This window comes from Priestia sp. VA7 (assembly GCF_055710015.1).
In genome coordinates, this window is sequence record NZ_JBVQPN010000003.1 from 618,137 (window position 1) to 675,590 (window position 57,454).

The 57,454-nt window shown below is 37.5% G+C and carries 62 protein-coding genes and 2 pseudogenes (2 of these 64 cut by a window edge); 46 read left to right on the top strand and 18 right to left on the bottom strand.

What is annotated here, in order from left to right; translation table 11 throughout:
- The 3 genes from AC0C45_RS15960 to AC0C45_RS15970 form a co-directional block, all read right to left on the bottom strand.
- Positions 1 to 542, bottom strand: the 5' portion of a protein-coding gene (locus AC0C45_RS15960; protein ID WP_016764594.1) for a mechanosensitive ion channel family protein. 55 nt of this gene lie to the left of the window's left edge; 542 of the gene's 597 nt are visible here — the first part of the coding sequence; its start codon is at positions 540 to 542; its stop codon lies off the left edge, out of view.
- Positions 543 to 1,385: 843 nt separating this feature from the next.
- Positions 1,386 to 2,408: a hypothetical protein gene (locus AC0C45_RS15965; protein ID WP_016764593.1), complete on the bottom strand. Its 1,023-nt coding sequence runs from the start codon at positions 2,406 to 2,408 to the stop codon at positions 1,386 to 1,388.
- Positions 2,409 to 3,377: 969 nt separating this feature from the next.
- Positions 3,378 to 4,841, bottom strand: a complete 1,464-nt coding sequence (locus tag AC0C45_RS15970; protein ID WP_013083667.1) for a hypothetical protein — start codon at positions 4,839 to 4,841, stop codon at positions 3,378 to 3,380.
- Positions 4,842 to 5,154: 313 nt separating this feature from the next.
- On the opposite strand from AC0C45_RS15970, the gene AC0C45_RS15975 reads away from it, so the two are divergent.
- The 14 genes from AC0C45_RS15975 to AC0C45_RS16040 all read left to right on the top strand — a co-directional run bounded on the left by AC0C45_RS15975 (position 5,155) and on the right by AC0C45_RS16040 (position 19,751).
- Positions 5,155 to 6,036, top strand: coding sequence for an HAD family hydrolase (locus AC0C45_RS15975; protein ID WP_472928255.1), 882 nt, complete (start codon positions 5,155 to 5,157; stop codon positions 6,034 to 6,036).
- 577 nt (positions 6,037 to 6,613) lie between these two features.
- Positions 6,614 to 7,438: a pyruvate, water dikinase regulatory protein gene (locus tag AC0C45_RS15980; protein WP_472928256.1), complete on the top strand. Its 825-nt coding sequence runs from the start codon at positions 6,614 to 6,616 to the stop codon at positions 7,436 to 7,438.
- A gap of 120 nt (positions 7,439 to 7,558) precedes the next feature.
- Positions 7,559 to 9,061, top strand: coding sequence for a malate:quinone oxidoreductase (locus AC0C45_RS15985; protein WP_047931849.1), 1,503 nt, complete (start codon positions 7,559 to 7,561; stop codon positions 9,059 to 9,061).
- A gap of 246 nt (positions 9,062 to 9,307) precedes the next feature.
- Complete coding sequence (locus AC0C45_RS15990) at positions 9,308 to 9,967, top strand: 2OG-Fe(II) oxygenase (RefSeq protein ID WP_013057538.1); 660 nt, start codon at positions 9,308 to 9,310, stop codon at positions 9,965 to 9,967.
- Between the two features lie 420 nt (positions 9,968 to 10,387).
- Positions 10,388 to 11,212 (top strand): thermonuclease family protein, encoded by an 825-nt coding sequence (locus tag AC0C45_RS15995; protein WP_237892462.1) that lies wholly within the window; start codon positions 10,388 to 10,390, stop codon positions 11,210 to 11,212.
- 370 nt (positions 11,213 to 11,582) lie between these two features.
- Positions 11,583 to 12,137 carry a GNAT family N-acetyltransferase gene (locus AC0C45_RS16000; RefSeq protein ID WP_016764587.1) on the top strand — a complete coding sequence of 185 codons (555 nt, stop codon included), beginning with the start codon at positions 11,583 to 11,585 and terminating at the stop codon, positions 12,135 to 12,137.
- A gap of 197 nt (positions 12,138 to 12,334) precedes the next feature.
- On the top strand, positions 12,335 to 12,895 hold the full coding sequence (locus tag AC0C45_RS16005; RefSeq protein WP_034651039.1) for a hypothetical protein: 561 nt from the start codon (positions 12,335 to 12,337) through the stop codon (positions 12,893 to 12,895).
- Positions 12,896 to 13,093: 198 nt separating this feature from the next.
- Positions 13,094 to 13,924, top strand: coding sequence for a YitT family protein (locus AC0C45_RS16010; RefSeq protein WP_047931846.1), 831 nt, complete (start codon positions 13,094 to 13,096; stop codon positions 13,922 to 13,924).
- A 312-nt stretch (positions 13,925 to 14,236) separates the two neighbouring features.
- On the top strand, positions 14,237 to 14,650 hold the full coding sequence (locus tag AC0C45_RS16015; RefSeq protein WP_034651044.1) for a DUF4395 domain-containing protein: 414 nt from the start codon (positions 14,237 to 14,239) through the stop codon (positions 14,648 to 14,650).
- A gap of 247 nt (positions 14,651 to 14,897) precedes the next feature.
- Positions 14,898 to 16,421, top strand: coding sequence for a nickel ABC transporter substrate-binding protein (gene nikA, locus AC0C45_RS16020; RefSeq protein ID WP_472928257.1), 1,524 nt, complete (start codon positions 14,898 to 14,900; stop codon positions 16,419 to 16,421).
- A gap of 2 nt (positions 16,422 to 16,423) precedes the next feature.
- Complete coding sequence (gene nikB, locus AC0C45_RS16025) at positions 16,424 to 17,365, top strand: nickel ABC transporter permease (protein ID WP_034651050.1); 942 nt, start codon at positions 16,424 to 16,426, stop codon at positions 17,363 to 17,365.
- The gene (gene nikC / locus AC0C45_RS16030) at positions 17,362 to 18,168 is read left to right on the top strand and encodes a nickel transporter permease (protein ID WP_034651053.1); all 807 of its coding nucleotides are present in this window, start codon (positions 17,362 to 17,364) and stop codon (positions 18,166 to 18,168) included. The genes nikB and nikC overlap by 4 nt, the downstream gene beginning before the upstream one ends.
- 5 nt (positions 18,169 to 18,173) lie before the next feature.
- Positions 18,174 to 18,971: an ABC transporter ATP-binding protein gene (locus AC0C45_RS16035; protein WP_237892459.1), complete on the top strand. Its 798-nt coding sequence runs from the start codon at positions 18,174 to 18,176 to the stop codon at positions 18,969 to 18,971.
- 9 nt (positions 18,972 to 18,980) lie between these two features.
- A complete protein-coding gene (locus AC0C45_RS16040; protein ID WP_034651057.1) occupies positions 18,981 to 19,751 on the top strand; it encodes an ABC transporter ATP-binding protein in 771 nt (256 codons plus the stop codon).
- A 65-nt stretch (positions 19,752 to 19,816) separates the two neighbouring features.
- Here AC0C45_RS16040 and AC0C45_RS16045 read toward each other — a convergent pair whose 3' ends face one another.
- Entirely contained in the window at positions 19,817 to 20,113 is a 297-nt protein-coding gene (locus AC0C45_RS16045) for a hypothetical protein (RefSeq protein WP_047931844.1), read from the bottom strand.
- A gap of 176 nt (positions 20,114 to 20,289) precedes the next feature.
- Here AC0C45_RS16045 and AC0C45_RS16050 point away from each other — a divergent pair, with 176 nt between their 5' ends.
- Both AC0C45_RS16050 and AC0C45_RS16055 read left to right on the top strand, forming a co-directional pair.
- On the top strand, positions 20,290 to 20,427 hold the full coding sequence (locus tag AC0C45_RS16050) for a shikimate kinase (RefSeq protein WP_237894153.1): 138 nt from the start codon (positions 20,290 to 20,292) through the stop codon (positions 20,425 to 20,427).
- Complete coding sequence (locus tag AC0C45_RS16055; protein WP_237892458.1) at positions 20,405 to 20,548, top strand: P-loop NTPase family protein; 144 nt, start codon at positions 20,405 to 20,407, stop codon at positions 20,546 to 20,548. Before AC0C45_RS16050 ends, AC0C45_RS16055 begins: the two co-directional genes overlap by 23 nt.
- Positions 20,549 to 20,797: 249 nt before the next feature.
- Here AC0C45_RS16055 and AC0C45_RS16060 read toward each other — a convergent pair whose 3' ends face one another.
- Positions 20,798 to 21,088 (bottom strand): hypothetical protein, encoded by a 291-nt coding sequence (locus AC0C45_RS16060; RefSeq protein WP_047931843.1) that lies wholly within the window; start codon positions 21,086 to 21,088, stop codon positions 20,798 to 20,800.
- Between the two features lie 104 nt (positions 21,089 to 21,192).
- Here AC0C45_RS16060 and AC0C45_RS16065 point away from each other — a divergent pair, with 104 nt between their 5' ends.
- A complete protein-coding gene (locus AC0C45_RS16065; protein WP_013083648.1) occupies positions 21,193 to 21,639 on the top strand; it encodes a DUF4385 domain-containing protein in 447 nt (148 codons plus the stop codon).
- Here AC0C45_RS16065 and AC0C45_RS16070 read toward each other — a convergent pair whose 3' ends face one another.
- Positions 21,640 to 22,953, bottom strand: a complete 1,314-nt coding sequence (locus AC0C45_RS16070; protein WP_047931841.1) for a hemolysin family protein — start codon at positions 22,951 to 22,953, stop codon at positions 21,640 to 21,642.
- Positions 22,954 to 23,222: 269 nt separating this feature from the next.
- Between AC0C45_RS16070 and AC0C45_RS16075 the strand changes: the two genes are divergently transcribed.
- A complete protein-coding gene (locus tag AC0C45_RS16075) occupies positions 23,223 to 25,256 on the top strand; it encodes a Na+/H+ antiporter (protein ID WP_034651066.1) in 2,034 nt (677 codons plus the stop codon).
- A 47-nt stretch (positions 25,257 to 25,303) separates the two neighbouring features.
- Here the strand turns inward: AC0C45_RS16075 and AC0C45_RS16080 are convergent, their stop codons facing one another.
- Positions 25,304 to 25,840, bottom strand: coding sequence for a histidine phosphatase family protein (locus AC0C45_RS16080; RefSeq protein WP_237892457.1), 537 nt, complete (start codon positions 25,838 to 25,840; stop codon positions 25,304 to 25,306).
- A gap of 263 nt (positions 25,841 to 26,103) precedes the next feature.
- Here AC0C45_RS16080 and AC0C45_RS16085 point away from each other — a divergent pair, with 263 nt between their 5' ends.
- Complete coding sequence (locus AC0C45_RS16085; protein ID WP_237892456.1) at positions 26,104 to 26,985, top strand: M23 family metallopeptidase; 882 nt, start codon at positions 26,104 to 26,106, stop codon at positions 26,983 to 26,985.
- Positions 26,986 to 27,015: 30 nt separating this feature from the next.
- On the opposite strand, the gene AC0C45_RS16090 is transcribed toward AC0C45_RS16085, so the two are convergent.
- Positions 27,016 to 27,474, bottom strand: coding sequence for a hypothetical protein (locus AC0C45_RS16090; RefSeq protein WP_237892455.1), 459 nt, complete (start codon positions 27,472 to 27,474; stop codon positions 27,016 to 27,018).
- Between the two features lie 199 nt (positions 27,475 to 27,673).
- Between AC0C45_RS16090 and AC0C45_RS16095 the strand changes: the two genes are divergently transcribed.
- The 4 genes from AC0C45_RS16095 to AC0C45_RS16110 all read left to right on the top strand — a co-directional run bounded on the left by AC0C45_RS16095 (position 27,674) and on the right by AC0C45_RS16110 (position 30,610).
- A complete protein-coding gene (locus AC0C45_RS16095; RefSeq protein ID WP_211186168.1) occupies positions 27,674 to 28,318 on the top strand; it encodes a GntR family transcriptional regulator in 645 nt (214 codons plus the stop codon).
- Positions 28,319 to 28,398: 80 nt separating this feature from the next.
- Complete coding sequence (locus AC0C45_RS16100) at positions 28,399 to 29,430, top strand: zinc-dependent alcohol dehydrogenase (protein WP_047931837.1); 1,032 nt, start codon at positions 28,399 to 28,401, stop codon at positions 29,428 to 29,430.
- Entirely contained in the window at positions 29,427 to 30,188 is a 762-nt protein-coding gene (locus tag AC0C45_RS16105) for a glucose 1-dehydrogenase (RefSeq protein ID WP_047931836.1), read from the top strand. Before AC0C45_RS16100 ends, AC0C45_RS16105 begins: the two co-directional genes overlap by 4 nt.
- A gap of 62 nt (positions 30,189 to 30,250) precedes the next feature.
- A complete protein-coding gene (locus AC0C45_RS16110; RefSeq protein WP_237892454.1) occupies positions 30,251 to 30,610 on the top strand; it encodes a hypothetical protein in 360 nt (119 codons plus the stop codon).
- Between the two features lie 44 nt (positions 30,611 to 30,654).
- Here AC0C45_RS16110 and AC0C45_RS16115 read toward each other — a convergent pair whose 3' ends face one another.
- On the bottom strand, positions 30,655 to 30,885 hold the full coding sequence (locus AC0C45_RS16115; protein ID WP_013057513.1) for a hypothetical protein: 231 nt from the start codon (positions 30,883 to 30,885) through the stop codon (positions 30,655 to 30,657).
- 263 nt (positions 30,886 to 31,148) lie between these two features.
- Between AC0C45_RS16115 and AC0C45_RS16120 the strand changes: the two genes are divergently transcribed.
- Positions 31,149 to 31,661 carry a P-loop NTPase family protein gene (locus AC0C45_RS16120; protein WP_047931835.1) on the top strand — a complete coding sequence of 171 codons (513 nt, stop codon included), beginning with the start codon at positions 31,149 to 31,151 and terminating at the stop codon, positions 31,659 to 31,661.
- A 78-nt stretch (positions 31,662 to 31,739) separates the two neighbouring features.
- On the opposite strand, the gene AC0C45_RS16125 is transcribed toward AC0C45_RS16120, so the two are convergent.
- Positions 31,740 to 32,411, bottom strand: coding sequence for a glyoxalase (locus tag AC0C45_RS16125; protein WP_237892453.1), 672 nt, complete (start codon positions 32,409 to 32,411; stop codon positions 31,740 to 31,742).
- A 39-nt stretch (positions 32,412 to 32,450) separates the two neighbouring features.
- A complete protein-coding gene (locus AC0C45_RS16130) occupies positions 32,451 to 32,852 on the bottom strand; it encodes a hypothetical protein (RefSeq protein WP_034651085.1) in 402 nt (133 codons plus the stop codon).
- A gap of 130 nt (positions 32,853 to 32,982) precedes the next feature.
- Here AC0C45_RS16130 and AC0C45_RS16135 point away from each other — a divergent pair, with 130 nt between their 5' ends.
- Both AC0C45_RS16135 and AC0C45_RS16140 read left to right on the top strand, forming a co-directional pair.
- Entirely contained in the window at positions 32,983 to 34,218 is a 1,236-nt protein-coding gene (locus tag AC0C45_RS16135) for an MFS transporter (protein WP_128820413.1), read from the top strand.
- A gap of 23 nt (positions 34,219 to 34,241) precedes the next feature.
- Positions 34,242 to 34,652, top strand: coding sequence for a GNAT family N-acetyltransferase (locus tag AC0C45_RS16140; protein ID WP_233335001.1), 411 nt, complete (start codon positions 34,242 to 34,244; stop codon positions 34,650 to 34,652).
- Between the two features lie 212 nt (positions 34,653 to 34,864).
- Here AC0C45_RS16140 and AC0C45_RS16145 read toward each other — a convergent pair whose 3' ends face one another.
- The gene (locus AC0C45_RS16145) at positions 34,865 to 35,776 is read right to left on the bottom strand and encodes a DMT family transporter (protein ID WP_034651091.1); all 912 of its coding nucleotides are present in this window, start codon (positions 35,774 to 35,776) and stop codon (positions 34,865 to 34,867) included.
- Positions 35,777 to 35,943: 167 nt separating this feature from the next.
- Complete coding sequence (locus tag AC0C45_RS16150; protein ID WP_013057506.1) at positions 35,944 to 36,090, bottom strand: hypothetical protein; 147 nt, start codon at positions 36,088 to 36,090, stop codon at positions 35,944 to 35,946.
- A 220-nt stretch (positions 36,091 to 36,310) separates the two neighbouring features.
- Between AC0C45_RS16150 and AC0C45_RS16155 the strand changes: the two genes are divergently transcribed.
- Positions 36,311 to 37,201: a LysR family transcriptional regulator gene (locus tag AC0C45_RS16155; RefSeq protein ID WP_034651093.1), complete on the top strand. Its 891-nt coding sequence runs from the start codon at positions 36,311 to 36,313 to the stop codon at positions 37,199 to 37,201.
- Positions 37,202 to 37,285: 84 nt separating this feature from the next.
- Entirely contained in the window at positions 37,286 to 38,458 is a 1,173-nt protein-coding gene (locus AC0C45_RS16160) for an iron-containing alcohol dehydrogenase (protein ID WP_095379421.1), read from the top strand.
- A 38-nt stretch (positions 38,459 to 38,496) separates the two neighbouring features.
- On the opposite strand, the gene AC0C45_RS16165 is transcribed toward AC0C45_RS16160, so the two are convergent.
- Complete coding sequence (locus tag AC0C45_RS16165; protein WP_034651098.1) at positions 38,497 to 38,829, bottom strand: hypothetical protein; 333 nt, start codon at positions 38,827 to 38,829, stop codon at positions 38,497 to 38,499.
- Positions 38,830 to 39,308: 479 nt separating this feature from the next.
- Here AC0C45_RS16165 and AC0C45_RS16170 point away from each other — a divergent pair.
- The 7 genes and pseudogenes from AC0C45_RS16170 (at position 39,309) to AC0C45_RS16200 (ending at position 45,551) form a co-directional block, all read left to right on the top strand.
- Positions 39,309 to 40,064, top strand: a pseudogene (locus tag AC0C45_RS16170) (EAL domain-containing protein).
- Positions 40,065 to 40,236: 172 nt separating this feature from the next.
- Positions 40,237 to 41,481, top strand: coding sequence for a YeeE/YedE family protein (locus tag AC0C45_RS16175; protein ID WP_095379425.1), 1,245 nt, complete (start codon positions 40,237 to 40,239; stop codon positions 41,479 to 41,481).
- A gap of 301 nt (positions 41,482 to 41,782) precedes the next feature.
- Positions 41,783 to 42,889: a CapA family protein gene (locus AC0C45_RS16180; protein WP_034651106.1), complete on the top strand. Its 1,107-nt coding sequence runs from the start codon at positions 41,783 to 41,785 to the stop codon at positions 42,887 to 42,889.
- A gap of 93 nt (positions 42,890 to 42,982) precedes the next feature.
- Positions 42,983 to 43,168, top strand: a complete 186-nt coding sequence (locus AC0C45_RS16185) for a DUF4083 family protein (RefSeq protein ID WP_237892450.1) — start codon at positions 42,983 to 42,985, stop codon at positions 43,166 to 43,168.
- A gap of 100 nt (positions 43,169 to 43,268) precedes the next feature.
- A complete protein-coding gene (locus tag AC0C45_RS16190; protein ID WP_034651110.1) occupies positions 43,269 to 43,502 on the top strand; it encodes a hypothetical protein in 234 nt (77 codons plus the stop codon).
- A 104-nt stretch (positions 43,503 to 43,606) separates the two neighbouring features.
- Entirely contained in the window at positions 43,607 to 44,092 is a 486-nt protein-coding gene (locus tag AC0C45_RS16195; protein ID WP_034651113.1) for a GNAT family N-acetyltransferase, read from the top strand.
- A gap of 127 nt (positions 44,093 to 44,219) precedes the next feature.
- A complete protein-coding gene (locus tag AC0C45_RS16200) occupies positions 44,220 to 45,551 on the top strand; it encodes a TIGR00366 family protein (RefSeq protein ID WP_014459643.1) in 1,332 nt (443 codons plus the stop codon).
- Between the two features lie 43 nt (positions 45,552 to 45,594).
- Here the strand turns inward: AC0C45_RS16200 and AC0C45_RS16205 are convergent, their stop codons facing one another.
- Entirely contained in the window at positions 45,595 to 46,434 is an 840-nt protein-coding gene (locus AC0C45_RS16205; protein ID WP_047931830.1) for an SDR family oxidoreductase, read from the bottom strand.
- Between the two features lie 224 nt (positions 46,435 to 46,658).
- Between AC0C45_RS16205 and AC0C45_RS16210 the strand changes: the two genes are divergently transcribed.
- The 3 genes from AC0C45_RS16210 to AC0C45_RS16220 all read left to right on the top strand — a co-directional run bounded on the left by AC0C45_RS16210 (position 46,659) and on the right by AC0C45_RS16220 (position 49,802).
- Complete coding sequence (locus AC0C45_RS16210; RefSeq protein ID WP_016764551.1) at positions 46,659 to 47,621, top strand: carbohydrate ABC transporter permease; 963 nt, start codon at positions 46,659 to 46,661, stop codon at positions 47,619 to 47,621.
- Entirely contained in the window at positions 47,621 to 48,448 is an 828-nt protein-coding gene (locus tag AC0C45_RS16215; RefSeq protein WP_013057493.1) for a carbohydrate ABC transporter permease, read from the top strand. The genes AC0C45_RS16210 and AC0C45_RS16215 overlap by 1 nt, the downstream gene beginning before the upstream one ends.
- A gap of 70 nt (positions 48,449 to 48,518) precedes the next feature.
- Positions 48,519 to 49,802, top strand: a complete 1,284-nt coding sequence (locus AC0C45_RS16220) for an ABC transporter substrate-binding protein (RefSeq protein WP_237892449.1) — start codon at positions 48,519 to 48,521, stop codon at positions 49,800 to 49,802.
- A 122-nt stretch (positions 49,803 to 49,924) separates the two neighbouring features.
- Here the strand turns inward: AC0C45_RS16220 and AC0C45_RS16225 are convergent, their stop codons facing one another.
- The gene (locus AC0C45_RS16225) at positions 49,925 to 50,248 is read right to left on the bottom strand and encodes a YnfA family protein (protein ID WP_047931828.1); all 324 of its coding nucleotides are present in this window, start codon (positions 50,246 to 50,248) and stop codon (positions 49,925 to 49,927) included.
- A gap of 311 nt (positions 50,249 to 50,559) precedes the next feature.
- Here AC0C45_RS16225 and AC0C45_RS16230 point away from each other — a divergent pair, with 311 nt between their 5' ends.
- Positions 50,560 to 51,546 carry an MBL fold metallo-hydrolase gene (locus AC0C45_RS16230; protein ID WP_047931827.1) on the top strand — a complete coding sequence of 329 codons (987 nt, stop codon included), beginning with the start codon at positions 50,560 to 50,562 and terminating at the stop codon, positions 51,544 to 51,546.
- 42 nt (positions 51,547 to 51,588) lie between these two features.
- Here AC0C45_RS16230 and htpX read toward each other — a convergent pair whose 3' ends face one another.
- Complete coding sequence (gene htpX, locus AC0C45_RS16235; RefSeq protein ID WP_013057489.1) at positions 51,589 to 52,461, bottom strand: protease HtpX; 873 nt, start codon at positions 52,459 to 52,461, stop codon at positions 51,589 to 51,591.
- 251 nt (positions 52,462 to 52,712) lie between these two features.
- On the opposite strand from htpX, the gene AC0C45_RS16240 reads away from it, so the two are divergent.
- Both AC0C45_RS16240 and AC0C45_RS16245 read left to right on the top strand, forming a co-directional pair.
- Positions 52,713 to 53,051, top strand: a complete 339-nt coding sequence (locus AC0C45_RS16240; protein ID WP_013083614.1) for a PadR family transcriptional regulator — start codon at positions 52,713 to 52,715, stop codon at positions 53,049 to 53,051.
- Positions 53,041 to 53,718 carry a DUF1129 family protein gene (locus AC0C45_RS16245; protein WP_472928258.1) on the top strand — a complete coding sequence of 226 codons (678 nt, stop codon included), beginning with the start codon at positions 53,041 to 53,043 and terminating at the stop codon, positions 53,716 to 53,718. The genes AC0C45_RS16240 and AC0C45_RS16245 overlap by 11 nt, the downstream gene beginning before the upstream one ends.
- A gap of 172 nt (positions 53,719 to 53,890) precedes the next feature.
- Here the strand turns inward: AC0C45_RS16245 and plsY are convergent, their stop codons facing one another.
- On the bottom strand, positions 53,891 to 54,478 hold the full coding sequence (gene plsY, locus AC0C45_RS16250; RefSeq protein WP_016764546.1) for a glycerol-3-phosphate 1-O-acyltransferase PlsY: 588 nt from the start codon (positions 54,476 to 54,478) through the stop codon (positions 53,891 to 53,893).
- A gap of 651 nt (positions 54,479 to 55,129) precedes the next feature.
- On the opposite strand from plsY, the gene AC0C45_RS16255 reads away from it, so the two are divergent.
- The 5 genes and pseudogenes from AC0C45_RS16255 to AC0C45_RS16275 form a co-directional block, all read left to right on the top strand.
- A complete protein-coding gene (locus tag AC0C45_RS16255) occupies positions 55,130 to 55,318 on the top strand; it encodes a hypothetical protein (protein ID WP_016764545.1) in 189 nt (62 codons plus the stop codon).
- Between the two features lie 306 nt (positions 55,319 to 55,624).
- On the top strand, positions 55,625 to 55,936 hold the full coding sequence (locus AC0C45_RS16260; RefSeq protein ID WP_013057484.1) for a hypothetical protein: 312 nt from the start codon (positions 55,625 to 55,627) through the stop codon (positions 55,934 to 55,936).
- 129 nt (positions 55,937 to 56,065) lie between these two features.
- A pseudogene (locus AC0C45_RS16265) lies at positions 56,066 to 56,805 on the top strand (glycoside hydrolase family 25 protein).
- Positions 56,806 to 56,838: 33 nt separating this feature from the next.
- Positions 56,839 to 57,165 carry a nucleoside triphosphate pyrophosphohydrolase gene (locus tag AC0C45_RS16270; RefSeq protein WP_216875612.1) on the top strand — a complete coding sequence of 109 codons (327 nt, stop codon included), beginning with the start codon at positions 56,839 to 56,841 and terminating at the stop codon, positions 57,163 to 57,165.
- A 38-nt stretch (positions 57,166 to 57,203) separates the two neighbouring features.
- On the top strand, positions 57,204 to 57,454 hold the 5' end (the start) of the coding sequence (locus AC0C45_RS16275) for an HNH endonuclease (protein ID WP_472928259.1). It continues 724 nt past the right edge of the window; 251 of the gene's 975 nt are visible here — the first part of the coding sequence; it begins with the start codon at positions 57,204 to 57,206; the stop codon falls past the right edge of the window.

The window sequence follows — 57,454 nt, forward strand, 5'->3', positions numbered from 1 at the left end:
AGCGTATAGTTCGCTACTTTTGTAATGTTACTATTAGCAAAAAAGTAAAACTCTCCATCCACTCCGCGAATTTTTGTCGTGCGCAATCCAATTTCTTCAACAGTTCCTTTCGTATCATTTATGGATACGTGATCTCCTACTGAGAATTGATCTTCAAATAGAATAAAAAAACCGTTTAAAATATCTTTAATCAAATTTTGTGCACCTAAGCCTGTAATAAATCCTGCTACGCTAATACCAGCTAAGAGTGCTTTCATATTAATTCCGATTGCCTCTAAAGACGTAATAAGTACAATAAAATACACTACGTACATGACAATGCTCAGACAAAGCTTTTTCAGCGTTATTTCTTTACGTTCATTGTACCTCAGCAGTTTAGTTTTAAATCTGAAATCAAAGATTTTATTAATTACACTGCGAGCAAACCTGATAACGATTTGAGCAATAATGAAAATCAAGATAATCTTTATAATTACTTCACTAATGTCAATCCACTTACCGGTATTAAATAAAGTTTTCTGTACCCACTGTATGTCTTTCATGACTAAGTCCCTTTCTTGCTTTATAAAATTTTCTCTACTGAATAGTATAATTTATTTTTAAAAATATACTACTAGAATTTATGAAGAGGCGTTTGAATTATTGTTTTATTTTAATTTATTTGTATTAGGTATACGTAATGAAAACTCCTTAATTTAGAAAAAGAAAAAATCCTCAGGTATAGATATCTTTAAAACATTTCTTTATACAAATATTAAATAAAACCTTATAACAGAGATTAATATAGATCTTATTAACAAACATTATATACAGATATTAAAGAAAGAAAAACCCTGTGAAAACCCAATGATATCAAGGGTTAGAGAGGAAATTGCTTTTCAATAAATAACTGTGTGGAAAATAGACATTTTTTGTGAACAGCATCCTTTAGCTAAAGGATGTTTTTTATAACAACAGATATGGAAACTATTTTATTCACTATGTTTTTTCTTCTGCAATAGACGGATTTTAAAACTCATAGTATGAAGATTGCTATTAAAAGTATGAATTATTTCCATTGTGGATAAAAATAGTCATGTTAAAAAGTAAATAACCTGGAAATTATCGTTAATAAAAAAATAAAAGGGATGTTTTTATCAACAAAAAGGATGATATGACAGTCATTGAATATGTTTTCTTTCTTTTGTGGATAAGTATGAAGGTATTTTTTTAGCAATATTCCGTAGTTATACACAAGAAATATCATTTATTTGAACTCATTACGTTTATATAGATAGGATAATGGAATTGGATAGCTGCAAAAAGGGGTGTTTGTTTGCACTATTTGTATCAATAAGAGAAGAGAAGGGAGAGAAAATAAAAAAAAGGCATGCCAAAGAAGCCCCTTATGAAGCTGTAAGTTCGGCAGGGACTTGATCTTGAAGATTTTTTGAAAGCTCTTTTCGAATGAGCGTACGGATTTTTCCACCGTAATTTTCAACGACTTGAGCATCATGGCTGAAGAAGGCCTGTTCAATCAGAGAATAAAGGGCAGACTTTACTCGTTCAATACCATATTCAAAAGAAAGCTGAACCAAATCAGCGATGTCTTCGTTTTGGAATGAAGACATAACAATTCCGGTAGAATCTGTGCTGTGTCCAGATAATTTTACAAAAGTCTCTTCAATAGTACGTCGAATCGCCGCAGCGTATTGATCTTTCTTTTCTTGTTTTGACATCTTGCCATTTTTAGCTCCGTCTTTTAAAACAAAGAAAATAGTAGATCCTTGGACAACTGTTTTAAATGCGCTTGTCTGTGTTTCAGCTATTTTTTGCATCATACCTTTGTAGTGAGTATATTTCGGCGTAAAAATTTTATAGTCATTAAAGCTAATTTTTGAAGTGTTTTCTGCAGGATTAAACTGACGCTTAATCGTATCGTTGTCATAAACCAATTCTTTGCGCAGCTCTAAGCGAAGGGCATTTACATTTTCAATTAGAATAAGTTCTTCAAAGCGAGTATATTCTAATTCCATAAACCCAAAGCCGTGTTCTTCAAAATATTGAGGATAGGGAACAATACAAATATTGATTCCTTTGCCGCTGCGAGAATAGGAAATTAATTCTGTTTCTGCTAATACTACATTGTTGTTGCGAACTGTTCGAACGGTACAGTTCAAAGCGGCTGCAATCTCTTTTTCAGAAACATCACAAATAATACCTCTTTCATCAACGTGAAGGAAGTGATAAAAAATTAATTGTGAAATTTGAGATTTAGATAAACGGTGATGTTCTGCCACTGTTTTGATTGTAGGGTTCCCATGAGCGTCTAGGTCCATGTGATCTTCAATATCTTTATATTTTTCTACGGTGCTAGACAATTGGCGAATAATTTGTTTTCCAATTTTCGCAAATTCTTTTTTTATCATGAGAATCCCTCCAATCTATTTCATATCAACAATAATTTATTAGGGTAAAATAACAAAGAATACCTTGTGAAAATTATATCAATAAGAAATAGAATCGCAAACGAACGAGTAGTACGCTAAAAACGGCAAAAGTTTCAAAGAATGCTGTCATATCAAGGGGTGCAGCGTATAGGTTTTTTAGTACGCCAAAAACGGCAAAAGCAAGCAAGCGCCGGCAGAACAGTATTTGTTACGATCAGTAAAAATCAAAAAAAACTTTATGCGTTTTAGTACGTAAAAAACGGCAAAAGGCTCAGTATAGTACGCCAAAAATAGCAAAAGTGAAGAGTAGTACGCTAAAAACAGCAAAAGTTATCTCGATTCACCTAAAAAAAGGTAAAAAAATCACTTCTCTGATCGTTGTAAATAACACAATGAATTTCATCAGTACGTCAAAAATGGCAAAAGCTATTTTTAGTACGTGAAAAACGTCAAAAACGACGTAGTAGTACGACAAAAACAGCAAAAGTTTTTGTTTGGTACGTCAAAAATGGCAAAAGCTTTATATATGCTGCGAAAAAAATAAAAAATGGGGTTTGAAAAGGCAATAACAAAGGGAAAAGCAATGTTTAGTACGCAGAAAACGGCAAAAGTAGTGAAGGAGTACGTAAAAAACGGCAAAAGGTAGGATTGTTTTACGAAAAAAAGAGAATAATTAACAATTAATAAGTGATTACGAGTAAATAAAATGAATGTAGTACGTCAAAAATGGCAAAAGAATCAGAGTGGTACGTCAAAAACAGCAAAAGGTAGTAATTAGTACGCTAAAAACGGCAAAAGAAGCGAACAGGTACGTCAAAAACGGCAAAAGCTTCTGGTTAGTACGTTAAAAATGACAAAACTTCCAAACTATGAAATAAAAGTAGAGGGATATTTTGTATTTATAAGCTGAAAGCGGCAAAATATCAAATAAAAAAGGAAGGGAATAATTTACCCTTCCAATGTTTCTCTATGTTCCCCTCCAAAATAGTCTTGAATTTCATAATTTTGAAGAGGAATAAAAGAGATTTCAAATCCTTGAAGTTTTTGCTGATAACTTTGGATCAGTACTTGATTGCTAACAAACTCTGCTAGAGATTCATTAATTAATTTTAGATTGACATCAATTTTCTTTGAACGAAAACGAACTTTTGAAGCAAAATATTGATACGGGTAAAAATGGGTGTAAGACTTCTCTTGTAAATAACAATCTAATCGCTCTTTTTGAAATGCATACAGCAGTAAAGAAGACAGCGAGTTATCTTTAAACTTTTTAATAACGTCACTATAAATTTGTACAAACTGCTGATTTAAAAAGCCTTGATGCGTATCGTCGCTAAATACGATGGTTGCATATCGTCTGCCCGTTACTTCATCGGTTTCAATAACAGCTTTTTGGAAGAAGTTTATCGCAAATTTTGTATCTCTGGAATTTTTCTTCTTCGCTACACCTTCTACGTGGTATCTGGCAATTTTCATAATGCGGGCTTCAACCGCTTCATAGTTTTTTACACCTTTTGAATTATAAATTTCTTTAACGATATCCGCTAAATCAAGAGTCACCGTTTTTTCTTTATAAAACATCTCGTCGCGCTGTGAAAGAGCAAACTGGATAATTTGAGAATCTTTTGGATCTAAAACCATATTTCGTTTGGAAAGAACCGTTTGATTATCATTCACAGGGATAATGGTGCGAATGAAATATTCTTCATCAACTTTATAGTCATTATATAAAACGACTTCTTGGGAGTTTGTTTTAACTTCCATATTGGTTTTAAGAGAGTGACTTTCATTTGAGAAGATAGGGGCCTCTACCCACGAATTTAATCGTTTATCAATCCAGTTACTCAAATTCCCATTGTATTTTTCTAGTATGATTTCAGCAATTAAAAAAGTAAAGTCTGTGTGAAATGCTTTCTCTATTTGATAATTCATTTTTGAATCTAAATAAGGAAAATCAGTAATGTTTGTTTTTTTACTTTTAGCCCATGCCTCTACTTCTTTTAACTTTATCTTTAAAATATCTTCAGGTTTTTCCACGCCAAACAGCTTTTTTAAGTGTTCGGTATCCACTTTTTTATCCATCACTTTTTTGGCCAATTCAATGTCTTCAAAAATAGGATTAGGCTTTTCTGCTTTAATATCTTTTTTTAACGTTTGCAGCCAGTTTTTCTTATTCGATTGTCTTCTTTTGTAGGCCGGGTTTCTTATTTCCTTAGGATTTATTAATTTATTCTCTAAAACAAACGTATCTTGCAATATATTTAAAATGTAGTCTTCTATAAAATCTTTTTCATTCGAAAAAAACGAATGAGAATCATATAAAAAGTCTATGCACTTTGCTTTGATATTGTCATCGATCGCATCGCTGATTTGTTTAATAAGGTAAGGAGAAAAATTGGATGGTTCGTTCATGTTGACCTCCTCTGTATGTATTTAATCTGTAACAGTCTTATTATATCTTTTTTGAACGATACTCTAAAGGCTAAAAGAAAAATTCGTTTTTGTGAATGCAGTTTTATATCAAATTAGCCTAGCCGGCTATTAGTATATAAAGGCTTATTGCAAAGATAAAATTCTTTCTTTATAGCGCTTGTACAATTTTAGATGTAAGGAGAGTATTATAGTAGTTTTATAAAAGAGAAAAGCAAAGTACATTCATTGAGTTTGAAAATGGAAAAGTTTATACTTGCCAAGTACATTCTTTTTACAAATAGGGGGAATAAATATGTTGTTAAAACCTAAAGCAATTTTTTTAGATATGGACGGCACGATATTAAATCGCGCCAACAAAGTAAGTATTCAAACAAAAGAAATCATTGACGAATTACGAAAACAGGGAATTTTTGTTTTTATTGCTACGGGAAGAGCGTTTGATGAAATAGAAGAGTTAGTTCCTGAAGGCTTTCAAGTGGATGGATTTATCACGTCAAATGGTATGGCAGGGTACGTAGGAAAAGAGTCAGTCTTTCAGCACTCGCTTTCCCTTCAATTGGTGGAAACTATTATTGAAAAAGCAAGAGCGAACAAGGTATACTACGAGCTTTTCCCGTATAGCACACCTCGCGTGACGCTAAAACAAGATCAGTCCTATGTGGAAAATGAAATTAGAGAGCCAAAGCCAGACAGTGTGGAAATTAACGAATGGCTTTCTCGTAAACAAGCGATTAAAGAAGAAATTGACTGGAAAGATTCTGTAGAGGGAAGTGAATTTTCAAAGTTCTATTTCTTTGCAAGAACGCACGAGCATATCGATAAGTGGAAAGAGGAACTTGAAGAACTTAAAAAAGAAATCGACTTTACAACTTCTACTTCCTCTAAACACAATGTTGAAGTGATGGTGGCAAACGTAAATAAAGCAACGGGAATTCAGCAAATGCTAAAACATTTTAATTTGCCCGAGCAAGACATTCTAGCAATCGGCGACAGCAATAATGATTTACCAATGTTTCAGTTTGCCAGCTATGCCGTAGCGATGAAAAATGCGCCGGATCATATTAAAGAAATTGTCGATGACGTAACGGAATTTAACTGTGACGAAAACGGCGTATCTCATTATCTTTCTAAATTTTTATTGCAAAAATCTACTAGAAGTAATCCCGTTTTATAAAAATTAATCTATTTCATGACAATGCATTATAACCAACTATTCAAAACATCGTCTTTTAGGCGGTGTTTTTAGTATACATAAGGTGGAAAGTAAACCGTTCATTATTTTTAGTTATAGCACTCTTAGCTAAAAAGAATAGATAAGAATAAATCTTCTATAACTTAAAAATCATGCTATAAACAACATAACTATATAACTATCCTCGTACTTATCGCTGCAAAACGCCTCTCAGCCCTGATGGGTGCCACCATGCCAAAGCATAAAACATTTTAACATCTAAACTTTTTCTTACTTCAAACTTTTTATAAAATGCGGAGAAAAGGGATTGTATCTCCGTATATTTAATGCTAATATAACATTTAATGAAAATAGTATAACATATTTAGTTTTATTTTATAATTAGTATGACATAAATCCTGGATTCGCTCGTTTTTTTAAGTGTTTATAATCACAGTATCCAGGATATTAGCCCATTCATTACCCATAAAATATGTATCTTGCAAGCTGATAAATGATAGTTGAACAAAAAATACTAGCGTTATTAAACTATTAAAATCAAAGAATAGGAAGATTTAATGTGAATAAAAGAAAAATTGTCTATATAATTTCCGACTCAGTAGGTGAAACGGCTGAGCTGATGGTAAAAGCAGTTTTAACTCAATTTAGTGGAGAAGATATTGAAATTCAAAATACTTCTTACGTAGAAGATGAGGGAAATATTGATAATATCATTGCTGAAGCAAGGTGTAACGAGGCCATCATTGCGTATACTATCGTCATCCCACCTTTAAAACAGTATCTTGACCAAAAGGCACAAGAAGAAGGAATTGTAGCCATTGATTTAATGACCCCACTCATGAGTGCCTTTAGCCAAACCTTTAATAAAGAACCTAATCTCCAACCGAGATTAACGAGAAAATTAGACGATAACTATTTCCGAAGAGTAGAAGCAGTTGAATTTGCTGTTAAATATGATGATGGACAAGACTTCAGAGGCATCAAGCGAGCTGATCTAGTGTTGATTGGTGTTTCGAGAACATCTAAGACGCCACTTTCTATGTATTTAGCTCATAAAAGTCTTAAAGTAGCGAATATACCGTTAGTTCCAGAAGTGACGCCTCCTGATGAACTTTTTACTATTCCGAAAAATAAATGTATTGGTTTAGTTATTACACCGGATAAGCTCAATGAAATCCGAAAAGAACGATTAAAAAATTTAGGTTTAGCGTCTCAAGCCAATTATGCCAATGTAGATCGAATCCTTGAAGAGCTGGACTATGCTGAGAAAATTATGAAGCGCATTGGCTGTCCTATTGTTAATGTCTCAGGTAAAGCAGTTGAAGAAACCGCTGAAGTGATATTGAGCATGTTAAAAAAGGACAAGATGAAAGGGTATGTATAAAAACGCCCATTATGTAAGACAGATAACTTGTCAGACATACTTAATATGTAGAGAGTCAGGTAGAACAGGCATGTTGCTAAAAGGTGCTTTTTTAAAATATAAAAGATAAGGAAGATTGTGATGAGCAATGTATATAAAAAAACAGACGTTATCTTAATTGGGGCCGGAGTGATGAGCGCAACGTTGGGATCTTTACTAAAAGAGTTAGCGCCGGAATGGGAAATCAAAGTATTTGAGAAACTCGCAGATGCAGGAGAAGAAAGCTCGAATGAATGGAATAACGCAGGGACTGGCCATGCTGCACTGTGCGAGTTGAACTATACATCTGAACAAGCTGACGGATCTATAGATATTACGAAAGCAGTGCGGATTAATGAACAGTTTCAGCTTTCAAGACAGTTTTGGTCATATCTTGTAAGCAGTAATTTAATTCATCATCCGCAAGAGTTTATTATGCCAATCCCTCATATGAGTTTCGTACAAGGAGAAAAGAACGTATCCTTTTTGAAAAAACGTTTTGAAGCGTTATCAAATAATCCATTGTTTCAAGGGATGGAATATTCAGATCGTCCTGAAAAGCTAAAAGAATGGATGCCGCTTGTTATGAAAGGCCGTACATCGACTGAAGCAATTGCGGCAACCAAAATCGACTCAGGGACAGACGTGAACTTTGGATCTTTAACTCGTATGTTGTTTACACATTTAAAAAGTAAAAGGGTAGAAATAAACTATAACCACAGCGTTGAAAATCTGACACGTACCGCAGACGGCTCGTGGGAAGTAAAAGTACATGATATTCATACCGGCAAACAGGAATATCACACGGCGAACTTTGTTTTTATCGGAGGAGGAGGCGGAAGTCTGTCTTTACTCCAAAAAACGGGTATTCCTGAGTCCAAACATATTGGAGGGTTTCCGGTAAGCGGATTATTTATGGTATGCAATAACCCCGAAGTTGTAGCGCAGCATCACGGGAAAGTGTACGGAAAAGCAAAGGTTGGCGCTCCGCCGATGTCGGTTCCGCACCTTGATACACGCTATATCGCCCGCAAAAAAACACTGCTGTTTGGACCTTTTGCCGGCTTTTCACCAAAGTTCTTAAAAACGGGTTCAAATTTGGATTTAATCAATTCTGTAAAACCGAATAATATCTTAACGATGTTAGCAGCAGGCGTCAAAGAGATGGGCTTAACGAAATACTTGATTCAGCAGGTCCTGTTGTCCGATGAAAAGCGTATGGAAGAACTTCGCGAGTTTATTCCAAACGCAAAAAGCGAAGACTGGGATATCGTCGTAGCGGGTCAGCGTGTACAAGTAATCAAAGATACGGAAGCCGGAGGTAAAGGAACTCTTCAATTCGGTACCGAAGTTGTGAGTTCAGCTGATGGTTCCGTTGCTGCATTGCTCGGGGCTTCGCCAGGCGCTTCGACTGCCGTTCATGTCATGCTTGAAGTGCTGGAAAAGTGTTTCCCGCAGCATATGAAGAAATGGGAATCAAAAATAAAAGAAATGATTCCTTCTTACGGCTTGTCACTGGTAGAAAATCCAGCGCTTTTTAACGAAATTCATGCTTCTACATCACAAACGCTTGATTTAAGTAAAAAAGAACTTGTGTACCGATGATTTTAGGCAGCCTTTGATACGTATACTCTATATTAAAAGAGTCTTTTAGATAGTTAAAGCATTTAAACGACATGTGAAATCTAAAAGAAAAAATGAGGGAGGTTCGTTATATAACGGGCTTCTTTTTATTTATTTCCTTTACTAGCAGAATTTACTTCGTATTCATGATATAATTCTTATTAGTAAGCGTTTACATGTAATGAAGTGAAGAATTGGAAAATAGCTATTTCGAGGAGCCGATAAAAGATGATTCTAACTAATACATCTTTACTAACGAAAGAACAAACGATTTTTAACCATACAGGGAATAAAATTAAATTAGAAGACAGAGAGATTGATATTGTTGCTCGATTTGAAGAGCCTCTTGTTCTAGTTTTAGGAAATGTCCTAAGTAACGAAGAATGTGACGAACTTATACAGCTATCCAAAGATAAAATGCAGCGATCAAAAATTGGTGCTGCACGTGAAGTAAACAGTATTCGAACGAGCAGCGGCATGTTTTTTGAAGAAAGCGAAAACGAGCTTGTACATCAAATCGAAAGACGACTTTCTAAAATCATGGGACCATCTATTGAATATGCTGAAGGTCTTCAAGTTTTAAAATACTTGCCTGACCAAGAATACAAAGCACATCACGATTATTTCACTTCTGCAAGTAAAGCATCTAAAAACAACCGTATTAGTACATTGGTTATGTACTTAAACGATGTCGAAGAAGGAGGAGAAACTTATTTTCCTAAGCTGGGTCTTTCCGTATCTCCGACAAAAGGAATGGCCGTGTACTTTGAATATTTTTATAGTGACGCTGAACTTAATGACCGTACTCTCCACGGGGGAGCTCCTGTTATAAAAGGAGAAAAGTGGGTCGCTACCCAGTGGATGCGCAAACAAAAAATTCGATCGTAAAAACAAAGGTTTGAAGAGCCCTATTAGCTATTGTTAATGAGGGCTCTTATTTATGTTACAAAAAAATAGCAATCGTGTTAGTCAGTTATTATATTGAAATATTTACACTTATTCTATTTGTGCGGCTATTCCTTATTCTTATAAGGCGGTAGACGATAAATGTATTTGTAGTGTAAAATATCCTCATGATTAAAAATCTGGATACACTAAAACGAAAAATGTGTTCGTGAAATAAAAATAAAATAGATGCTATTTAAAAGAATAACTTTAAAACAGGTAACCAGTTTTTATAACAGTCGCACGAAAAAACTCGTGAAAGGTATTTTCACGAGTTTTTGTTTTTAGGTGATTTACACTATTTATAAAATCATTTTACTTTTATATAGTAGATAGGGAACGTGTTAAAGGAGGGCCCGGGTTTTGAAAGAAATAAAAGCAATTATTTGCACGATGCTTGCGATGTTTATGCTGCTTCTTACTGGATGCAGCGATGAGCAGGCAAGTCATTCAAGCACATCTTCTGCCGATACAAAACAAGCAGTTCAAGTAGAAGATTCATCAGATCAAGAAGAAGATCATAGTCCTTCTAAAGCAAATCGTGAAGATGTAGTAGGTGAGGCGGCTACGGTAGAAAGAGTAGTGGACGGTGATACGCTTAAAGTGAAAATGCTGAACGGAAAGAGAGATCGCGTGCGATTACTTCTTGTTGATACCCCCGAAACAAAGCATCCCAAACTAGGCGTACAGCCCTTTGGTCCAGAAGCATCTGCTTACACAAAAAAAAGACTAGAAGGACAGGAAATCACCCTTGAATTTGATGTGCAAGAGCGTGATCAATATGGCCGGTTACTTGCGTATGTATGGATAGACAATGAGCTGTATAATGAAGAGCTGCTAGCAAAAGGGCTAGCCCGCGTAGCAGTATTTCCTCCTAACACAAAGTACGTAGATGAATTTAAGAAAATCCAGGAGCAGGCTCGAAAAAGCGAAAAAGGAATCTGGAGCATTGAAAACTATGCCCAGGAAAAAGGGTATAATACGGATGCTGTAAAAAATCACTCCTCTTCTAAACAAAAGGATACTCAGTCTGCCAAAAGCTGTGAAGGTAAAATAAAAGGAAATCAGAACTCTAAAATTTATCACGTGCCAACTGGGGCGCACTACAATCAAACCATGAACCACGTCATTTGGTTTTGTACCGAAAAAGATGCGCAAGAAGCAGGATACAAAAAAGCAAAAAACTAATAAAGAAATTCAGTAACTGCTGAATTTCTTTTTTTTTTGAGTTAAGTAAGTATTTGTATAGGAGTGGCTAAATACCATCCAACAAAGAGCGACCAATCCGTATAAGAAGACGCAGGGGCCATATGAGCAGCTGAGGCACTTGCAAAAGAATTTCTGCTAAAACTTCCCATCCACTTACTGTAGTATCTTTCTGCTGACGGTGTTTTTTCATAGTCATCATCCATTCATTTGAAAATATACATTAATTATACAATGAAAGGAAGATTAGCAGTTAATTTTTTCTTTCTTTTCTTTTTCGTGTTAAAGTAGATAGGTAAGAAGGTTTGCTACAAATAACGCAAGCGAAGAGAATAAAGGGAGTTTGAAAATCGTGAAAATAAGGAAAGCAAGAAAAGAAGATGCTTCTGCTGTAACGGAATTACTTTATGACATGCTTGGCAGTATTGCACGCTCTCATACGGCGGCTACAACGAATGAAGAAGCGCTTTTAAGACTTAAAGCGTTTATTCTGTCTGAGAAGAATCGCTATAGCTATCATCATATTACAATCGCAGAAGTCGAGGAGAAGGTAGTTGGACTTATGCTTTGCTACGAAGGAAGTATGTTACAAACGCTTTATGAACCAGTTAAGCGTTTTGTACGTGCTAAACTTAATAATCCAGCATGGGAAATTGATATAGAAACTGAACATGGAGATTATTATATTGACTCTCTATGTGTAGATGAAGCTTATCGTGGAAAAGGGATAGGAACGGCTCTTTTAAATGTAGCCAAGCAAGAAGCCAAAAAGCGTAAGATGTTTTTATCGTTAAACGTTGAATATAATAACGTAGAAGCCAAGAAATTGTATCAGCGTATAGGCTTTCAAGAGCATAAAACCATTTTTATTGATAAAAAACCATTTTTTTATATGAAGACTGCCTGAGCATCTTTACGGTAGTATTTTTTGTGATAAAATGGATATATAAGTAAAATAATAAGAACCAACAGCTCAGCACTTTTGCTGAGCTTTCCTGTAAATCGCGTAAACGTATCAAAATGGAAAGAATCCTACATCCAATGGACCATAAGCAAGCGGTCATGAAAGTATGTTTGCTGATGTGCCACATGAAAGGAGCGTGCATGAACATCAGAGATCTTCCGTTTAATATGAGTTATCGATTTAATGAACAGCTTCGAGAAGTTCCGGTTAACCCACACCAAATGAAGCAGGGAATTATCTATTTAAAGAAACGAGCTCTTGAAGAAGAGGATGAGTGTGCCGCTGCTAAAACATATGGACATATTGGTGTATATGAGCGCATACTTGGAGAATTAACGAGCAGTGAAAGACATCTGCTGCTGGCCATTTATCTATATGACCGGCATGCTGATACAATAGGTGAATTTTTGAATACGATCCGACTTGGACATACATATCACTGGCAAGAACAGTGGGATAAAGCGAATGAAACGTTTCAGCTACTCATTGAACAATTAAAAGCAGATGAAGACCTTCACATATATGAAGACTTTGTCTATCAGCATTATGGAAAATGTTTACTTGATCAGCGGGTTGTTTCCAGAGCACATCACTATTTTCAACGTGCGTTAGAAATTCGATTAAAAAAAGGCGATAAAGAATTGATTGAGTCAACTAATTCCTGCATCCGTCTTTGTTTAAATAAATTAAAACATTCCTAGTATACATAAAAGATAAATGACTCATAGCCGTGGTTACACATAATGCATAAACTTTCCGTTTGACAAACGTATTTGAACATATTATAGTCATACATGGCAATTTAAGAATACGTAATATAAAAACTAAACATAAGCGTCTCTTCTCTTTTGGAGAAGGGGCTTTTTTATGTGAATTTTTATGCCGAGGAGGTTTAATCGATGAGTAAAACAGTAAAAGATGTCATCTTTTTATTAATAGGTTCGTTTGTATTTTCACTTGCAGTTAACATGTTCGTCATTCCAATAGGACTAGGTGAAGGCGGCGTGACGGGTATATCAATTATTTTATATTATACAACGCATCTTTCAACGGGCAGCACTAACTTTATTTTAAACGGTATCTTGCTTATCGTAGGGTATAAATTTTTAGAGAAAAAAACCATCGTCTATACGATGATTACGATTATCGCTACATCTATTTTTCTTCACGTAACTGAAGGTTGGGGTCTTCATCTTCATGAAGAGCTCATTGGCATGGTTTTTGCCGGTGTACTGCTAGGCGTTGGAATTGGGATGATTTTACGAGTTGGTGGAACAACAGCAGGTTCAGCCATTATTGCTCGACTTCTAAATAAGTTTTTAAACTGGAAAGTCAGTCATGCACTTTTAATAGTTGATTTACTAGTGGTATTGGCTTCTTATTTTATTATTGGAATCGAAAAGCTACTATTTACGATCCTCATGCTTTATATTACAACAAAAGTAATTGACTTTGTTATTGAAGGGTTTGATGCCAAAAAGGCCGTTACCGTTATTTCAAGCAACAAAAATGAAGTAGCAGATCAAATCAATGAACAGCTTGATCGCGGAGTAACGATTCTAAACGGTCGAGGGAACTATACAAAAGAATCAAAAGAAATCTTGTATGTGGTCATTAATAAACAAGAGCTCATTAAGCTTAAAAAGCTGATTAAAAAAATTGATGATGAAGCATTTGTGATTGTACACGATGTACGAGATGTAATTGGAAAAGGCTTTTTAAGCGCATAAAGCTTTGGTTCTTGGCAATTTTTTCTGACGTTGGTGTTCTCCGAAAAAGTATGATATAAGTGTGTCTAGAGACAATTCAATATACGAAAGGGAGAACCCATATGCGTAATAAAAGGCATGTAAAACGTCTTCTTCAACGTCGAATTCGTTCTTTACGATACGTTGTCTTGATTTTATTTACGATACTGATCTTAAAGTACGTTAGTGAAATTATGTAACTTTTTTATATGAGTCTTATCGTTCATTTGGAGTGCTTTTTCTTTTAAATTAGTAAACCAATTTGTATAATAGGTTTTAAGAAGGAGGAGTTCCATGAGCATTCCCAAACCATTAGTTCAGCTTAATCAACTCTTTATCGTTATAACGGTTTTGATCGCTTTACTTGCGGCAAAGTGGCTTTTACTTTTGCCTTTTCTCATTGGAGTAGTCACACTTGCAACAAAGCGTAATCCCGTAATTATGGCAGGGAAAAAGCTTCTCAAAAAGCCTGCTTCTTCTTATCAAATGGAAGACCGGGATCAGCAGCTTTTTAACCAATGGATTGCAACGATATGTATGGGGGTTGCTTTCATTTCATTTTTAATGGGCTATACGCTTGTCGGCTATGTATTTAGTATAATGGTGATTCTTGCTGCTGGTGTAGCGCTAATGGGATATTGTATAGGCTGCACGATTCGTTATCGATATATGATGTGGAAATATAAAAGAAAAAAACACGCTGCATAAACAAAGCCTCGAGAAGGCTTTGTTTTTTTTATGCTCATTTGTATGCGTTATCAATAAATTTTAATCATCATAAAGGGTGAAAACAACTGTTAGAGCGCCTATATCCTTTAAAAACCTTTGTTGACAAAGTAAGGTAAACAAATTAAACTTTTTATGATAATAATAATCGTTACGATTTAAAAGGAGGAAGTTATAGTTAGAAACCGTACATAAAAGAAAGATTGTTTTGAATAAAGGAGGGGTTTATATGAGAAAAAGGATAAGTTTGCTATGCTTAACGCTTGCTGCGATAGGTCTGCTAGCGGCATGTTTGAGTAACTCTGCGAGTACCGAAGAAAAGAGCAAAAAGAAATCACTTACTTTTGTATCGAATTTTCCAAGTGACACGCTCGATCCACAGTTAAATTATACAACTGTACGAGCCGGTATTGCCGAAACGTTAGTAAAAGTTAATGAGCAATTACAGACTGAACCGTGGCTTGCAAAAAAGTGGAAAACAGAAGATGATGGGACGACCTGGGTATTTGAGATTAGAGACGGGATTACGTTTCAAAATGGCAAGGATCTAAATGCTGAAGCCGTGAAACATTCGTTAGAAAGAACGATAAAAGAAAGCGAAGCAATGAAAAGTGCACTTAAAATTAAAGAAATGAAAGCCAGTGGCCAAATCTTAACCATTACAACAACAGAGCCGCTTGCCACGCTGCCTTCTGAACTTGTTCATCCAAACACAGCAATTATTGATGTAGATGCTCCAGATACAAAAAGTAAACCCGTGGGAACAGGGCCATTTAAAGTAGCTTCGTTTAAACCGGATAATGAAATGAAAGTAAAAAAATATAAAGAATACTGGGGCGGGGAACCAAAATTGGATGAAGTTGTGTTAACATTTAATGATGATGAAAATGCACGAACGTCCGCTTTGCAATCAGGTGAAGCCGATATTGTGTACCGTCCGGCTATTGAAAGCTTAAACACGTTAAAAAAAGATTCTTCTATTGTAGTAGATGTACAGCCGAGCCTGAGAAATCAAATGCTTTTTTATAATTCAAGGCAAGAAGCGTTTAAAGATAAAAATGTGAGAAAAGCGTTTGATGTATTATTAAATCCAAAAGATGTTGTCGATACAGCGCTTGCAGGTCAAGGATCCCCAGCAAATGGTCCATTTTTAAAGAGTTTAGATTTTTCGAACGATCAAAAAACGAAAATCTATGGACCAAGTGAAGCTCAAACATATTTAGAAAAAGCCGGTTATATACTCAAGGATGGAAAAGCAATAAAAAATGGAAAACAGCTTTCCTTTAAGCTTGTTACATACCCTTATCGTCCAGAACTGCCTTTAATGTCACAAATGCTTCAGTCAGAAGCAAAAAAGATTGGTGTAAAAATAGACATTCAACAAGTGGAAAATATGGACGAGTATATGACAACAAAAAATGATTGGGGAATCGTTACATATAGTCTAGTAACCGCGCCGCGAGGAGATGCAGGATATTTCTTTAATGCTCTTTACATGGAGGGAGGAGCATTTAATGTAGGTCATTTTCATGAACCAGCATTAACTTCCATTATCAATAAACTCAATAAAACAGTTGATCAAAAACAGCGCAATGAGTTAGCAAGACAAGCCGGAGAAATAGTAGAAAAAGAAACGCTCCATTCTTCGATTGTTCATCCGAATAATTTTGTGGCCTATAGAGACAATGTGAAAAATTGGGTCACAACTAAAAGTGAATACTATGTGATAACAAAGGATTTAGATGTGAAATAGATATGAAATTAATTGGTAAAAGAATAATAGAATTACTCATTTTTTTAGTTATCCTATCGTTTCTCAGCTTTGTTTTGATGAAGCTGGCTCCAGGAGACCCAGTTAAGCAAATGCTCCGTGTAGATGACGTGGCAGTTTCTGAGGAACAAATAAATAGTTTGCGAACAGAGCTAGGGTTTAATGAACCTGTATATATTCAATATGTAAAGTGGCTGAAGCGCTTTTTTCAGTTTGATTTAGGGTCTTCGTATATGACAAAAGAGCCTGTCATCGATGAATTAGCCGAGAAGTTTCCGGCTACGCTGCGCTTGACGGCTGCATCTTTGGTTGTGATGCTGTTAATAGCTGTGCCACTCGGCACGCTGTCAGCACTATACTCGAATAAATGGATTGATTATCTCAGCAGAAGTATTTCCTTAATTGGAGCGTCTATTCCAAGCTTTTGGCTCGGCCTTTTGTTTATACAGCTGTTCTCTGTACGTCTTCAATGGCTTCCTTCGATGGGGACAGGCACAGCGGCTCATCTTGTACTGCCTTCTTTAACACTCGGTTTTGCCATGTCCGCTGTGTATATGCGAATGATTAGAGCTAGTCTGCTAGAAGGACTGAAACAAGATTTTGTACGATCGGCTCGAGCAAGAGGAATCAGTGAAAGCCGCATTTTTATTTTCCACGCGTTCCGGTATAGCTTAACGCCCATCCTTACCATTTTAGGCACGAGCTTAGGCAGTTTGCTTGGAGGAACGGTCATCATTGAAGTGCTTTTTGCTTATCCTGGCATTGGAAAATTAGTCATTGATGCGATTATGAATCGTGATTATCCTGTGATTCAAGGGTATATTTTGTGGATGGGCCTGTTTGTTGTTTTAATTAATTCATTTGTGGATTTGAGCTACAAATATGTAAATCCCCAGCTCTATGTAAAGGGAGGGGATAAAACGTGAAAAAGCCGCAGCTTCCTTTTGTAGTGATAAGCGTGTGTGGTATTGCGCTTATTTTATTTTGTCTGTTTGGAAGTCAGCTAACACCGATGGATCCCACACAAGTTAATATGCAAGATCGGCTTCAAAAATCCACCGGTGATCACTGGTTAGGAACTGATCACTTAGGCAGAGATCTCTTTTCACGAATCGTGGCTGGAGCTCAGACCACAATTGGAACTAGCTTTCTTGTCTTAGCTCTTTCTCTTTTGATTGGAGTACCTGTTGGCTTAGTTTCAGCGTATATTGGAGGGAAAATAGACCGCTTTTTAATGAGAATTGTAGACGCTTTTTTAGCTTTTCCTGACTATATTGCAGCCATCGTCTTAAGCGGACTGTTAGGGCCTGGATTATTTAACTTAATTGCTGCGATGGTTATTGTAAAGTGGGTTGGTTATGCAAGGGTAGTGCGCAGTATTGTGCTTCAAGAAAAGTCAAAAGAATATGTGCTGGTCGCTAAATTAAACGGAGTGGGAACACTACCTTTAATCCTGCGCCACTTTCTTCCTCATGTGGGAGGACATATTCTTGTTCTTGCTACGCTGGATATAGGGAAAATTATTTTAATGATGGCTTCATTATCCTATATTGGACTAGGGACTCAGCCGCCTACTCCGGAATGGGGAACGATGCTAAATGAAGGCAGGGCCTACTTTTACAATGCTCCGCAGTTAATGTTGATACCAGGCGTGGCCATTATTTTATTTGTGCTGGCGTTTACAGCTTTAGGTGAATATATTCGAGGGAAATATCAAGTTAATCAGTAAAAGAGGTGATCGCCATCGTTTTAGAAATAAAGCATCTAGCCATTCATAATAAAACAAAACAAATCGTAAAAGACGTTTCTTTTACAATCGAGCAAGGACAGTGGATGGCGCTCGTTGGAGAAAGCGGAAGCGGTAAAAGTATCACTGCTGCTTCGATAGGAGGACTGCTGCCTTCAGGTGTAACGCTTAAAGGAGGATCTATTATATTTAAGCAGGAAGGATATGCGCCTATCCTTGGAAAAGATATTTCGTATATCTTTCAAGATTATCGAAGCGCCTTTACTCCTTTTTTAACAATTGGAAAGCAGTTTGATGAAACGATTCGTACACATAGTAAGCTTGCTAAAAAAGACAGGACTGCTGCCATTTTTCAGGCTCTAAAAGCTGTGAATTTACCTAATGAACGCGTGTATAAAAGCTATGCTTCTCAGCTGAGCGGAGGACAGCTTCAGCGAGCAGCGATTGCTTTAGCACTGGTGATGAAGCCTGCCTTGATTATTGCAGATGAACCAACCACGGCTTTAGATAGCGTGTCAGCAGCTGAAGTTCTTCAGCTGCTGCATAAGCTGAAAGAAGCAACAGGCTGTGCCATTTTGTTTATTACCCATGATTTGCGTCATGTGCGGAAATATGCAGACCGAGCAGCCATTATGTTAGCAGGAGAGATCGTGGAAGAAAACAGTATCGAATCTCTGTTTCACGCTCCGCATCACTTTTATACAAAAAAACTGTTTAACGCCATTCCTTCTTTACAGAAAACGCCTGATCGATTGTTAGATATGCAGAAAAAAGTGTTGATATAGGAGTGAGATATGAAAGAAAAAAGTATATTACACGTCACGCAGCTGGTGAAACAGTATAAAGACGTTAAAGCACTAAATAATGTTTCCTTGCATATCGATAAAGGAGAATGTGTAGGGATTGTTGGAGAAAGTGGAAGCGGAAAAAGTACGCTTGTAAAAAGTGTGCTAAGGTTAACAGAGATTCAGCAGGGAGAAGTATGGTTTGCAGAGAAACCTCTTCACCGGTTAAAAGGAAAAAAACTGCAGCAAGCTCGTCTAGGCATGCAAGTCGTATTTCAAAACCCCGCGGCTTCTTTTAATCCAAAAGTAAAAATCATCGATTCTTTGCTCGAGCCTTTACGGCAGCAGCGAACCGTTCCTTCATTTTTATCTCATGTGAGCAGAAACGAAAAAGAACTCGCTTTTTATTTGTTAGAAACAGTCGGGATTAGCGCAGAATATGCGTTGAATTATCCTCATGAACTCAGCGGTGGACAGCTTCAGCGTGTAGCGATTGCGCGTGCCATTAGCGTAGGTCCGTCTCTGGTGCTATTAGACGAACCAACAGCGAGTCTTGACGTTACAGTACAGGCAAAAATTTTAAATTTATTAAAAGATTTGCAGGAGACGTTTCAGCTATCTTATTTGTTTATTTCGCATGATTTAGCGGCAGTGAAATTTATGAGCAGTCGCATGATGGTTATGCAGCAAGGCGAGGTTATCGATCAATTTGACCGTGCAAATCTATTTGATAAAAACAGGCATCCCTACACAAAAAAGCTTGTGCGTTTATTTGAATAGAGAGTAAAGCTCTTCGTTTAATATACTAAACGAAGAGCTTTTTTATAAATGAGAATGAGACAAAGTCAGGGACGCGCCGGGGGAGTATGCATATGTATAAAATGATAGCCTGCTTGGCAAAGCATGACAAAACTAATGCTGAGTACAACGAGAGGAATTAGCTTGTTTTTCCCTCGTTCTTCATATAGTCCGGCTGCGCTTAAAAGGAAGCCAATAGCAGCTAAAGGAGGAGAGGCGCGAAAGAATAAATCTGCAGCGGTAAACGCTTGGTTTGTATATTTATAATAAAAAAATAGACCTGTAATCAATAAAAATAGTCCAATCCAAAACAGCGTAAGTTTTCCAAAAAGGGTTTTAGGCACTGCGATTTCACTCCTTTTTTCAGTCAAGTACCATAAAATACTAGCATAAAACGTTCTAGTTTGCATTAGAGAAAAAGAACGTGAATTATACAATATGTGTAAAAAAACAGGTTTGAAGTAGGAGGAGATGAGGTATTCAAAGCGCTTCATGTAAAAAAATACATATCGTTGGATCTATTGGAAGTGGAAAAACAACTCTTGCCCGTTTATTATCCCATGAATTAAAAGTTCCTCACTACGAACTTAATAATATTATGTGGGAACGAACATATGAAGGAGATAAAAGAAGAAGTGAAACGGATAGAAAAAAGTGATCATATTGCAGCTTCAAAAGAATGGATTATAGAAGGCTTATACTATACGTGGGTGAATGAAATTTTTAATAGAGCTGACCTTATTATTTTTCTCGACATCCATTATCTAAAAAGAATATGATTTATTATAAAAAGGTATGTTCTGCAAAAAGCTAAAATAGAAAAAGCAAATTATGCACGGACGTTTTCTATTTTCATTAAAATGTTTCAATGGAATGCGGATTTCGAAAAGCAAAGTAAACCTGAAATTTTGCATATCCTTCGTACGTCATATAACGATAAACTTATAATAGTGAAAAAGAGAGAAGAGATAGAGCACCTTATATCGTAAGAAAACGCCGCTCAGTTGATGAGCGGCGTTTTTTGACTTTTATTCTATCAACATAGAAGCGCCTTTTTTTTCACAAGCTTTTGCAAGGTTTTTGAGCAGCTGATTAAGCCACTCTTCTTTTTGCAGCCCTTCTACGATATAGGAAGAGAAAACCCACACGTCGTTTTTGATGGCAGAGCGATTTGTTTCAGCGATTACGGTTAATGCCTTGATGACAGCAGACATCACGGAAACATCTTCTTTCCCATAATGGCGAATTTGATAGAAAGCTCCCGTACCATGATTTAATAAGTTCGGACTTCTTTTAGCATGGAGAAAAAAGTTAGTCATACTTATCCACCTATTATTACCCGCATCTGCATGTAAAAAACTTCTTTAAGAAAAGTTTTATCATTCATTTGTAAGGGGTAGAGATCAAAAAGGAGGGGAGAGCCGTGGCATTTGATTATTCACTTGACTTTGAGCATATCGATTTTAGAAAACATCCTGAAAAGTATAGAGTAGGAAAAGGAGAACAAGGAGTTCTCCTTGTGGAGCCGTATAAAAGTGAAATTCTTCCTCATTGGCGTTTTCGAACACCTGAAATTGCTGAGGAATCCGCGGACGCCATTTATCAGCTTTTTTTAACCTACAAAGAAAAAAGCGATTTTGTTGGAATGGACATGGCCCGGAAATTTCTCCAAATGGGATATACGCGATCCAGGCGCTACGCGAACTACAAAGGCGGAAAGAAATATAGCAAAGACGGAGAGCGTAATGAACGGCAAATTGATGAACAAAAAGCAAAATCGGCGGCTATTTTTATGAAAAAATGGAAGGAGGTACGAGAGAATAAAGAGTACTTGACATTTAAAAAAGAGCATCAAAAAAAGTACGGATAATCAGCTGTTATCCGTACTTTTTTCCTTTGTTATTTCGATTCGTTTAATATGGTGATGTTCAATATCAATGACTTTAAATGAAAAACTTTCGTTTGTGATGCTGTCACCTTTAGCAAGATCAAACTTTTCGGTCAGCATCCAGCCGCCAATGGTATCAACGTCTTCTTGCTCAATATTTGTTCCGAGTAAGTCATTTACTTCTTCAATCAATACCTTCGCATCGAGTACGTAGTGATTGTCACTAATTTTGTGTACGTCCGGTATTTCATCATCATCAAATTCATCACGAATTTCACCAACAATTTCTTCTAAAATGTCTTCTACCGTTACAAGCCCTGTTGTTCCTCCGTACTCGTCTATTAAGATGGCCATGTGAATTCTGTCTTTTTGAATTTTAAGCAATAAGTCGTAAATGGCGATGGAATCAATGACTTGAATGATGGGTTTCATATACGTTTGCACGGTACGTGGTTTAATATCATCTTCTTTTATGTAATCCGCTAATATTTCTTTAATATTAACTAATCCCACCACTTGATCTTTGTTTCCATCTACAACTACTGGATAGCGAGTATATTGCTCTACTCTAGCCATTTTTAAGAATTCTTCTATCGTTTCATCTGCTGATACGCTAACAATTTCCGTACGAGGCACCATGATTTCTTTAGCCGTACGATTATCAAATTCAAAAATATTATTCATGAACTTAAATTCCGATTGATTAATTTCACCGCTCTCATAGCTTTCAGATAAAATAATTCTAAGTTCTTCTTCACTATGAGCTACTTCGTTTTCAGAAGCTGGCTTCAGGCCGAATAATCCGACAACGCCCCTTGCTGAGTGGTTTAAAAGCCAAATAAACGGATAAAGTAACTTAGAAAAAAGAATAAGAGGACGGGAAAATAGCAGCGTCACTTGTTCGGCTTTTTGAATCGCCACTGTTTTGGGCGCAAGTTCTCCAGCTACCACATTTAAAAATGTGACAACCGAAAAAGCAAGAACAAAAGATATGACATGCGAAAGTGATGTAGCAAAAGGAAGCATGTCAATAAGCGGTTCTAATAAATGACCTACCGTAGGTTCACCTATCCAGCCTAGACCCAGTGCGGTAACCGTAATGCCCAGCTGTGTGGCTGAAAGATAACCATCTAAATTTGATACTACTTTTTTTGCTGCTAAAGCGTTCCGGTTTCCTTCTTCAATTAACTGGTCGATTCTCGTCGACCGTACCCTAATGACGGCAAATTCCGTTGCAACAAAAAAGGCTGTTAATATAATTAATACGATGAATAAAATGACATTTACTGTTTCCAAATTTATCTCCTTACCCCGTTGAAACGGATAAGGGAACACCTCCCTTATAAAAGTTTGATGAGCTGATTTATATGGTAAATAAAGAATATCATGTATACTGTTCCCTTAATGTCCGTAGAAATAAACTTACCGAAAAGAAAGAGCACTTTTTAATAACCCACAACATTTTTTGGCACAAAAAGCGTAAACTAAACACTATAAAATAAATGAAAAGAGATAACGTGATACCTTTAAAAGGATGTAAATAGAAGTAGGAGTCGATTGTTTTCATGGAATTTTTTCTGACGATATTAGTCTTATTGGCTTTGATTGGTCTATCTAATATCATTAATCATTTTGTACCATTTATTCCTGTTCCATTAGTTCAAATAGCTTTGGGAGCAGGGCTTGCTATCTTGCCATTTGGTGGAGATGTACATTTAGAGCCTGATTTATTTTTTATTTTATTTATTGCCCCGCTATTATTTAATGATGGGAAAAACGTGTCAAGAGCTGCTCTTTGGAAGCTTCGTACACCTATTTTATTACTAGCGCTGGGACTGGTTTTTGTAACGGTGGCAGTAGGGGGATATTTAATCAATTGGCTGATCCCTTCCATTCCGTTACCGGCGGCATTTGCACTAGCCGCTATTTTGTCCCCAACAGATGTAGTGGCTGTTGGAGCTATGGCGAGCCGAGTAAAGCTGCCTAAGCGAATTATGCATTTGCTGGAAGGCGAAGGGCTGATGAATGATGCCTCTGGTCTTGTAGCGTTTCAAGTAGCAGTAGCTGCTACCGTAACGGGCGTCTTTTCGATAGTAGATGCTACATTTCAGTTCCTTTGGGTAGCGCTGGGCGGTTTGTTTGTAGGAGCATTTATCGCTTTTTTGATTATCAGACTGCGTGTACTTGTTCGACGTTTAGGAATGGAAGATATTACGATTCATATGTTAATACAAATTCTAACTCCATTTGTTGTCTTCTACATTGCTGAACATTTTCATTTATCAGGAATCTTGGCAGTTGTAGCAGGCGGCATTGTGCATGCGATTGAGCGCGACCGAGAAGAATCACCTAATCAGCAGCTTAAAGTAGTATCAAAAAGTACTTGGACGGTTATTTTATATTTGTTAAATGGCTTGGTGTTTGTACTGCTTGGTCTGCAAATACCTAAAGTGGCGAAAGCAATTATTCAAGATCCAAACTTTAATAATGGACAAGTGCTTCTTTATATTTTGATTATTACTGTCTTTTTGCTTGTACTACGATTTATTTGGGTAATGGTGTCATGGTCAGTAGGCTGGTATTACAAAAATAACAAGCATCTAAAACCTGAGCCTCGTTCTATTGGCATTATTACGGTTTCAGGTGTACGAGGAGCGGTTACGTTAGCCGGAGCATTTTCGATTCCATATACGCTTGATAACGGCAGTGATTTTCCGGAACGCTCTCTGATTATTTTTCTAGCAGCAGGCGTTATATTGTTAACCCTAGTTGCGGCAAGTATTCTTTTACCTCTCATTGCGAAAACAGAAAAGGCGCCGAAGAAGCCTGAGCGCAATACAAAAGAGGTTAAAGCACGCATTAAAGTGCACAAAGCTGCTATTCAGCGGTTAAAAAGAGAAATGACCGAGGAAAATCGTGGAGCAGCCCTTTCGTTAATTTCAACGTATAATACAACGATTAATAATATCATCGTTAAAACTCATCCTTTAGAAGCCTCTGAAAACAAACAGTATGAAGAAGAAATTCGATTGCTGGCTCTTCAGGCCAAGGGGAAATTGGTGGAAAAGCTATTAAAAGAGGAAAAAATAGACCGTGAGACAGCGTATATTTGTTTGGAACATACGCACAAGCTTGAAATGGCTGTAACCAATCGTGTAAGGTACAAATTATTGGTGAGCTGGATGAGGTTTAAAAAAGTTTTATTATTACTAGTCCGAATTTTTTCACCGAATAAGCAGGCGTTAAGAAAACAAAGCTTGCGAAGAAGAAGCAAAGTGAACAAAGTACGTATTCAAATGATTGAAGAAGCGATAAAGGTCATTAAAGAAAATATGAACGAAGAAAATCGAATGATTTCACTTGCTATTATTAGCGAATACCATAGATCCATGGCAAGACTTAGAAAAGAGAGTACGGAGTATAATTCACGCAAACGTAAAAAAACAACGAGAGATTTATGTTATAAAGCGTTTCATACCGAGCGGGAAACGGTGCAAGAACTTTATGAAAAAGGAGAAATCACGCGTGAAATCGCTCATAATATCCGAAAAGATATCGCTTTGCGTGAAGCATTAACAATTGAAGAAAATGGTTATTAAAAAGTCGCAGAGAGTAGTCTCAGCGACTTTTTCTAGTAAGTTTCATTCTATTGCTTTTCAAATAAATAAAGCTTTCCGTTAACAGCAATATCAAACCGAGGCCCTTTAAAGCCGCGTTTTATAAGTTCTTTACGCATAAACTTCATAATTCCTCCGTGGCTGACAATCAGCAAATCGTCTTCTGACTCGGAAATGGCGCGATCTAGCACTGCTGCCACTTTTCTCTTAGTCTCAGCCATATCTTTACGAGCTTGTTTGTTGATGAGTCCGGACATGCGAAACAGTAATACCCAGAGGATAAAAGGAAGTTTAAATTTTACTGGAATAATAGGCATAGGTATTTCTCTAAGTTCCGAAAGAAGCGTGATCTCTTGTTTATAAATATGCTTTGCCGTTTTGTGTGCTCGCGGCATATCGCTTGAAAAACAGCGTTTCCATTGGATATTATTCAAATCAGTCTCTCCATACGTAATATCTGATTCATCATATTCCTGAAACCAAGCCACTAGTTCGTCAGTGGATAAGCGGTGGTTTTCTGGAAGACCTTTGTTTACTTTGTAATGACGTACTAATGCTACTTTCATTGTGAAATCTCCTTAAAATCTAAGCGCCAAAAACACTTATTCGGCGCAGCTTGATTTTCTTATTTAACGTTATTTTCATCATGCTGCACCTCCTTTCAAATATTTGTAAAATAAGTATAAAATGGATTAAGAAAATTGTAAATACGGAATAGAAGAAGATTTTGAGATAGAATAACTGGAAAATGAAACCTTTTTATAACATAAAACGTATTACTTATAGATAATTCAAACAAATTGAAATACATATAAAAGGGTGGATTACAATGATGGATACAGAGAGAAAAGTGAACATCAGCGAAGAGTTTGGAATTTTATTTGCACAAGGGGATTTTAAGAAAATTTATGATTGTGTAAGCGAAGAATTTAAACGTCAAGTTTCGCTTCAGCAATTTTTGGAGCAGAGCAAATTGTTTAATCAAGGAGAACAGTTCTACAGACTAGAAACAAATCTCTATTTAACTCCTCAAGTTGAGCAGTTTATTTGGTTAAATTCTACGCAGACAAAATTCATCAGCGTTATGTTTGATGAACATAACATTATACAAGCACTTGTGATTGCTCCTATAGAATCATTTTCAGAGAGAGATCGATGGAGTACAAACAAATATACGATGCCGATTCAAAGTGAATGGTTTGTCTATTGGGGAGGAAAGCATGAGGTGTTGAACTATCACCATCCAGTCGAAAACCAAAGGTATGCGTATGATTTAGTCGTGAGAAAAGGAAAGCAAAGCTATAAAAATGATGGAATGAAAAACGAAGATTACTATGCCTATGGAAAAAAAGTTGTAGCGCCGCTTGAAGGAGTCGTTATCACAGCAGTTGATGGTCAAGAAGATAATGAAATTGGACATACGAATAAAAAAAATCCTTTAGGAAATCACGTCATCATTGAGCATGAAGGAAAAGAATACAGTGTGCTTGCGCATTTGAAGAAAGGATCGGTTTCTGTGAAAAAAGGAGACGTGGTTCGTAAAGGAACGCTGCTCGGAAGGTGTGGAAATTCCGGGAATTCATCCGAACCCCACATTCATTTTCACGTCATGGATGCCTCTGACATCGAAATGTCAAAAAGTTTGCTAATTCGGTTTCATGCGGCCGTTGAACCGATTCGCGGAGATACGGTTATTCCATTTTTTAATTGATTAAAAAGCCATAGCGTTTGCTGTGGCTTTTTATGCAAGGCTTTCCTCAAATATAAAGTCAAGCAGCCGTTGAAACAAGTAAAGGATAATAGCTACGGTAGTCATGACAAGGAAAAGCCCAAAATGACTGATATCATACAGATTATAAAGCCCGATTTTAGCGAGAAAAGGAACAATAACATAACCATGAATCAAATCTAAAATAACGTTAATAATTATGTACAAGATAAACCCAGGATACGTAAGGTAAAAGACAAAGATCGTAATCACAATATGAAGGCAATAAATCGTTGCTCCCATGTTAGTAAGAAAAAATACGTTTTCTTGAACCGTCCACCAGTGCATTTTTTCCGCTACTTGATAGGCGATTGTCATCATTAATGCAGCAAATAACCCTACAGTAAAAAATCGTTTAACACGCTGTTTATCAAGCAGCAGCAGTAAAAACCATGGAATAACAAGAATCCCCCATAATATAATTTGATTCATTCATCTTCCCACCTTTTATTTATCAGTAGTTCTTAGTGTAAGAAAGAATTGTAAAAATATACGTTCTATAAAGAAAACGTTTACAATCAGGTTGCTTCTCTATATACTAAATCTTGAATACTTGTATACAAGTTGGCTAAGGAAGTGATGACACATTAAAAAGGTAACCTACCCGGAAAGATGGCTTCGCGGAGCGTCGCTGGGAGAACAAGTTGTAAGCAAATTAAGAATTCAAATTATGAGCGGCGAGCTGAAGAAAGGAGCCATACTATCGGAAAATCAGCTCTCGGCAGAGTTTGCAATGAGTCGATCTCCTATAAGAGAAGCGCTGCGAACCCTTTCAAACGAAGGACTCATTGATTTACAGCGAATGGGAGCAGTTGTTATTGGTTTAACAACTAGGGATTTAAACGAGCTGTACGATGTTCGTCTGCTTTTAGAACATTTTGTCTTAGAACGTTTATCTGAAGTCAACCATGATTCGCTTATTAAAAAGCTTGAGCAAAGCATTGATCAAATGAACATGGCAGCTAAATACGATGACTATGTAGAGTTTGCTTATCAAGATTTACGGTTTCATGAGCTCGTGATTATCGAAGCAGACCACAAACGGATATTAAAATTGTGGGAAAGCATCCGTGAAATTATTTTAGCTGCTCTTTTAATTACCACTGAAAAAAGATTTCGAGATGATAAAGCAGCTGTGCTCCCACTGATAAAGCAGCATCATGAAATGATTAAAGCATTAAAGTCTCAAAATACAGAACGTATTCAAGATGAAGTGAAGCGTCACTTTGAAGATACGCGAAATACGATAACAGCTTCACTTTTGAATGAAGCATAAAAAAAGGGATAAAAGATTCAAAATGTTTTTGGATCTTCTTATCTTTAACCTGTCGACAAGTATACAAAGGGGATGAAAAAATGAAAGCAGGTGTCTACGTTTCAGAAACAAAAGCCGTTATGCAGCAAAAAGCGAAACCGGTTATAAAAGAAGGAGAAGCGCTTGTACAGGTATCTCATGCTGGAATTTGCGGAACGGATATGATGATTTATTTTGGAAAACATCCTAGAGCACAAGCGCCACTTATTATGGGACATGAATTCAGCGGAGTTATAGAAGAGATCCGAGGGGAAACGGAATTTTCTTTAGGTGACCGCGTAGCAGTTGAGCCTACGCTTAGCTGCAGAACGTGCGAAGCCTGTGTAAGAGGACAGTTTCATGTTTGTAAGAAGTTAAAACTAATCGGCATTGATCAAGATGGAGGGTTCGCGGAGTACGTGGCTGTTCCAGTGAACCGCCTTCACCTCTTGCCAGAGAAACTGTCTAGCCCGCATGCAGCTCTTGCAGAACCTGTAGCGGTTGCCGTACACACAGTACGACGCTCGCGGTTGAAAATAGGGGACCAAGCTGTCATTTTAGGGGCAGGACCTATTGGACTGCTGATCGGGATGATTGCGAAACGAGCAGGAGCAAAAAAAGTAATGATCTCAGATATTAGTTCTTATCGCTTAACTAAAGCGAAAGAACTTGGCTTTATACCAATTGATGCAGCGAAAAAAGACGTCGTAAAAGAAGTGTGCTTGCTTACGAATGACGTCGGTGCAGACGTTGTATTTGAAGTAGCCGGAAATCAAATTACAGCAAAACAAATGGTTGAAACAAGCCGTATTCAAGGAGAGATTGTGGTGGTAAGCGTATACAAAAACGCTCCAGAAGTAGATTTAGCAGCGATGCACTTTAAAGAAATTTCATTAACTACAACGAGATGTTATACAAAGGAAGATTTTCAGACGGCTATTGATTTACTGGCAAACGGTGAAATAGCAGCAGATTCTTTAATTTCTCATAAACTGCAGCTTGAAGATATTCAAGCAGGGTTTGAGTTTATGCAGCGGCCTGATGAATCACTTAAGGTTTTATTTGCACCAAATGGAGAGGAGAATGAACAATGACAGTAGATTTATTTTCTTTAGATGGTAAAGTAGCAGCGATTACGGGAGCAACAAGAGGAATTGGAAGATCAATGGCGATTGCTTTGGCAGAAGCAGGTTCGGATATCGCTCTTCTGCAGCGATCAAAGGAATTTCTTGGAGTAAAAGAAGAAATTGAACGTCTCGGAAGAAAATGTTTTATTGTTAATTGTGATCTAGAAAATGCTTCTGAAGTAAGCGAAGCGATCTCATCGGTTGTTGCTTATTTTGGAAAGCTCGATATTTTAGTGAACAACGCTGGCATTCAAAGACGTTCACCCGCTGTAGACTTTGCAGAGGAAGATTGGGATGCTGTTATGAATGTCAATTTAAAAACCGTATGGTTGTTATGTCAGCAGGCGGGCCGCCAAATGCTTAAACAAGGAAGCGGAAAAATCATTAATATGGCATCTTTGCTTTCTTACCAAGGAGGTATTACCGTTCCGGCCTATGCTGCAGCAAAAGGCGGAGTTGCTCAGCTTACAAAGGCTTTATCTAATGAATGGGCAGCAAAAGGCGTAAATGTTAATGGAATTGTACCAGGGTATATTGCTACTGATATGAATGAAGCACTTATTAACGATAAAACGCGCAGCAGACAAATCATTGAACGTATTCCCGCAGGCAGATGGGGGCAAGCAGCTGATTTTAAAGGAGCGGTTGTCTTTTTAGCATCTGATGCATCTGCCTATATTCATGGGCACTTACTTGCTATAGACGGAGGCTGGCTAGGAAGATAACGCATGAATGAACGAATTTTTTCATATCATGAACAAACTTAATTAAAAGGAGCGTTCGTGGTATGAAAAGGTGGATGTTAAATCTGGGTATTACTGTCACAGTGCTTATAACTGCTTGGACGGTGTATACAAAGCCTGAAGAGAAAGAGGTTTCGCTATTTTCTTACAATCAGCCTTCTATAGTTGTTCAAAAAGAAAGCACAGACTTTGAAAAAGCGTTAAAAGCTTTTTTGATGCAGCATGGCTTTCAAGAAGTTAGGGTGCTGAATAACTATGCGGAAGCTCAAATTCTGATTCTTCTGCCCCGCGAACACCTTTCTTCCCGTAAGAAAAGAGAAATTCAGCAAATGGTAAATCAAGTTGCCAAACAGTATCACGTTCATCCTGATGTAGTTAATGTTCAGTTATATGAAAAAAAGTAAAAAGCCTTTTAAAAAGGGGAATCCCCCTCGATAAAAGGCTTTTTTTACTCTTTTTTCTTCTCTTGTTCAGCGAGCTCTTCTTGTCTTTTAAAATGTGATTTTCCTAACGCATACACAAAACTAAAAAACAAAGGAAGTAAAATAGTCAGCAGCACAAGGCGGGTAAGCATATCGCCCAAATCATTTCTTGTTAAGTAAATATTAATAGCTGCAATGACAATATAAATAAAAATACCGAGGTTTCGTAAAAATCTCTTTAGCATAGATGCATTCATTTTTTTCACCTTACTTTTATATACTCACATTTAAGGTAAAGGAAACGATTCATAAAAGCAACCTATTTACTACAAAGCAAGAAGGAATATAGGAATTTATAATGAATATTTATAGGTTGCCTGAAAATCATGGAAATAAAAATCCTAACATGAAGTCGTTTTATAAAGCAGCTCGCTCCGAGTACACTGAATGCGCCGAGTCAGCTATAAACAGCTGCCTTCTCTTCAATCAGCTTTATTTCTTAAAAAGGTAAGGTGATAAGATGAAAAGAGTACTGGTAATGGGCGTTTCTCCAGGAGTAGGAAAGTCTACCTTTGCCAAGAAATTAGGGGAAAAGCTTGATCTAGAAGTATATCATTTAGACAGCCTGTATTGGCAGCCTGGCTGGAAGGAAAGAGACAATGATAGCTTTAGAGAATTGCAGGAGCACATTGTAAAAAAAGACAGCTGGATTATCGACGGGAACTACAGCAATTCGTATGACCTGCGAGTGAAGCGCGCAGATACCATTATTTATTTAGAGCTGCCGCTCATCGTTTGTGTGTACCGAGTAATAAAGCGGAGAATCGTATATGCAAGAAAAACGCGTGAAGATATGGCAAAAGGATGCCCTGAAAAAGTAGATTGGTCATTTTTTACGTTTATTCTTACTACGTATCGAGAGCGGCAAAAAAAGATGAGAAACCGGTTTAAAAAGCTTAAAAATGATGAGAATTGCAAGATTTTTATGCTGATGAACAGAAAGGACATCGAGAACTATATACAAAACCTCTAGGGGGAGTATGTGCTGAATTTTGAACAAAAATAACCACGTAATAATTTCGCTTGTTACGTGGCTTTATTAAAAAAACAATTATTCTTGCGTAATCTTCAACATTCCTTCTTCGTCGAGCGCAACCGTTAGAGAATGATTGACCTTTGCCATTAATGGATGAACTTCAGAGTCTCGGTTCGAAAAAAACCACCGTCTTTTAGGCGTCCCTACAAGAAAAAACGCACTGTCGCTTCCTAAAAAATTAAATGTAGCGTTTAATAGCCTGTTGTTACGTACGGTGATACCGGAGTTGATAAGCTGTGTTCCTACAGAGTAGACATGAGGAGTTGTCAAGTTGATTTCTCCTATGCTTAAAAGTGACTTAGAAGAAAAGGGTTCCTTGGATGACGGGCAGTCCGAATGTCTTGAAATGTATTCAACAATATTATGAGCAGGGTCTTCAAAATAAAACGAATGAGCATCAAACGCTTCAAAATAAATCTCATCTTTCTTCTCTTCCGTATTGAGGAAGACTCTCTGAGTAGCCCATTGCTTTGCTTCCATAAAGCGGTTTGCTGGAATATTAAAAGCAAAATGGTAAAAGGGCTTTGTATGTAGAGAACTTTCTTTAAAGGTTAGCTCACTTTCACCAACCTTGATGGAAAAAGAACGCGGTGAAGCGGCGGTTAATGGAAAATCGAGAGAATTTACATAAAAATCCTTCATTGTGTCCAATAAGTGGGTGTACAGGACAGCTTGATTAATAATCATAAACCATTCCCCCTCGTTTAAGCGTTGTCTAAAATGGTATTACACAAATTTTTCGCTCTCTTTTTGATTACTGCTTTTCCAGTGAAGCTGAAAAGAGCCTTTATGCTCAGAGCCTACAAAATTAATACGATATCTCCTCGTTTTTTCAGGTGTTAAATAAAGAGAGTTATTAGTCATTTCAAAAAATCGTGTCTGTTTTGGATCTTCTACGTACAGGGACAGGTCTCCGCTTTTGGTATTTTTAGATAGCGTAAAAGCGTAGGTTACACCTTTTTTGAGTTTAATGCTCCGGGAGTAGCAGCCCGTAAAGCTGTCGTACTCGCCAAAAAAAACCTCACTTCGTTCCTTTTTTATTTTGCCTCCTACAATTTGATTTTCCTGACCGTTAAAGTTAATAAGTAAAAAAGCGATAAGAACAATAAGAAAACTATATTTAAACATAAAAACCTCCATCTACTAAATTATAGATTGTTTTGGATTTCGTCAAATAGTGTTATAGTTTAAAAGGTAAAAATTAACAAAAAACGAATTATCTTTTTGCATGTTACGTCTAACAGAAAGGAGAAAAGAATTGACTCAGCGTTTTTATCTTTTAGCAGCAAGTCAAGTAACCGCAAATGTAGGTTTTGTTCTTTATACAATGGCTGTCACTTCCTATATAAAGGAAAACACCGGTTCAACAGTTCTTGCGTCGATGATTACGATGACGAGCTTACTTGCGCGGCTCCTTAGCGGCCTTAGCGTGCCTTTGCTAGCCGATACGTATAAATCCATTCACATTATGCGGTCTGTTCAAGTGATGCAGATAGGGATGCTTGTTGGATTGTATGTGCTGCTCACACAAGAATTTACAGTCACAGTACTAACGATGGGTTTTATCATTGTTGGAATCATTTCTTTTTTTAACGGCTTTTTTTCCATTTTTAAAACGTCAGTTGTACGCAGCTTAGTAAATGATAGTCAAAGAATGCAGGCGAATAGCTTGCTTTCAACAATTGATCAGACTTTTCTGTTTGCAGGGTGGTCGCTTGGTGGTTTCGTTTTGTCCTTAACTGGATCCACTCAGTCTCTATTTATAACGGCAGGTCTTCTATCGATCTCATTTGTTTGCTTACTGTTTATAAAAGAAACCCATACATATAAACAAACACAAAAGCGAAGAGCGGCAAAACTAATGGAAGGATGGCGCTTTTTATGGATACATAAACGCATCAGAGCCCTCGTTATAATGGACATCATCGAGTCGCTTTTTGGAACCATTTGGATTGGAGCTATTACTCTTTCTTTTGTGAAAGAAGTGCTTGAAAAAGGAGAAGCGTGGTGGGGGTATATAAACGGTGCGTATTATTTTGGAAGCATAGTTGGAGGAATTATTGTGTACCGAATGTCTTCTATGGTAAAAGGAAGGCTTTTGCTTTTTATGTTCGCAGGCTCACTCGGTTATGCTGTTTTAACCGGTTTTTACGGTCTAGTAACGAACCCGTATCTAGCTTTAGTACTTTTGATAATGATGGGTCCTGCCTATCAGCTTCGAGATGTAGCTCAGGAAACCATTTATCAAAATATCTGCAGCAACGGGATGCTTCCTAAAGTAATAGCGGCAAAATCAACTCTTGTACAGGCTGTATTTATACTTTCCATAGCATTTGTAGGGACAGTAGCCGACCTGTTTGGGGTAAGGTTTGTATATCTATTTTCAAGCTTCATGTTACTTTTAACGGCTCTAATAGGCATGGCAGGATTAATGTATAACAAGCATTCTATCGAAATAGACAAGACACCTGCTGAACGGAGAGGAGGTATATGAGAATCATTAGGATGACGTAGCTTGTGGAGCATGATATAAAAGAGCTGTTAATAGAAAGCCAGGAGGAAGGCTTTTTCTTTCTTACCAAGCTAATAGTGGAGTATAAAAACGGGCAAAACGTATTTAACAAAATAGGCGAAAGATTGTGGGAAGTTTACGGTGAAAAAAACAAATTAATTGGCGTAGCCGGCCTTAATCAAAATCCTTACAGCCAGTATGCTAACGTTAGAAGAGTAAGAAGGTTTTATGTTTCAGCTCAGTTTCGTAGAAAGGGTGTAGGCAAACAACTTTTAAAAGAAATCATTCACTATGCAGGAACTATTATGACACTCTCGTCTTATATACAGATATGGACGAAGCCAAGTTATTTTATGAACGAAACGGCTTTAAACGCGTATACAATCAACATAAAATCACTCATGAATATAAACTAAAAATCCATATACTAAATGTTCATTAATCAAACCAACGGGCGTTTAATTAAATTTAGGACATTAAAGTAATATACGAATAACGCTCAGAAAAAATCTGAGCGTTATTCATTACCATTCATATTGCTAATTCACTATTAAAATAGATGCTAATTATGTTTTCATTTGCATCTATTTTAGCATTTTTTCCGTATCAACCGAACCCGTTACTCTTTTTAGTTTGCTCTTTTAAGTTTAAGAGCTGTTTTAGGAGCAGGGCTTTTTTTGACAATATACAAACCGCTAAAAATAATAAGTCCTCCAAGCAGCTGCATAGCATTGATGGTCTCTCCGATAGCTACAGCAGCAAAAACAACGGCGAACAAAGGAATAACATACATGTAGACCATTACTTTTGTAGAGCCAATTTTTCCAATTCCTACATACCACATCACCAGTCCGTAAACCGTTACGAACAAAACAGAGTATGCCAGAGAGCTCCAGCTGCCTATATCTGTTGGCCATACAAGTGTTTGATAGGTGAAAAGACAGTAGACAGTAAGCGGAATAGCTCCGATTAAAGCAGACCAGGCAGTCACGCGCAAAGCAGAATATTTTACGACTAAAGGTTTTGCTAAAATCGGGTACCAGCCCCAAGCAATGGCTGCGACAATCCCCATGATATTTCCGAACCATGCAAGCTGCGACAGCGCATGACTAGAGTGACCAAACAGCAGTACAAACGCAGCCCCGAAAAAAGCAAGCACAGAGCCTAGCTGTGTTTTTAACGAAAAAGCTTCATGCTTATATAATATAGCTAGGATTCCTGTGAAAATAGGAGACATCGAAATAAGTAAAGAAGCATTTGTAGCTGTCGTATACTTAACAGATACCATAAACAGCGTTTGATAGAGCGTAACGCCTACTATACTGACCGCTATTAAGCGTCCCCAGTCTTTTTTTTCGATCCGAATGCCTCGCTCTATTATTCCTGTAATAAGTAAAAGAATAGGAGCAACCATTATAAAACGCAGTGCGCTAAATTGAATGGAAGACATATGAGCAACTCCAAATTTTCCGATTGCATAATTGGCTCCCCAAATTAACGCCACGGATAATAATATCCATTCCAGCCAGCCTTTTTTCATGTAATCACCTCGAGTAAGTATAGAAACTAAATAAGTGCGAATATCCTTAGTTACAAAGTATACAGGAAGAAATTATGTAAAAGGCCAGCCAATTCAGCTATTTTTATCTCATCCACTTGTTTTTAATACAAATAAAAAAGCAGCTGCATTAGCTGCGTTCATGATTGTTATCCACATTGTTCTATCTCATCTAATCGCACAAGTTCGACTTTAAAAGCATGATCAATCGGTCGAATTTCACAGTATCCTGAATCATATACGTGAATCAGTACAAAGCGTTTTCCTTTATATAACACTTCTTTGTAGGCTGTCATGAGATACACCCTTTCTTTTCATAGGTTTGTTTTTCATTCTATGAACAAAAAACGGCGTAATTGCCTAATATAAAAAGAATTTTTAAGGTTGATAAAATTGCTTGGCAAAACGAGTTCGCTTATACTGTACTGTGATTCTATTTACGTATAAGTTCTAATTACTAGAACAGCTTTAACATATGGACAACGAAACCAAACAGCAGTACATAAGGAGCAGCATATGGATATTAACTATTTATATACATTCAAAGAAGTAGCGAAGTGGGGGAGCTATACACGAACGGGCGAGGAGTTAGGGTATGCTCAGTCAAGCGTTACCACTCATATAAAAAAATTAGAGGATCATTACGGTCAAAAACTATTTGAACGAACAGGACAAAAAATGAAGCTGACTCAGCCTGGTGAAGAATTGCTTTATTATGTGAATCAAGTAACCGAGTTATTAAATGAAGCAAAAGAGCGCCTTACTACGAACGAAGATGCTAGAGGAACCGTTTCAATAGGAACCGTGGAGTCGCTGGCCGCCTATTTTATTACACCGTATATTCGTGAATTAAAAAAACAGCACCCTTCTCTAAAGATTATGCTAGAAGCGGGTTTATGTCCAAATTTAACACAAGGAATTATTGACGGAAAGTATGATGTAGCCGTTTTGCTTGATCGCCTTCAAACATCTTCAAGTTTAGAAGTGATTCCTATTCGAAAAGAAAACATGGTTATGATTGCTTCGTCTTCTCATTCTTTTAGTAAAAGAAACAGCGTTCTAATGGAAGAGTTTGAGGGAGAGACCATTATTTTAACTGAGAGCGGCTGCCCTTATCGCACGCTTTTAGAAGAGATGATGCGCAGCAGCGGTATTCATATGCAATCGGTCATCTCGTTTAGCAGTCTTGAAGCGATTAAACAGTGCGTAGCGGATAATTTAGGTATTGCTCTTGTACCGGAAATAGCGGTAAAACAAGAGATGGAAAGTGGAAAACTGATTAAAGTCCCGTTTGACCACGAAGAATTTTATCTTTATTCACAGCTCATATTCAAAAAGAAAAAATGGCTGACGGCACCTATTCAACAATTTATTTCACTTGTTCAAGAAGGTTATCAAAAATATTGATAATAGATATAGAGAATCTTCAATAATGATGAAGTAGTTTTCGTGCTACACTTTTTATAAAACATGAAACTAGAGGTGTAGAACATGAATATATTTTTGCAGCACAATCCTACAAAATTATACTTTGGAAAAAATCAAATTACGAAGCTATCGCAAGAGCTTGCTTCTTATCATAAACAAGTAAACGTTCTGTTAGTATACGGAGGAGGAAGTATCAAACGAAATGGCGTATACGACGAAGTGAAAGCTGAACTTCAGTCTATTAACGCGGTTGTTCACGAGCTGTCTGGTGTAGAACCTAATCCTCGTTTGACTACGGTAGCTAGAGGCGTGGATATATGTAAAAAAGAAAACATTGATTTTCTTTTAGCCGTTGGGGGAGGAAGTGTAATCGATTGTACAAAAGCTATTGCAGCTGGAGCCGTGTATGAAGGAAATACATGGGATTTAATTACACGTAAAAAAGAGATTACAGATGCGCTTCCTTTTGGAACGGTATTAACACTTGCAGCAACTGGGTCTGAAATGAATTCAACTTCTGTTATAACAAATTGGGAAACAAAAGAAAAGCTCGGATGGACGTCTTCTCACGTATTTCCCGTCTTTTCTATTTTAGATCCGACGTACACATTTTCAGTGCCGCGCGATCAAACCGTCTATGGAATTGTTGACAGTATGTCGCATGCGCTTGAACACTATTTTCATCGCACGGAAAATACGCCGATGATCGACGGCTTTATTGAATCTTTACTAAGAACGGCTGTACAAGAAGGTCCTAAGCTTCTTAAAGACCTGACTTCTTATAAGTATCGTGAAACGATGATGTATATCAGCACGACGGCGTTTAACGGAAGCTTAGCAAACGGAACGGACGGGGGAGACTGGGCTACTCACCGTATCGAACATGCTCTGTCGGCTGTATATGATATTCCCCACGGAGGCGGTCTTGCTATCTTGTTCCCTAACTGGCTGGAGCACGTCTTAAAAGAAGACCCTTCCCGTGTAAAACAATTGGCTGTAAACGTATTTGGCATTGATCCAGCAGGAAAAAGCGATGAAGAAACAGCAATGGAAGGAGCAAAAGCGCTTCGCACTTTCTGGAATGACTTAGGAGCCCCGAACAGCTTGCGTGACTATGATATTGATGATCGTGAATTTGATGCGATTGTTGAAAAGACCTTTGTAAAACCAGGTGTTGGCACTTATAAAGAGCTTGACTATGCAAGCGTTCGAGATATTCTAGAAAGATCCAAATAAAAAAAGACGAGCTGCCTGCTCGTCTTTTTTATATGTACTCAATAATCCATTAGAAAATAAAGAAAAAGAAAAAAGCACAGCACGATGCATCCTGCTCCTACCGTTATTTCGGAAAATCCTTGAATAAACGTACTTTTAGGACTGGCTCCTTCATTTTGCAGCTGAAATACACGTTTTCTTTTGCGCTCATGGATGATTACCAACGAACCAAAAGCAACCGATAATAAGGTGAAGAGTGGTACCGCGATTAAAAACAGCTTAATAGAATACGTCCAGTACGATATGTACAGCATATAATACATTGCTCCGGTACTTAAGGCAAAGAGTATTAGAGAAAATAAAAACCACTTCGTAAAACGGTTTTTGCTCATGCATTGTTCACTTCCTTATATCAAGTTCTTCTATGATCTAGATAATAAAAGCCGTCTACCATTTTACCAAAACTTTTTAGTACGTTCTATTTTAAAGGGAAAATAGGGTTTGCAAATTTCTTGAAAGTGGTATAGTCCCTAGAATTATCCATGTTTACCTACAAAAAACTGATGATAAATGAGGGAGAAGATGAACTATGGGGTGCGACGGGTGTCTGCCAATTAGGACAGGATATACGGTTTCTTTTCAGAAGTCAAACGATGTGAAGAAATTGGAAAAATACTTTAAAGATATTTCTCAAAATCAATGGAAGACTCTTGGAGAAGATATGTTCTGGATGAGGGAAGATATCTTTTGGAGTTTTATGGATTATGTTCATCAGCATCTAGACCCTCGGCATGTGTGGGCTGTAGAAGCCAAGCAGCGGAGCCCGTTTGAAAACCTGGGGGGTATGGAGCCAATCACCGTTTTTCAAAAAATGAAAGATGCCTTGTGGATTGATGAGCTGATTGAAGACAAGCGAATTTGCTCATATTATCAGCCGATTGTATCGATTGATCACGAACGCGTGCATATCGTTGGGCACGAAATTTTATCAAGAGGATTAGAAGAAGACGGAAGTATTATACCGCCTTTTAAAATGTTTGAAGCTGCTCAAATAAGAAATAAAACCTTCGCTCTTGACCGAGCCTGCCGCTTAGAAGCTGTAAAAAATGCTAGTATTATTGATCGTCAGCTGATTTTTATTAACTTTATTCCTACAGCAATATATAATCCCGAGCATTGCTTGGCATCTACATTTGCGTTAATTTAAGAATTGAATATAAAACCCGAGCAAATAGTGTTTGAAGTGATTGAAACGGAGGATGTTCAAGATATTGAGCATTTAAAAAACATTTTGAATTATTATCGTTCCCATGGATTTAAATATGCTTTAGATGACGTAGGGGTTGGTTATAACACGCTGAAGAGGCTTTTAGAAGTGGAGCCTGACGTGGTGAAGTTAGCATTTGAATTCACAAACGGAGTCAGTAAAAATGAGAAACAGAAAAAAGTGGCCCAAGAGATGTTAGCTATCACTCATAAAATGGGGGCGAAGGCTCTTGCGAAAGGGGTAGAGACAGAAGAAGATTTAAAATGCCTGATAGAGATGGGATATGATTTGTTTCAAGGGTATTATTTTGCAAAGCCTCATCCTACTCCGGTAAAAGAGATTCATTCTATTTACGTTTAGCAGCGAAAAGCAGAAGAATAGAAACTTCTGCTTTTCGTATGACTAAAGGTAAGAAAATTTAAAAAATAAACAATTCACTTTCATTTTGCTAAACAGTTTACAGGAGAAGGGAAGTGCTATAAGATGATAAATATTAATTCTTAGTATTTCTATCAGAAAAGGAGTTGATGATGTGGTACAAACGTTGCACTCATCATATAAATCAAAGCCGACTACTGTTGTAACAGAATTAAGCCCTATGCAAAAGCCATTATTTGCAGGAGGGGTTATAGCAGCAGTTATTTTATTTCTTGCGATTGTGCTCACGACTAATTGGACGCAAGGTGTTTTATTTATTATCGGCCTAGCGTTAGGGATGACGCTTCTATACGCACGTTTTGGCTTTACATCAGCATTTCGCCGCCTTGTATCTGTCGGCAATGTTCAAGGCTTGCAAGCGCATATGCTTATGCTTGCAATTGCGTCAACATTGTTTGCTATTATTTTAAGTACAGGCTTTAGCTTTACAGGGGTAACGCCAAAAGGATATGTTTCACCTGTAGGAGTAAGCGTGATAGTTGGTTCGTTTATGTTTGGAATTGGCATGCAGTTAGGAAATGGATGTGCCTCAGGGACGCTGTATTCGTTAGGCGGCGGCTCTTCTTCTATGATTTTAACGCTTTTAGCCTTTATTGTAGGTTCTATGTTTGGGGCGTATCATTTGCCATTTTGGCAAAAGCAACCTTCGCTTCCCCCTATCTCATTAGCTGAATCGACAGGTCTTGGTTATTTTGGAGCTTGGATTATACAGCTTATCGCGTTCGCAGCGATTTACTGGATTACGATTCAAATTGCCAAAAAGAAAAATCCGCCTATGATGAAACAGCTTCCTACTACAAAAGGGTGGACAAAGATTATTCGCGGCTCTTGGCCTCTATTCACAGCAGCGATTGTGCTGGCCGTATTAAATGCATTGACACTTGCTGTAAGAGGAAACCCTTGGGGAATCACTTCTGCTTTTGCATTATGGGGTGGAAAAGCCATGATGGCAGCCGGGATAGATGTATCGAGCTGGGGATTTTTCCAAGGTGCAAATGGAGAAGCGCTAACGCAAAGTGTGCTAGCAGACTCTACCAGCGTGTTAAACTTTGGGATTATACTAGGGGCCTTCATTTCAGCGACGGCGCAAGGGACGTTCAAACCAGGAAAGATTAAGCCCGGAGTTGCGGGAGCAGCTGTTGTTGGCGGCCTTTTAATGGGGTATGGTGCGCGTCTTGCTTTTGGCTGTAACATCGGCGCTTACTTTGGCGGCATTGCTTCATTTAGTCTTCATGGATGGGTATGGATGGTTATGGCAATGCTTGGCACAGGATTAGCACTATTTATCCGACCGATATTTGGACTCAAAAACCCTAAATCTAATGATTCGATTTGTTAAGTTTAGATAAAACCTTCTTTGCATGAGCAAAGGAGGTTTTTTATTTTAGGTGATGTTTGAAAACCTCTATATTTTTGTAAATTCCTTGACGTTTATCAAAGATCATCAGCTTTCTTCATAGCACTTGTATTAAAAAAACCTCTTGTTTTAACTCAAAAAGAAGATTGGAATTTCCTTTTTTTATAAAAATTTCACTTATTTTGCCGATATAACAGGAAGATTGTATGTATTTGGCGAAATGAACATTAAACACCATGTCCAAACACAGTTATTAAAACGTAAAAAGGGGTTTTAACGTTACATGAACAAGTATTTAAAAAAAGCTGTTATTTATGGAAGTTTGTGTTTTTTACTGGGAGCGTGCGGAGGAGCAGGAGAACAAACATCTTCTGAACCGCAGAAAAAAGAAGAAGCTGTAAAATCTAAAGAAAAAGCGACAAAAAAAGAGAAAAAAGAGGGCATTAATACAACCATTAAAATTAGCGCAGCGGGAGATTTTACTTTGGGAAATGATGAAAGTTTCAGCTATGATTCTACTTTTAATGACGTAGCGGCAAGAAATGGCCTTCCGTATTTTACACAAAATGTAAAGTCGATTTTTGAACAAGATGATTTAACAACGGTTAATTTAGAAACGACGCTGACAACTGCGACTGAAAAAGCAAGTAAAACATTTCGTTTTAAAGGTGATCCTTCTTTTGTGAATATTTTAAAACAAGGAAGTATTGAAACCGTTAACTTAGCTAATAATCATACACGTGATTATTTACAGCAAGGATATGATGATACAAGAGAGAATTTAAAAAAAAGCGGAATAGGTTATTTTGGCTATGAAGATACATACGTCACCACGGTAAAAGGAGTCAAAGTAGGGTTGCTTGGATATCCGGGCTGGGATGACACCAAAGAAATAAGAAGCCAGATTAAAGATGGAATTAAGTCTTTAAAAGAAAAAGGAGCTAAAATTATCATTGTACATTTCCACTGGGGGTCTGAACGACACTATGTTCCTGATACAGCGCAGCAAGCATTGGCAAAGTATACAATTGATAACGGAGCAGATTTAATTTTAGGTCATCATCCTCATGTTGTTCAAGGAATTGAAGAGTACAAAAATAAATTTATTGTCTATAGCTTAGGAAACTTTATGTTTGGCGGAAACAAAAATCCAAGTGATAAAGATACATTTGTATTTCAGCAGAAGTTTACGATTAAAGATGGAAAGCTAACGACGAATAAAGACATCAACGTCATTCCATTCCGTATTTCTTCCACAACAGTGCGAAACGACTACCGACCTACGCCTTTAACAGGACCGGAAAAGGACCGGGTAAAAAATAAACTGATTGATGTTTCCAATCAAATCAAACAGGAAAAGTGGACGGTTTACGATGAAGATAGTAAATGAAGCTCTCAGTATTGAGGGCTTTTTTTTATAAAATAAAGCGATATACATCCAAAAAAATGATATAATGTAAAAAAATAGATTAAGGGTGGAACTATGGTTAATACAGGTGATATTATTTTTCAAATTCTTATGCTGCTGATCCTGATAGGAATAGCAGGAGTAATAATTGCATTTATTATAGGCTTAAAAAGGTTGATTCAAAAGCAGGGGGCAAATGAAAAAAGGCTTCAGCGTATGGAGCAAAAATTAGATGATATGCTGAAAAATAAAGAGTCATGACTATACAGAAGCACTGTTAACACATCAGTGCTTCTGAACTTGACATTTTATAAAAAAGCAGTAAGATATGTATACATCGTTTATATAGGGAGGAAGTTACATGGCAAAGTCAAAAGCAAAAAAAATGCGTGATAAAATGACGCGTGAAGGAAAGCGAAATCCAGAATTAAACCGCAGCCTGTTTATATTTGCAGACATGGAAACGCGCAAAACCAAAACAAAGAAGGAAAAACTTCAGCATCAGCAAACAAAACATAAAAAACGATTATCAGACGGAGCGTACAGTACCGGAGATGATCGTTTTTTTATTGCGTTTCATACATCTACAAAATGAAAAAATAGCTTTTTGACTATCCATCTTCACTTTGCCTCAAACATTTTTACTGTAAACTTTCACAAAAAACCCTTATGATAGGAAAAGAAGGAGATGAACTAGGAATGCTTACGATTGAAAAAGTACCTAAAAGCCAAGCGGGCGTTTTGCAAAATTTGTATTCTCTTTATCTCCACGATTTATCTGCGTATACACCTTCTTTAGATATTCGCGAAGATGGAGCTTTCCATTTTGAAGAGCTGCCTCTGTTTTGGAAAGTAGAAGGCCTCTCGCCATACTTTATTAAAGTAGATGATAAGCTGACGGGCTTTTTTTTACTTCTTGAACAGCCCGCACTTCAGCAAGAAGCAGATTACTGCATCAATGATTTTTTTATCTTAAACAAATACCGAGGGCAGGGCATCGCTTCTAAAACGGTAAAAGACATTTTCTCTCATCGAAAAGGAACGTATATGATTATTGAGCTTGCAGGCAATAAGCGGGCTATTTCATTTTGGAAACATATTTATGAAAGCTTACATATTTCCTTTCAAGAAAAGAAAATTGAACTTGACGGAGAGCCAACTCTTATTCAAACGTTTAGTGTGTAAAACCTTTCTGGAAAACAGAAGGGTTTTTTATTTAAACTAAATATTAACAATTTTCAACAAATTATGTATAATTAAAGATGCTTGTCGACATTTATTCACAGGAGTATTCCTGTAAAGGAGGAGTAAAATGAAAGCGTTATCTAATTTCTTTACGGCGCTTGTGCAGCGCTTTTTACCTGATCCGTTTGTATTTGCTTTAATCCTGACGCTAATTTTATTTGTATCAGGTATTGTTTTTACTCCTCACGGGCCGATTGAGATGGTTCAGTTTTGGGGAAGCGGCTTTTGGAACCTTCTGGCATTTGCGATGCAAATGAGCTTAGTGCTTGTCACAGGGCATGCGCTTGCCAGCTCCCCGCTTGTAAAGAAGTGGCTTGTGAACATAGCACTGCTAGCCAAAACTCCGGCGCAAGGGGTAATTCTGGTCACGCTCGGCGCAGCTATGGCCTGTATGATTAACTGGGGGTTTGGCTTAATTGTAGGTGCGCTGTTTGCGAAAGAAGTAGCGAAGCGCGTGCCGGGATCTGATTACCGGTTTTTAATTGCCTGTGCTTACATAGGGTTTTTAACATGGCACGGAGGCTTGTCGGGTTCTATTCCTCTTGTCGCTGCTACACCTGGAAACCCAATGGAAAAAACGGCTGGACTTATTCCGCTGTCAGACACGATTTTTACAGGGTACAACTTATTTATTACCCTCGGGTTATTAATTGTCCTTCCTATTATGACAAGACTGATGATGCCGACGGGAAAAGAAGTGGTAGAAATTGATCCAAGACTGTTGGCGGAAGATGAAATGGCTCCGGCTACAGTTGTTGAGACAACTTCTTCTAAGCCAACATTTGCTGTACGCATGGAGAACAGCAGGTTTTTAAGTCTGACGATAGCGCTTCTTGGGTATTCATATTTAATTTATTATTTTGCTACAAACGGCTTTAAAATGGATATTAACACAGTGAATTTATTGTTTTTTACAACGGGTATTTTACTTCACCGTACGCCTTTATCCTATATGAATGCCGTTTCTAATGCGGCGAAAGGCACCGCTGGGATTGTGATTCAGTTTCCGTTTTATGCAGGTATACAAGGCATGATGGAGCTATCAGGTTTAGGCGGGAAGCTAACGAACGCCTTTATCTCGATTTCAAATGAAACGACATTTCCGTTTCTCGCGTTTTTAAGTTCCGGCGTTGTGAACTTTTTCGTTCCGTCGGGAGGGGGACACTGGGTTGTACAAGGACCTTTTATTATGCCAGCAGCTGAACAGCTCGGCGTAGATCCGGGAGTCGCTGCGATGGCCATTGCTTATGGAGAAGCGTGGATGAATATGGCGCAGCCGTTTTGGGCACTGCCTGCACTAGCCATCGCAGGACTGGGAGCACGAGATATAATGGGCTATTGCGTGACGACGTTAATTGTATCAGGCTTTATTTTTGCTATAGGACTAACGTTTTTCTAATACGAAAAGGTCAGCTGAAAAGCTGACCTTTCTTTATTCTACATTATAAGCCAACTTCGCGTGCACTCCAATTCCAGAATTCTTCTGCAAGCCGTTCATTTTTTGCTCTTGAAGAAGGGGGCGTAACGCGTTTTTTATAAAAGTAAGCGCCGCTAATATGCGTCACTTCAGGGCTGTCTGCTAAATAAATAGCTGTTTCGGCACCTTGAAGAGGTGTTAAAAAGAAAGGGCGAAGCACGGCGTGAACGCTTTTTCCAAAACCCGTTTGACGATTAACGCCGATAGCGGTAGAGACTGCACCGGGGTGTAGGCAATTTACGGTTACAGAAGTATCTTTTAGCTTTTTACTTAAATGGACCGTAAATAAATTATTCGCTAATTTAGACTGAGAGTATCCTCGCCATATTCCGAATCCTGTTGTTAAGTGAGGGTTGGTGAAGTCTATTTTTCCAGCTTTATGAGCACCGGACCCAACGTTTATAATGCGTCCTTGCTGAGATTTTTTCAGCGGATCTAAAAGTAAATTAGTTAACAAAAAGTGACCTAAATGATTGACACCAAGCATCATTTCGAATCCGTCTTGTGTTGTTTCCCGCTTAACTGTTACCACGCCTGCGTTATTAATCAGCACATCAAGTACACTGTAGCGAGACGTAAAGTCTTCACTGAAAGCCCGGATACTGTCAAGAGAACTTAAGTCACAGGTCATAAGGGATATAGAACCCGATCCGCTTTGACGCTTCGCTTCTTCTAAAGCGGCATTTCCTCTTTCTTCATTTCGGCATACCATAATGACTTCGAATCCTTTTTTAGCTAGTTCAATCGTTGTAGCCAGCCCCATTCCAGAATTGGCACCCGTAATTAACGCTCGTTTTGCTGTCATGCGTATGTTCCTCCCAACTACCTCTTTTTTCTAGTGTATAAGATAAGAAGATACGTCGTCCACTTCTAGCTTTTCTTTCATGCATGCTTTAAAAAAATGCGTAAAATGTGCACAGGGAAGAAAACGTTGCACAAAGGTCAATATTTTACACCCTACTCGTCAATTAAAGCGGTTTCATAAATAACTGATTTCGCTAAAATAAGACATAGGGAGGTGCTAGTAAGATGAATAGCCAAAGTAAATTACAGGAGACAGAATATGTTCCTTTAGAGCAAGAACTTAAAAGAGAACCATCCATTAATACAAAAAAACGTAAAAATTTGAAAAATGTAGGTTTATTTGCTCTATTTGTAGGGCCCGCACTTTTAGCGTTTTGTGTGATTGTACTTATACCATTTTTTACAGGGATTTATTACTCATTTACAGACTGGAACGGAGTAAACGGTACGATTAACTGGGTGGGACTTGATAACTTTAAATACTTGTTCACCGAAGATAAGCAGTTTCAGCAATCGTTTTGGGTCACAACAAAATATACGGTCGTTGCGATTATCTTAACGAATGTGGTTGGGTTCGTGTTAGCAATCCTTGTTACTCAAATGTTAAAAACACGAAACATTTTACGTACGGTTTTCTTTATGCCGAATTTAATTGGCGGACTTTTACTAGGATTTGTATGGCAGTTCATTTTTGTAAAAGGATTTGCATCTATCGGACAAATCACGGGAATTTCGCTTTTTGAACTTCCTTGGTTGGGAGACGCAAAAACAGCATTTTGGGGCATCGTGATTGTAAGTGTATGGCAAGGAGCAGGCTATATCATGCTTATTTACACAGCAGCACTGCAAAACGTACCGCAAGAGCTAATTGAAGCAGCAAAAATTGACGGAGCAAGCAGATGGCAAATTCTTCGTCACATTACAATTCCAATGGTAGCACCGGCAGTAACGGTTTGTTTATTCTTAACGATTTCATGGTCATTCAAAGTATTTGATGTCAACTTATCATTAACAAACGGTGGTCCATTCAAATCAACAGAAATGTTAGCGCTTAACATTTATACAGAAGCATTTGTTAATAACAGATACGGTCTAGGTGAAGCAAAAGCCTTAATTTTCTTCATCGTCGTAGCAGCAATTACAATTATTCAAGTAACATACACCAAGAAGAAGGAGGTTGAATCGTGATGGGAAACAAATATACGAGCAAAACCTTTATTGTTGAAATTTTAGCAGTCCTGCTTGGACTAGTGTTCTTGGTTCCATTTTATTACGTGCTTTCAAACTCACTGAAGTCATTTGCAGAAATTTTATCAAACACATCGGCACTGCCGACAACAATTCAGTTTCAAAACTTTGTTAATGCATTCAACCAAATGAATTACTTAAAAGTGCTTAGCAACTCGCTGATCATTACAGTCATTAGTAACGCAGTTCTAGTCATCTTCTGTTCAATGGCAGCTTACATGCTGGTTCGAACAAAGAAAAAAATCAGCAGCATTATCTTTATGGCATTCGTAGCGGCAATGGTTATTCCGTTTCAATCCATCATGATTCCGCTTGTAAAAGTAGCAGGAAACTTAAATCTGTTAAACAGCATCTGGGGTATTGTGATCATGTATTTAGGCTTTGGTTCTGGTATGACGATTTTCTTATACCACGGATTTATTAAAGGAATTCCAGTTGAGCTAGAAGAAGCCGCAATCATCGACGGATGCTCACGTCTAGGCGTATTCTGGAGAATTGTGTTCCCGTTATTAAAACCAATTACAGTAACCGTAGTTATCTTAAACAGCCTATGGATTTGGAATGACTTCTTACTTCCGTCTCTTGTTCTGCAAGATCCTGAGCTAAGAACGATTCCGCTTGCGACATTCTTCTTCTTTGGTCAGTATACAAAGCAGTGGGATTTAGCACTAGCTGCACTTGTAATCAGTATTATCCCGCTATTAATCTTCTTCTTTGCAATGCAAAAACACATTGTTAAAGGAATTACAAGCGGTTCAATTAAATAATAGAAACGGCAACAGGGCTGATTTTGATGCTGAGGCGTCAAAATCAGCAGCAAATAGGGAGGAACGGAAAATGGCATTTAAAATGAAAAAATGGCCTTTAGCAGCAGGCGTTTTATCGGCTACGCTTTTATTTTCAACCGCGTGTTCAAACGAAAGCGCATCGGGTAATAAAAAAAGCGGCGGAGATCAAGTAGTAGTAGATGTATTTCAAGGAAAAGTAGAAATCGCTGATCAGCTAAAAGCTCTAACTGATCAATACACAAAAGAACATCCAAATGTGAAGTTCAATATCCAAACGGTCGGTGGAGGAGCTGACGGTGCAGCAGCTTTAAAAGCGCAGTTTGCGTCGGGTAATGCACCTGACCTTTTCACAAACGGGGGATATCAAGAGGCAAAAACGTGGAAAAATAAATTGGAAGATTTATCCGATCAGCCTTGGATTGATGATGCGTACGAAAACACACTTACACCAATGACGATGGACGGTAAAGTATATGGACAGCCAATCAGTCTTGAAGGCTATGGATTTACATATAACAAAAAACTGTTCAAAAAAGCAGGCATCAAAGAACTCCCAAAAACATATTCAGAATTAGAAGCAGCGGCTAAAAAGCTAAAAGCTGCCGGTATTACGCCATTTTCTATCGGCTACGGCGAGTGGTGGGTGCTTGGAAACCACGGCTTAAATATTCCATTTGCTAGTCAAAAAGATCCGGATGCATTTATTAAAGGGTTAAATGACGGCAGTACGAAAATCGCAGGAAACGAGCAGTTCAAACAGTATGTAAAGCTGCTTGATTTAACGGTAAACTACGGAAACAAAAATCCGTTAACGACGGACTACAACACGCAAGTAACGAAGTTTGCGAACGGTGAAGCAGCGATGATTCAGCAAGGAAACTGGATTCAGCCAATGCTTAATAAAATTACGCCGAACATGGATGTAGGTATTCTACCTATGCCGTTAAGCGATGATGCAGCTGTAGCTGACAAGCTTGCAATCGACGTTCCAAGCAACTGGGTTATTCACAAACAAGCACCAGCGGCAGATAAAAAAGCAGCAAAAGACTTCTTAAACTGGATGGTCACATCTAAAGAAGGCCAAAAAGCGTTAGTAGAAGACTTTAAGTACATTCCAGCTTTTAAATCAATTGAAGCAAAAGACATTGGACCTTTAGGCGAAGAACTTCTTAAATATTCTAAGGATCAAAAAACGCTTCCTTGGGAATGGACAAAATTCCCTGAAGGCGTAACGCAAAAATTTGGAGCGGATGTACAAGAATACATCGGCGGCCAAACATCTGAAGATGAGCTGTTAAAATCATTAGATAAAAGATGGGCTGAGTTGAAGTAATAAAAAAGACAACCTCTGGGTTGTCTTTTTTGTGAGTACATAAACTGGCAATATAGCTGTATTTATCTAAAAAAATAAAAGGCGGCAGAATCTATGTGTTCTGCCGCTTTCTGCGTTATCACTTAACTTCTTGGCCAAAGCATAACGGCTACGCCAATCAGACACACAAGTCCGCCAATCCAATCATATGTATCGGGCATTTTTTTATCAACCCAGCACGCCCAAAACAGGCTTAAAACAATAAAAATACCGCCGTAAGCTGCATATACACGTCCAAAGTCCGGGAACGACTGCCACGTAGCAATGACGCCGTACAGCACCAAAGCAATACCGCCCAGAAGTCCTAACCAGCTTGATGCTCCTTCGCGCTGCCACTGCCAAATCAGATAGCCTCCACCAATTTCAGCAAGACCCGCTAGGATAAAAAGAAAAATCGCTTTAATCATAAACTATGCTCCCTATACCATCATTTCATCTCTTTATTCTATCTTACTTTTTTCGTTTGCTGAACCATTTGTTCGTTTTAAATAAGTACAATGGAAAGCATTCCTTTATCAATTTGTCTTCAAACCTGCTAAACTATTAATAGTATGAGTTTATGTAAAATGTTTGTACGAGTACAAAGAGTCATCTAATTATTGATGCTCAGCGCACTTTTGCAAAAGGTAGAAGTTAGCAGGAATTTGACTATTTAAAAGAATAAAACGTTTAACAGTATAAAGCAGTAAAAAGAATGCAGATATAGGGGTTTGGTAAAATGAGTTTAGATCATAAAGTGATACGCATTGAGCTGCCTACGCCATTTCCAATTGGACCAGTGAATGTGTTTTTATTAAAAGCAGACAAGGTAACGTTAATTGATGCAGGGATGAAAACCAAAGAAGCGTGGAATATTTTTGAAGAGGCGCTTCGTAAAGAAGGATATAAAGTAACAGACATTGAACAAGTGATTCTTACTCATCAGCATCCCGATCACACTGGATTTTTAGAATGGCTACCGAGTGATATACCGGTTTACGGTCATAAGCTTGTGGAGCCTTGGATTTACCAAGATGAAGAGTTTGTTCAGCAGCATAATGAGCTATACCGTAATTTTCTTATGGAGTTTGGAGTCAGTGATGATGTAATGGATACATGGCTTCGTAAAGCAACGGCTGCAATTCAAGTATATTCACCTAAAGGGCAGAAGCTAGCAGGGTATTTGAAAGAAGGAGATACACTTCCCTATGCTAGTGATTGGGAAGTGATTGAAACGCCGGGACACTCCTTGAGTCAGCTGATGTTTTACAATCGAAAAGAAAAAGTCGCGTTTGGAGGAGATCATATTTTGCCAAAAGTGCCGTCAAATCCATACTTAGAACCGACAATCCAAAATCCTAAGCCTACGCCGCTATTGGACTACTTAGCGTCTCTAGAAAAAACATTGAACTATGACATTGATTTGATCTACAGCGGACATGGTGAACCGCTTAGTGACATTCATTCTTTAATTATGGAACGTATTCAAAAGCAGCATAAATGGGCGCTGCGCGTGTTACAAGCGATGGGGGAAGGAAAGAAAACAACGCTTGAAGTCAGCGCAGCTTTTTTCCCGGATATGTATCAAAAAGCACCGGACTTCATTTTCTCGGAAGTGTACGGCCAGCTTACGTATTTAGAGAAAGAAGGATACGTTGAATTAACAAAAAATGAAGAAGGCGTCTTGCTGTGGGAAACTACACGTGTGCTTGCTCCTCAGTCATAACATAAAAAAACCAGCTTCTTTAAAGAAGCTGGTTTTGTGTGCTTATAGTGAATGCAAGCGCTCAATGCGTTTTTCGAGCGGCGGGTGAGTAGAAAATAAGCGTGAGAATTTTTCTTTGCCGCTAATTTTAAAAGCAGCAATGGATTTTTGACGGTCATCTACTAATGAAGTAGTATGACGAAGCGATTCTAACGCATAAATCATTTTTTCTTTACCACCGAGTTTAGCTGCAAGCTCATCGGCTTTGAATTCACGTCTTCTTGAATGCCAGAAGATAATTGGGCTGCTTAAGATACTAAAGAGAATCTCAAATACAATCGATGTAAGGAAATAAACAACCATCGCAAACTCTTCTCGCACAAAGTTTGACACCGCTTTGGCTACTAAACGAGAGAAGAAAATAACAAATGTATTTAATACTCCTTGCAGAAGCGTAGTTGTGACCATATCACCGCTTTTAATATGCGCTATTTCGTGAGCGATAACGCCGCTGATCGCATCGCGGTCCATTCGTTCGAGCATTCCGCTTGAAACGGCAACAAGCGAGCGTCTTTTACTTGGCCCAGTTGCAAAAGCGTTAACTTCCGCTGAATGATAAATTCCGACCTGAGGCATTTTTCTTAATCCTGCAACAGATGCAAGTCGGTGCGTTTCTTCTAGAACAAACCGTTCGTATTCACCTTGAGGGGAACGTTCATCAATAACTTGAACACCCATCATCCACTTTGCCATCACGCGTGACATCATAAGAGAAATAATCGCGCCGCTGAAGCCGGCAATTACGCTAAATGCCAGCAGGCCGCCGTAACCGCTGCTTCCCATATAGCTTTGAACACCTAATAAAGATGTAATCGTTGTGATTGTAATTAATACTAAAATATTAACGAAAATAAACAGTGAAATTCGTTTTAGCACAAGTCTTCCTCCTTTAACTAATACGTGCATGATAGGTATACGGTTAGTAGAGAGGAAAGGTTTCATTTATTTATTCAAATTTACTAAAAAGATTACTATGTTAAGTGGTTTAATAAAAAAAGTAAATAAATGGTTGAATATTTACCATAAATAGGTTATTATGAGTGATATAAAGCTATCTTGTCTTGCAAGGTAGCTTTATTTTAAAAATGTATCTTGTATAACAAGATAGTGAAAAGGAAGAAATCGATATGTCTTTGAGAAGTCAATTGTTAAAAGGAATTTTAGAAGGGTGTATCTTATCAATCATTCAAAAAGAAACGGTTTATGGCTATGAGCTATCTCAGAAGCTTCAACAATATGGATTAAATGATGTGAGTGAAGGTTCGATTTACCCAATTTTACTACGTCTTCAAAAGGAGGGATTAATAAAGGGAGAAATGAAAGCATCGCCTTCGGGTCCTAAACGAAAGTACTATCATCTTACGGCATCTGGTGAGAGCGCATTATGTGAAATCCAAGAGGAATGGATCAACATTCAAAACCCTGTAGATAAATTGTTGAATAGGAGTTTTTACGATGAACGCTAAGGAATTAATTCAATTAAATAATAAGAAGCGAAAAGAGCTGACCAAGGAAAATGAAGAGTACTATGATAATATGCTTGTTTACATTCGAACGAGTGTGTCAGTTTCTGAACAGCAGGCTGAAGAGTTATTGATGGAGCTTTTAGATCACCTTATTGACGCACAAGCGGAAGGGAAGCGTGCTGAAGAGGTGTTTGGAGAGAATCTTAAGACGTACTGTGATGAAATGATTAAACAGTTACCTAAAGAACCCTTAAAAAGCACTGCTTTTTTTATAAGCTTTTTATTGTTACAGCTAGCAAGCTTGATGGCTATAGTAAGCGGGATAGGAAATATCGTTGTACATTATGTTAAGGATAGCAGCCAGACTGTTTATATCGGAACAGCAATCGTCACCTTTGTTATTGTTGTAGCTATTATTTCTCTTGATGTTTTTCTGCTTTTAAAATGGATACAAAAATCTGTTTACAAAATTTCGAATAAGATTAAGGACTTTTTTCTACTCTTTGTCTTAATTTTTATTTCTCTTGCCGGGATGGTTTTTTTACCAAAGCTTATTCCACCTTTTGGGTATGTAATAGAAGTTGGAGGTTTCTTATATCTAGCTGCTGGTGCCGTAACACTCATCGTTTTAAGGTGGTTAAATAGTAAATATCAAATTACAAAATGAGATATAGGAAGCAGCGAAATGTATTGTTTAGGCTATAACCAAGAGCATTTTTAAAGAAACTTCATAATTTACGTCTATCTTGGGACAAGACGTACTAAAATAATTAAAAAGGTGTTCAACTCATGAACACCTTTTTGGTCACACCATTTAAAGATTACTAACTTTAGTACGTTTAAAAATTAACCTTAGGTTCTGTACCTAATTTAATACGTTTGAAGTTTTTAATATGCTTCCATGTAATGAAAACAAAAATAATGGCTGCAAATACCATTAAAACTACATCACCTACATAAATTGATGTTAAAAAGGCAACCAATGCGCCAATAGGTGAAGATAAGGATACGTATTTAGAAATTTTGAGAGAAATTAAAAAAGCAAGAATTCCTAGAATGAAAGCTAATGGTGAAAATGCAAGGAATGCACCAGCCGCAGTCGCTACAGATTTTCCTCCTTTAAACCTTGCAAAAACAGGATAGCTATGTCCAAGAATAGCAATAAATCCAGGGACAAGCATATGCAAGTGACTATTCATCATAAGCGGTAAACAGACAGCTAGCGAGCCTTTTGCTATATCGCCGATTAACACTATAATACCTGCTTTCTTTCCTAAAGTGCGAAAGGTATTAGTGGCTCCTAAGTTACCGCTTCCGTGCTTGCGAACATCGGTTTTGTAAAAGCCCTTTCCAATCACTAGAGCAAAAGGAATTGACCCAATTAAATAAGCTAATAAGATAATTATAGCGTTTGTTAATACGTTCATTGTGGGCACCTCAAATTGTGTTGTTATTATTCATTTTATAGCAAGATATCAAGAGTAAAGTTTATTTTGTTTCTGAACACTTCTATCAGTATGGATTGCTTCCCAGCGAGTAAATTGCGGCTTCTTAAATAGTGGAAGGTAGCCTTTTATCTCTCTACAAAAGATAAACGCGGTAAAAGCAGTCTTTTGTATGGGTAGAGGGTGCTAGCTGTTTCGGTAGAGCATTTGTAAATTCAACTATATTTTTAGCGGAATAGCTTCATGACTTTATGTTAAGATATTTTTGGATTTTCAAGCCTTCCTACGTATTAGGATGAATCCATATGTCCATTATAAATATGTAAAAAAAGAAAAGAGGATAGGCGGAAAGGCCAAAATAAAAAAACTTGCTACAACAACAGCAAAGTTTTTTGTGCATCAGCCGTTCTGATTTTTTCTGCAAAAATAAAAACTTGTAATACAATTTTTAAAATATAACATAAATGTTTAAGGATTAAAAGATATTTTGGGTATATTGTAGTAGAAAAAAGCGTTTTGATCATTTTTTTATGAAAAATAAGACAAAAAAATTAACAAATCAAAAAAAATATAATAAAATGTAAAACAGTGTTTCGAAATATTAACTTCTTAAAGTTGAAAGGGGTTCTGCACTTGTTGTGGACAGATATCAAAGAACGAGAAGTAGTTATGTACAAAAACTGCCAGGCAAAAATTTTAGAAAAAAAAGGGCCGAATAAAATAGTCGTTCGAAATCTAGAATTCCCGGAAAAAGGCGATTGGATATCAGCCGAGCTTGATTTTGAAGCTGTTGAAAAATTTGAGAAGAGTCGAGAACACTAATACGACAAACATTTTATAATACTTCTATTTGTTATATAAGAAAAAGCCGAGCTTACATTTTGAGTTCGGCTTTTTTGTTTATGTTTAATTCGTTCTCTTTCCGAAGAGCTCCTCGTTATTACATGTAAAACAACGCCTTTTCCTCTCATTCATTTTCCACTATTACACTAGTCCCGTATAAAAACGTATCTTTATACGGGACTATCGATTTATTTTTAGTACACGTATTTTTGCCACTTTTTTCATATACAAACGTTCAGAAACAAAACCTCTTTGCATACATTGAAGACAAAGGGGGAGGATACAATGGGAAAAGCAAGTCGTATATTGAAATGGGTCAGCGGAGGATTGGAGGCGCTTTGGGGGATCCCACTTCTAGGTGGCACCTTGGTTATAAGCCTAGCCTACACGCCGCTTATTCTAATGCTCGCATTGCATATCGTAGGTTTAGTATTTGCCATTAAAACAAACAAAGTTCGGACAGGGCATATTATGGGAATTGTCTGTTCCGCTATTGCGTGGATTCCTGTGGTCGGCATGATCATGCACATTTTAACGGCTATTTTCTTACTTATAGAAGCAGCCAAAGATAATGAACCATCTGAAGACGCAGCATAAAAGAAGAGCCGCCTGATTTTTAGGTGGTTTTTTATATTTCCAAATAAAGACTTGTAGGCTCTTTTGCTTTGGAAAATCCTTTTTATGTTAGAATATTAGAAGTATTTTCTAAAAAAGAGGGTAAACACAATAGATAAAGCAAATCAAAAGAACAAAAGATTTCTTGCCGTAGGAGTTATATTAGTCGTTCTTGTAAGCTTTATATTTTTACTATGGAGTAAAGGCTGGGTAATTCCTAATGCGTAAGTGCCAACCGCTATGATGTAAAAGGTGTAGACCTATCTTCTTATCAAGGGGAGATTAATTGGAATGTGCTGAGTAAACAAGATATTCAGTTTGCTTTTATTAAAGCAACGGAAGGAAGTTCATTTCAAGATCCTTTATTTAAACAAAACTGGGAACAAGCAAATCGCAAAACCATGCGGATCGGAGCTTATCACTTCTTTAGTTATGATAGCAAAGGTTCCACACAAGCGGCTAATTTTATCAAAGCAGTCTCTCTTAAAAATAACGATTTGCCTCCAGTGATTGATGTAGAATTTTACGGAGATAAAAAACAAAACCTTCCGTCTCAGAAACATGTATACAAGGAGCTTTCTAGCATGATTAAACGTCTTGAATCTCATTATGACAAGCGCGTCATTCTTTATACGACGCCTAAAGCGTATGACTTGTATATTAAAAACAGATATCCTGAGTGTGATATTTGGATTCGCGATGTTGTGAAAAAGCCTACTCTTGAAGAGCAGAAGAAATGGACGTTTTGGCAGTATACGAATAAAGGGCGGTTAAGCGGCTATAAAGGTAAAGAAACGTTTATTGATTTAAATGTGTTTAACGGAAATCAAGCAGAATTTGAAAGATACTAGTTTACTAGAAAGGTAAGAGATGGAGGAAAAATAATGCCTACTTATAACAAGCTAGTGCGAGATAAAATTCCTACGATTATTGAACAAAGCGGAAAAACCTTCAAATCACGCGTGCTGCAGCGAGAGGAATATCAACATGAGCTGACGAAAAAGGCAAAAGAAGAACTTCAAGAGTACATAGAAGCCCCAACGCATCAAGAGGCAATTGAAGAGCTTGCAGATTTACTAGAAGTTATGCACGCGCTAGCAGCTGTGCACGGGGCCACGCCAGAACAACTTGAGAAAGTGCGTGAGGAGAAGGCCAAGGAGCGCGGGAAGTTTGATGATCGGGTTTATTTAGTGGAAACAGAAGAAGCGTAGTTTGGTGGTGCAATAGTGGGAGGAGCGAGCGGTGGCAGGTGAGTTTTAATTTAAAAGTAGGAGAAATAAAAAAAGCTTATTTAACAGAACAAGAAATTTGGAAGATCATTAATCAATTTTTTGCTAATGGTCACTTTACCACAACGTATAGATATGGATTAATGAAAGCTTTAATTGAAAACCTATATAACGTTGACAATCGGTTAGTACTCACGTTTGATCAAGTATATTTTTCATTTGCTAAAATATATTGGAATTTGGTTATTCATCATGATTTAAATCAATTAAA

Bases quoted from the DNA above. Each gene is read 5' to 3' on its own strand.
- AC0C45_RS16205 (WP_047931830.1), bottom strand. From the start codon at position 46,434: ATGACAGCAAAACGAGCGTTAATTACGGGTGCCAATTCTGGAATGGGG.
- AC0C45_RS15985 (WP_047931849.1), top strand. From the start codon at position 7,559: ATGAGCAATGTATATAAAAAAACAGACGTTATCTTAATTGGGGCCGGA.
- AC0C45_RS16230 (WP_047931827.1), top strand. From the start codon at position 50,560: ATGAGTTTAGATCATAAAGTGATACGCATTGAGCTGCCTACGCCATTT.
- nikB (WP_034651050.1), top strand. From the start codon at position 16,424: ATGAAATTAATTGGTAAAAGAATAATAGAATTACTCATTTTTTTAGTT.
- AC0C45_RS16075 (WP_034651066.1), top strand. From the start codon at position 23,223: ATGGAATTTTTTCTGACGATATTAGTCTTATTGGCTTTGATTGGTCTA.
- AC0C45_RS16085 (WP_237892456.1), top strand. From the start codon at position 26,104: ATGATGGATACAGAGAGAAAAGTGAACATCAGCGAAGAGTTTGGAATT.
- AC0C45_RS16225 (WP_047931828.1), bottom strand. From the start codon at position 50,248: ATGATTAAAGCGATTTTTCTTTTTATCCTAGCGGGTCTTGCTGAAATT.
- AC0C45_RS16165 (WP_034651098.1), bottom strand. From the start codon at position 38,829: ATGAGCAAAAACCGTTTTACGAAGTGGTTTTTATTTTCTCTAATACTC.
- AC0C45_RS16185 (WP_237892450.1), top strand. From the start codon at position 42,983: ATGGTTAATACAGGTGATATTATTTTTCAAATTCTTATGCTGCTGATC.
- AC0C45_RS16125 (WP_237892453.1), bottom strand. From the start codon at position 32,411: ATGATTATTAATCAAGCTGTCCTGTACACCCACTTATTGGACACAATG.
- AC0C45_RS15965 (WP_016764593.1), bottom strand. From the start codon at position 2,408: ATGATAAAAAAAGAATTTGCGAAAATTGGAAAACAAATTATTCGCCAA.
- plsY (WP_016764546.1), bottom strand. From the start codon at position 54,478: ATGAACGTATTAACAAACGCTATAATTATCTTATTAGCTTATTTAATT.
- AC0C45_RS16115 (WP_013057513.1), bottom strand. From the start codon at position 30,885: ATGAATGCATCTATGCTAAAGAGATTTTTACGAAACCTCGGTATTTTT.
- AC0C45_RS16150 (WP_013057506.1), bottom strand. From the start codon at position 36,090: ATGACAGCCTACAAAGAAGTGTTATATAAAGGAAAACGCTTTGTACTG.
- AC0C45_RS16110 (WP_237892454.1), top strand. From the start codon at position 30,251: ATGAAAAGGTGGATGTTAAATCTGGGTATTACTGTCACAGTGCTTATA.
- AC0C45_RS16270 (WP_216875612.1), top strand. From the start codon at position 56,839: ATGCCTACTTATAACAAGCTAGTGCGAGATAAAATTCCTACGATTATT.
- AC0C45_RS16015 (WP_034651044.1), top strand. From the start codon at position 14,237: ATGAGCATTCCCAAACCATTAGTTCAGCTTAATCAACTCTTTATCGTT.
- AC0C45_RS16220 (WP_237892449.1), top strand. From the start codon at position 48,519: ATGGCATTTAAAATGAAAAAATGGCCTTTAGCAGCAGGCGTTTTATCG.
- AC0C45_RS16195 (WP_034651113.1), top strand. From the start codon at position 43,607: ATGCTTACGATTGAAAAAGTACCTAAAAGCCAAGCGGGCGTTTTGCAA.
- AC0C45_RS16190 (WP_034651110.1), top strand. From the start codon at position 43,269: ATGGCAAAGTCAAAAGCAAAAAAAATGCGTGATAAAATGACGCGTGAA.
- AC0C45_RS15970 (WP_013083667.1), bottom strand. From the start codon at position 4,841: ATGAACGAACCATCCAATTTTTCTCCTTACCTTATTAAACAAATCAGC.
- AC0C45_RS16180 (WP_034651106.1), top strand. From the start codon at position 41,783: ATGAACAAGTATTTAAAAAAAGCTGTTATTTATGGAAGTTTGTGTTTT.
- AC0C45_RS16200 (WP_014459643.1), top strand. From the start codon at position 44,220: ATGAAAGCGTTATCTAATTTCTTTACGGCGCTTGTGCAGCGCTTTTTA.
- AC0C45_RS16160 (WP_095379421.1), top strand. From the start codon at position 37,286: ATGAATATATTTTTGCAGCACAATCCTACAAAATTATACTTTGGAAAA.
- AC0C45_RS15990 (WP_013057538.1), top strand. From the start codon at position 9,308: ATGATTCTAACTAATACATCTTTACTAACGAAAGAACAAACGATTTTT.
- AC0C45_RS16040 (WP_034651057.1), top strand. From the start codon at position 18,981: ATGAAAGAAAAAAGTATATTACACGTCACGCAGCTGGTGAAACAGTAT.
- AC0C45_RS16010 (WP_047931846.1), top strand. From the start codon at position 13,094: ATGAGTAAAACAGTAAAAGATGTCATCTTTTTATTAATAGGTTCGTTT.
- AC0C45_RS16260 (WP_013057484.1), top strand. From the start codon at position 55,625: ATGGGAAAAGCAAGTCGTATATTGAAATGGGTCAGCGGAGGATTGGAG.
- AC0C45_RS16245 (WP_472928258.1), top strand. From the start codon at position 53,041: ATGAACGCTAAGGAATTAATTCAATTAAATAATAAGAAGCGAAAAGAG.
- AC0C45_RS16005 (WP_034651039.1), top strand. From the start codon at position 12,335: ATGAACATCAGAGATCTTCCGTTTAATATGAGTTATCGATTTAATGAA.
- AC0C45_RS16155 (WP_034651093.1), top strand. From the start codon at position 36,311: ATGGATATTAACTATTTATATACATTCAAAGAAGTAGCGAAGTGGGGG.
- AC0C45_RS16240 (WP_013083614.1), top strand. From the start codon at position 52,713: ATGTCTTTGAGAAGTCAATTGTTAAAAGGAATTTTAGAAGGGTGTATC.
- AC0C45_RS16105 (WP_047931836.1), top strand. From the start codon at position 29,427: ATGACAGTAGATTTATTTTCTTTAGATGGTAAAGTAGCAGCGATTACG.
- AC0C45_RS16120 (WP_047931835.1), top strand. From the start codon at position 31,149: ATGAAAAGAGTACTGGTAATGGGCGTTTCTCCAGGAGTAGGAAAGTCT.
- nikA (WP_472928257.1), top strand. From the start codon at position 14,898: ATGAGAAAAAGGATAAGTTTGCTATGCTTAACGCTTGCTGCGATAGGT.
- AC0C45_RS16215 (WP_013057493.1), top strand. From the start codon at position 47,621: ATGGGAAACAAATATACGAGCAAAACCTTTATTGTTGAAATTTTAGCA.
- AC0C45_RS16060 (WP_047931843.1), bottom strand. From the start codon at position 21,088: ATGACTAACTTTTTTCTCCATGCTAAAAGAAGTCCGAACTTATTAAAT.
- AC0C45_RS16130 (WP_034651085.1), bottom strand. From the start codon at position 32,852: ATGTTTAAATATAGTTTTCTTATTGTTCTTATCGCTTTTTTACTTATT.
- AC0C45_RS16090 (WP_237892455.1), bottom strand. From the start codon at position 27,474: ATGAATCAAATTATATTATGGGGGATTCTTGTTATTCCATGGTTTTTA.
- AC0C45_RS16080 (WP_237892457.1), bottom strand. From the start codon at position 25,840: ATGAAAGTAGCATTAGTACGTCATTACAAAGTAAACAAAGGTCTTCCA.
- AC0C45_RS16210 (WP_016764551.1), top strand. From the start codon at position 46,659: ATGAATAGCCAAAGTAAATTACAGGAGACAGAATATGTTCCTTTAGAG.
- AC0C45_RS16100 (WP_047931837.1), top strand. From the start codon at position 28,399: ATGAAAGCAGGTGTCTACGTTTCAGAAACAAAAGCCGTTATGCAGCAA.
- AC0C45_RS16145 (WP_034651091.1), bottom strand. From the start codon at position 35,776: ATGAAAAAAGGCTGGCTGGAATGGATATTATTATCCGTGGCGTTAATT.
- AC0C45_RS15975 (WP_472928255.1), top strand. From the start codon at position 5,155: ATGTTGTTAAAACCTAAAGCAATTTTTTTAGATATGGACGGCACGATA.